We start from the raw sequence: 56,409 nt of genomic DNA on the forward strand, positions 1-56,409 counted from the left end.
TTTCAGGACGGCGTCGATCAGCATCTGGCCCATACGGCCGCTGGCGCCGGCAATAGCAATACGCATGTGGTGAATCCTTGGGTTAGCGCAGCGGCTCGGGGGCGTTGCCAGGCTGGCCGGGGTATTGGTTCATGGGGCTGACGGGGGCGGCGGCGTCACGCTTCTTTTGGTCTGCTTCCTGTTGGCGCCGGGCTTCGTCTTCGCTCAGGCGCTTGTCGGCCTTTTCATCGGCAACAGCGTCGGGCGTGTTCAGCTGATAGGGCTGCAGGTCAGGCTGCTTGTCGCCTTCCCAGCGCGTCAGGCGGTCGTTCTCGAACCAGACGGTGAATTTGCGTTCTTGGGCTTGGCCGTAGCCGGGCTTGAAATAGTAGGGGTAATCCCAGCGGTTGGCGTGCAGCACGCTGGTCAGCGTGGGGCTGCCCAGGGCGAAACGCACCTGCTCGCGCGTCATGCCGGGCTGCAGCAGGGCGACCTGCTCCTGGGTGATCCAGTTGCCTTGCTGAACGCCGGCCTTATAGGGGAAGCCCCATTTGTTTCCCGTGCAGCCAGCCAGGGCGACGGCCAGGGCGGCGATGGCCAAACCGGTCTTGAGCGAGCGGGAAGGAATTCGTGCAATCATGGACACTACGCGCCCCTATTATTTGGAAGCAGACAAAACCGTTATCATAAAGGTTTCATAAGGATAGTTCTGCGGGGCGGCAGGAATTCTGGTGGGGCCGGCTCGCGGTTACCCGGTATCCTTGCCCATGCCAACGCGGACGGAGAGCGATTACACCATGAGCGACCAAAGCGAACTGAAAAACATGGGTTTGAAGGCGACGTTTCCCCGCCTGAAAATTCTTGATATCTTCCGTAAGTCCGACCAGCGCCACCTCAGCGCCGAAGACGTCTACCGCGCCCTCATCGGCGAAAACGTCGAAATCGGCCTGGCCACCGTCTACCGCGTGCTGACCCAGTTCGAACAAGCCGGCATCCTTGCCCGCAGCCAGTTCGACAGCGGCAAGGCCGTGTTCGAGCTCAACGACGGCGATCACCACGATCACCTCATCTGCACGAACTGCGGCAAAGTGGTCGAGTTCTCGGACCCGGACATCGAAAAGCGCCAGCAAAAGATCGCCAAGGACAACGGCTTCGCGCTGGAAAGCCACGCCATGGTGCTTTACGGCATCTGCGGCAGCTGCCTGAAAGGCCGCTGAGCTTTTCTTCGCGGGACCCACTGACCCCGGCCGCGCTCGCCGCGGTTCAGTGAAGGCAAAAGCCCCTTCTCCAGGAAGGGGCTTTTTTTATTCCTGCAAGGGATGACTGGTTGGCGAGCCGGGCAGGGGATCAGGCCGGCGTCCGCCCGAATCCGTCCAGCATTTCGCGGGCGTGTTCGCGGGTGGTGGCAGTGAGCTTGATGCCGCCCAGCATGCGGGCGATTTCCTCGACCCGGGCGCCGTCGTCCAATTCTTCGATGCGGGACCGGGTGGTGCCGCGCGATTCGGTCTTGCTGACCAGGAATTGGTTGTTGCCGCAGGCTGCCACCTGGGGTAGGTGGGTCACGCACAGCACCTGGTGGCGTTCGCCCAGTTCGCGCAGCAGCTTGCCGACGGCTTCGGCCACCGCGCCGCCCACGCCGCTATCGACTTCGTCGAAGATCAGGGTGGGCACACGCGCCGCGCGGCTGGCGATGACGGACAGCGCCAACGAAATGCGCGACAGTTCGCCGCCTGACGCTACCTTGGCCAACGGCCGCGGCGTGGTGCCGGCATGGCCGGCCACCAGGAATTCGACCTGCTCGTTGCCGTGGGCCGATGGCGCGGCGGTGGCCAGGGCCGGCTCGAACTTGCCGCCCTGCATGGCCAGTGTCTGCATGGCTTGGGTGACTTGCTTGCCCAGGTCCTTGGCGACCTTGCGGCGCGCCGTGGTGAGCTTGGCGGCGGCGGCATCGTATTGCGCCTGGGCCGCCTGGGCTTGCGCGCGCAGCGCGTCGATATCGGTGGCGGCTTGCAGCGCGGCCAGTTCGGCGTGCAGGTTGTCGCGCAGTTCGCACAGGGCGTCGGGCTCGACGCGGAATTTGCGGGCGGTTTCGAACACCGTGCCCAGGCGCGCTTCGACGTCGGCCAGGCGCTGGGGATCCAGGTCGACGCGGCTGACGTAGTTGTTCAGATCGGACACGGCCTCGCTGATGGCGATGCGGGCGGATTCGAGCTCGTCGTAGATGCCTTGCAGGCCGGTATCGTGGCGCAGCATCTGCTGGATGCGGTGATTAGCCGCGGTCAGGCGGTGATGCGCGGAATCGCCTTCGCCGTCCAGCGCGTCCAGGATCTGCGTGGCGCCGTCCAGCAGCGATTGCGAGTGCGACAGCCGAGTGTGCTCGGATTGCAGCGCGTCCCATTCGTCGGGTGCCAGGCCCAGGCGGTCGAGTTCGTCAACCTGCCATTGCAGCCGTTCGCGTTCGGTGGCCAGGCTGGCGGCGTCTTTTTCAGCGGATTCCAGTTGGCGCGCCAGCGCGCGCCATTGCTTCCAGGCCTGGCCGACGGTCTGGCGCAAATCGCCATGGCCGCCGTGCGCGTCCAGCAGGTCGCGTTGGGCCTCGGGGCGCATCAGGCTCTGGTGCGCGTGCTGGCCATGGATGTCCACCAGGCTATCGCCTAGCTCGCGCAACTGTGCGACGGTGGCGGGCGTGCCGTTGATATAGGCGCGGCTGCGGCCTTGCGCGTCGATCACGCGGCGCAGCGACAGTTCTTCGTCGGCATCGATCTCGCGTTCGGCCAGCCAGGCGTGCAGGGCGCGCGGGGTGTCGAACACAGCAGTGATGTCGGCGCGCGCGGCACCTTCACGCAGCACGCTGACGTCGCCGCGTTCGCCCAGGGCTAGCGCCAGGGCGTCGATCAGGATGGATTTGCCCGCCCCGGTTTCGCCGGAGAAGACGGTAAAGCCGGGACCAAAATGGATTTCGGTCTGCTCGACGATGACAAAGTCGCGGATGTGCAGGGTGCGCAGCATGTCTGGGCGCTAACTACTCTACGTTATCGGTGGCCTGCGGCATCAGGTTCCAGTGCAGCTTGCGGCGCAGGGTGGAGAAGAAGCTGTAGCCTTCCGGATGCACGAAGCGGATGGTATAGGGCGCACGCTGCACGACGATGCGGTCGCCGGGTTGCAGGTCGGACCAGGTCTGCATGTCGAAATGCACGCTGGCGCCGACTTCGACGCGGCCCATGGCGGTCAGGGTCATGTTCAGCACGCCGCTGTCGGGAATGACGATGGGGCGGTTGGACAGCGTCTGCGGCGCCACGGGTACCAGCACCATGGCGTTCATGCCGGGATGCAGGATGGGGCCGTTGGCCGACAGCGCGTAGGCGGTCGAACCGGTGGGCGTGGCGATGATCAGGCCGTCGGCGCGCTGCGTGTACATGAAGGCGCCGTCGAGTTCGACGCGGACTTCGATCATGCCGCCGCGCCCGGCGCGGTTCAGCACCACGTCGTTCAGGGCCGTGGCGGAATACATCTTCTGATTGCCGCGCCAGACGCTGCCTTCGAGCAGCATGCGGGCTTCCATCTGGTAGCTGCCTTCGAGCACCCGCGCCAGCGCGGCGTGCGCGTCCTGCAGCGGGATGTCGGTGATGAAGCCCAGGCGCCCGTGGTTGATGCCGACCAGCGGCACGCCATAAGGCGCCAGATGGCGGGCGGCGCCCAGCACCGTGCCGTCGCCGCCCATCACGACGGCCAGCGACGCGCTCTGGCCGATCTGCTCGAGTGTGGCGACGGGGAATTCAGTCAGTCCGGTATTGCGGGCCGTGTCGGCATCGACCAGCACCTGCCGGCCCGCTTGCGTCAGGGCGAGCGCAAGCGCTCGCAATGGTGCGTCCAGGCCGGTGTCCTGGTATCTGCCGATCAGCGCGACGGTGGGAAAGTGCATGGTGGCGGGGCGAATCAGAAAGCGAAACAGCGAAGGCAAAACCGGTCCGGAAGCGGCCCGTTAGCCGATTATATGGGGCCGCATATCGGCTTGCGGGACAAAAATCGCCTTAATTGGAAAAGATTCCCTAAAATACACGCTATGGATGACCGCGCACGCGCATTACTGAAGGCGTTGATCGAACGCTACATCGCCGATGGGCAACCAGTCGGTTCGCGGACGCTTTCGAAAGTTTTCGATCTGTCTCCCGCCACCATCCGCAATGTCATGGCGGATCTGGAAGAGCTGGGGCTGATCCACAGTCCGCATACGTCGGCGGGGCGCGTCCCCACGCCGCGGGGCTATCGCATGTTCGTCGATTCCCTGCTGGCGGTGCAGTCGTACCAGATCCAGCCCCACAACATGGGTGAGATGCTGTCGGCCGCCGAGCCCACCCGCGCGGTCAATGCCGCGGCGGCGCTGCTCTCGAACCTGACCCAGTTCGCCGGCGTGGTGCTCACGCCCAAGCGGGCCCAGGTGTTCCGCCAGATCGAATTCATCCGCCTGTCGGACAAGCGCGTGCTGCTGATCATCGTCACCCCCGATGGCGACGTGCAGAACCGCATCCTGTTCGTGCAACGCGATTACGTCGAAGCCGAATTGCTGGAAGCCGGCAATTTCTTCAACATCCACTTCGCCGGCAAGTCGTTCGACGCGGTGCGGCGCACCCTGTCCACCGAACTGGCGCAACTGCGCGAAGACATCTCCCGCCTGATGCAGGCCGCGGTCGAGGCCAGCGCCGAGGCCGCCGAAGACGGCGATGCCATGGTTATTTCCGGCGAACGCAAGCTGCTCGACGTGACGGACATCGCGTCCGACATGGACCGCCTGCGCAAGATGTTCTCGCTGTTCGAAAAGAAAACCGACCTGCTGCAGCTGCTCGATGTGTCCAGCCGGGCCCAGGGCGTGCAGATCTACATCGGCGGCGATTCGCAGCTGGTGCCGATGGAAGAAGTCTCGGTCATCACCGCGCCGTACGGCGTGGACGGCAAGGTGGTCGGCACGCTGGGCGTGATCGGTCCCACCCGCATGGCCTACGAACGCGTCATTCCCATCGTGGACATCACGGCGCGCTTGTTGTCCAACGCCCTCAGCCACAACCAGTAGTTCCATTCGAACCGACAGCCTCCTTGCGGAGGAAGGGGAGTTTTTGTGTTTCTTCGCCTGTTCAAGTATCTCTGGCCTGAACGCTACCTGCCCGAAGCCGAGCAGGACGACCCCTTCAACGAAGACCCGCCGCCGCGGGCGCCGGGCAAGGTCGGCGTGCTGCTGGTGAATCTTGGCACGCCGGACACCCCGGGCAAGAAAGACATCCGCAAGTACCTGGGCGAGTTCCTGTCGGACCCGCGCGTGATCGAGATTCCGCGCTACCTCTGGAAGCCCATCCTGCACGGGCTGGTGCTGACGATGCGCCCCAAGAAGCTGGAGCCGCGCTATGCCGGTGTCTGGCTCAAGGAAGGCTCGCCGCTGATGGTCTACAGCCGCCGCCAGGCCGAGGGCGTGCAGGCCGCCCTGACCGCCGCCGGGGTCGACGCGGTGGTGGAGCTGGGCATGCGTTACGGCAATCCGTCGATTCCCGATGCGATGACGCGCTTGCGGGCCCAGGGCTGCGAACGCATCCTGACCGTGCCGTTGTATCCGCAATATGCCGCCAGCACGACCGCCACCGTGGTCGACGCCGTGACGCGCCATGCCGGCCGCCTGCGGGATCAGCCCGAACTGCGTTTCACCAAGCGCTTTCACGAAGAGCCTGCCTACCTGGACCCGCTGGCCGCCAGCATCGAAGCCTATTGGGCCGAGCATGGCCGGCCGCAGAAGCTGGTCATGAGCTTTCACGGCTTGCCGCGCTATTCCATCGAACTGGGCGACCCGTATTACCGCGACTGCATGGAAACCGCCCGGCTGCTGTCGCAGCGCCTGTCGCTGCCGCGCGAGCAGATCGAAGTGACCTTCCAGAGCCGCTTCGGCACCGCCCGCTGGCTGGAACCGTACACCGAGCCCACCCTCAAGGCGCTGGCCGCATCCGGGGTGACCGAGGTGGATGTGGTGTGTCCGGGATTTGTGGCAGACTGTCTGGAAACCCTGGAAGAGATCAGCCTGGAATGTCGCGACGCCTTTCTCGGGGCGGGCGGCAGACAGTTCCGTTACATTCCGGCGCTCAACGACGATCCTGTCTGGATCGCAGGGTTGGCCACCCTGGTGGAACGGCACTTGCAGGGGTGGCCCACGCATCCACGGACTTGAAGGAGAGGGCGCATGCACCATGATCCCAAGACGGGCAAGGTTGTGAAGAAGGGGCGCGTCAGCACCCCGGTGGACGAAGACCAGGTCGAGCACGAACTGGACGAAGCGCTGGCGGAAACCTTTCCGGCCAGCGACCCGATCGCGATCAGTCCCGAACCCGATGACGATCACCGGGTAGACCGCGCCCTGAAAGAGAGCTTTCCCGCCAGCGACGCGGCCGCGCCGGCGCAACCGCACAAAAAATGACCTGCTTCGTGATCTGTGCGCGATGTGGCCCTGTTTTGGTGGGTATTGCCGTCTGAAGAAGGGTTTTTGACCGATTTTTCCTACGGTTTGCCGGCGCCTGAGGGCACCCGGGCCTGGGGGCGCGGCAGGGGAATATTTGCTTTCCCGGGCTTGAAATAGGGGTATTGGCCCCCATTCATGTCTGCGAAAGCCATTCTTTTTGGAGGATTCCCCATGACGGCACCCCACGAGCCTGTAGACCAGACGCCCGGATTCGGCGAGAACGCCGATGCGGCCCCCGCCGCCCAGGACGCCGCGCAGGCCGAGCTGAACGAGTTGCGCGCCCAGCTGGACGCGGCCCAGGCTACCGTCAATGAGCAGCACGACCAACTGCTGCGCGTGCATGCCGAGGCCGAGAACGTCCGCCGCCGCGCCCAGGAAGAAGTGTCCAAGGCGCGCAAATTCGGCATCGAGTCGTTCGCCGAAAGCCTTGTGCCGGTCAAGGACAGCCTGGAAGCCGCGCTGGCCCAGGCCGACCAGACCGTGGACACCCTGCGTGAAGGCGTCGAAGTCACCCTCAAGCAACTGGCCGCTGCGTTCGAGCGCAACCTGCTCAAGGAAATCGCGCCGGCCCAGGGCGACAAGTTCGATCCGCACCTGCACCAGGCCATTTCCTCGATTCCCGCCCAGCAGCCCGCCAATACGGTGGTGCAAGTGCTGCAAAAGGGCTATGCCATCGCCGACCGCACGCTGCGGCCGGCCCTGGTGGTCGTGTCTGCCGGCCAAAGCTGAGCGGGCGGCGCGCCATGACTGATCCCCGTTTCGATCCGGCCCAGGTCTTCGCGGTATTCGGCATGCGTCATGTCGACACTGCGGGATTTGACGCGGCCGTGGTCCAGGCGCCGGGATCGGACCTGCGCTGCGTGTTTCTGTGGGGCCAGGATTGCTATAACTGCAATCTCTTCAAGCAGGCGGCCTTGCTGCACCAGGAAACCCTGCTGGGCCTGGGTTTGAGCTGGTTTGAAGCCGACGTCTATGCGGATGAACCGCTGGGCCGCCGCTTCTCGTTGCATGGTGTCCCCACTTTTGTGCTGTATCGGGCCGGAAAACGGCTGGGGCGCATTACCGGCTGGCCCGGTTTGCCCCAATTCACGGCGGCGATTCGCCGCTTGCAGGAAGCGCCGGCTGAAAATTCAAGCCAGGCGTCTTGAAAAACCCTGTGAGCAGCCCCAGTTATGTGGGGACAAGAAGTTTCCCTCTATTTTCATAGATTTATTCAAGGTAACCCGACCATGAGCAAAATTATTGGCATCGACCTGGGCACGACCAACAGCTGCGTGGCTGTCATGGACGGCGGCCAGGTCAAGATCATCGAAAACGCCGAAGGCGCCCGTACCACCCCCTCGATCGTCGCCTACATGGACGACGGCGAAACGCTGGTGGGCGCGCCCGCCAAGCGCCAGGCGGTGACGAACCCGCGCAACACCCTGTACGCGGTGAAGCGCCTGATCGGCCGCAAGTTCGAAGAAAAGGCGGTGCAGAAGGACATCAACCTGATGCCCTACACCATCACCCGTGCCGACAACGGCGACGCCTGGGTGGAAGTGCGTGGCAAGAAGATGGCGCCTCCCCAGGTGTCGGCTGACGTGCTGCGCAAGATGAAGAAGACCGCCGAGGACTACCTGGGCGAAGAAGTGACCGAAGCCGTCATCACGGTGCCGGCCTACTTCAACGACAGCCAGCGCCAGGCCACCAAGGACGCAGGCCGCATCGCCGGCCTGGAAGTCAAGCGCATCATCAACGAGCCCACCGCGGCCGCGTTGGCGTTCGGCCTGGACAAGACCGAAAAGGGCGACCGCAAGATCGCCGTGTATGACCTGGGCGGCGGCACGTTCGACGTGTCCATTATCGAAATCGCCGACGTGGATGGCGAAAAGCAGTTCGAAGTGCTGTCGACCAACGGCGACACCTTCCTGGGCGGCGAAGACTTCGACCAGCGCATCATCGACTACATCATCGCCGAGTTCAAGAAGGAACAAGGCGTTGATCTGTCCAAGGACGTGCTGGCCCTGCAACGCCTGAAGGAAGCGGCTGAAAAGGCCAAGATCGAACTGTCCTCGGCCCAGCAGACCGAAATCAACCTGCCGTACATCACGGCGGATGCCTCGGGTCCGAAGCACTTGAACCTGAAGATCACGCGCGCCAAGCTGGAAGCGCTGGTCGAGGAACTGATCGAACGCACGATCGAACCCTGCCGCGTGGCCATCAAGGACGCCGGCGTGAAGGTTTCCGACATCGACGACGTGATCCTGGTCGGCGGCATGACCCGCATGCCCAAGGTCCAGGAAAAGGTGAAGGAATTCTTCGGCAAGGATCCGCGCAAGGACGTGAACCCCGATGAAGCCGTCGCCGCTGGCGCCGCCATTCAAGGTTCCGTGCTGTCGGGCGACCGCAAGGACGTGCTGCTGCTGGACGTCACCCCCCTGTCCCTGGGTATCGAAACCCTGGGCGGCGTGATGACCAAGATGATCCAGAAGAACACGACCATCCCGACCCGCTTCTCGCAGACCTTCTCGACCGCTGACGACAACCAGCCGGCCGTGACGATCAAGGTGTTCCAGGGTGAGCGCGAAATCGCCGCGGGCAACAAGGCCCTGGGTGAGTTCAACCTCGAAGGGATCCCGCCGTCGCCTCGCGGTATGCCGCAGATCGAAGTCACCTTCGACATCGACGCCAACGGCATCCTGCATGTGTCCGCCAAGGACAAGGGCACCGGTAAGGAAAACAAGATCACCATCAAGGCCAACTCGGGTCTGTCGGAAGACGAGATCCAACGCATGGTCAAGGATGCCGAGGCCAACGCCGAGGAAGATCACCGCGTGGCCGAGCTGGCCCAGTCGCGCAACCAGGCCGATGCGTTGGTGCACGCCACCCGCAAGTCGCTGACCGAGTACGGCGACAAGCTCGAGGCTTCCGAAAAGGAAAGCATCGAAGCCGCCATCAAGGCCCTGGAAGACACGCTGAAGGACGGCGACAAGGCCGCGATCGACGCCAAGGTGGAAGCCCTGTCGACCGCCTCGCAGAAGCTGGGCGAGAAGATGTACGCCGACATGCAGGCGCAGCAAGCCGCCGGCCAGCAGCAAGCGGCCGACAACGCGAAGCCGGTGGACGACAATGTCGTCGACGCCGACTTCAAGGAAGTCAAGCGCGACCAATAATGGCCGGGCGCTGACCTGCCTCTGCCGCCCGGTAGCCGGAGAAATCCGCCTACCGGGCGAACTCATTCTGTAGCACTGAAAAGAAGGCTCGTTTTTGAGCCCACGGATCATGGCAAAACGCGACTATTACGAAGTCCTGGGCGTAGCGAAAAACGCCTCGGACGACGAACTCAAGAAGGCCTATCGAAAGCTGGCCATGAAATACCATCCGGACCGCAATCCGGACAGCAAAGAAGCCGAAGAGAAGTTCAAAGAAGCCAAGGAAGCCTACGAGGTCCTGGGTGACGAACAGAAGCGCGCCGCGTATGACCGTTACGGCCACGCGGGCGTGGATCCCAATTCCGCCGGCATGGGCGGGGCGGGCATGGGCGGCGGCTTCGCCGACGCCTTTGGGGATATCTTCGGTGAAATCTTCGGCGGTGGCGGCGGTGGCCGTCGCGGCGGCGGCCCGCAGGTGTACCGCGGCGCCGACCTGAAGTACGCGCTGGAAATCACGCTGGAACAGGCCGCGGCCGGTTTCGACACCGAAATTCGCGTGCCCAGCTGGGAAAACTGCGACACCTGCCACGGTTCCGGCGCCAAGGCCGGCACCCAGCCCAAGACCTGCCGCACCTGCGGCGGCTCCGGCGCGGTGCGCATGCAGCAGGGCTTTTTCAGCGTGCAGCAGACCTGCCCGACCTGCCACGGCAATGGCAAGGAAATCACCGATCCGTGTCCCGCCTGCGACGGCGTGGGACGCATCCGCCGCAACAAGACGCTGCAGGTCAAGATTCCGGCTGGCATCGACGACGGCATGCGCATCCGCTCCAGCGGCAACGGCGAACCGGGCATCAACGGCGGCCCGCCGGGCGACCTGTATGTGGAAATTCACATCAAGCAGCACAAGATCTTCCAGCGCGATGGCGACGACCTGCACTGCGAGCTGACCATCCCGTTCACCACGGCGGCGCTGGGCGGCGAGCTGCAGGTGCCGACCCTGGGCGGCAAGGCCGAGATCTCGATTCCCGAAGGCACGCAGTCCGGCAAGACTTTCCGCTTGCGTGGCAAGGGTATCCGCGGCGTGCGCGGCAGCTATCCGGGCGACCTGTACTGCCACGTGGTGGTCGAGACGCCGGTGCGCCTGAGCGACGACCAGAAGAACATCCTGCGCCAGTTCGAGGCCTCGCTGAACGACGGGGGCGATCGCCACTCGCCGCAAAGCAAGTCCTGGACCGACCGCGTGAAGGAATTCTTCAGCTGAACCGCCTGGACTGATCGCGCCGCTTGCCGGCGCGCCGCAGCCCAAGACCTGGAGCGCATCCGGGCTTGGGCTGTTTTCATGGGCGCGACGGGCAAGGCGTGCGTTGCGGGTCCGATGCGCGGACAATAAAAAACCGCGGCTTATCGCCGCGGTTCGTCCTGCTGGTACAGCAACTGCTTCCATCAACTGCTACTTCGTACTGCTACTTCGTACAGCTACTTCGTACAGCTACTACGACTTTCCACAGGGACTGCTTTTACATCTACTGCTACTGCGACTGCTCCGCCGCTGTCGCCGGAAAAAACCGGCCCCAAGCCATGATGCCGCCTGAGGCCGGCCGGGCTACAGCAAGCAGCTCACCGGGTGATCGGCGGGTACTCGAGTTCGCCGAACGTGTACTGGCCGCTAGCCTTGGCTTGCGCGAGTTCTTGCTGGACTTCGGCGCGCGACTTGGCGCTGGCCGAGGCCGCCTTGACGGGCGGGTATTGCAGTTCACCGAAGGTGTATTCGCCGCTGGTCTTGGCTTGTTGCAGCTGGGCTTGCACTTCTTGCGAGCTCAGGCTGGTGGTCTGGGGCAGGGCGGGCGGGTAACCTTCTTCACCGAAGGTGTATTGGCCGCTGATCTTGGCTTGTTGCAGCTCGGCGGCGACCTGGGCGCTCGTCTTGCCTTGTTCAACGCCGGCGGCTTGGGCGCCAGCGCCAACCAGGGCTAGGGAAATCAGCAGGGTAGTTGTCAGGGTTTTCATAATGACCTCCAATTCGTTTTAAGCGGGGCCGAATCCGGCGGCCCTCCGTCGTGGTTCGTTGTTTGTTCCCGATGACTGAATTGTGCGCGTCATCTCACCTGGGATAAACCCGCATATCTTGAAAACATCTTTCCAAATAGCCGTGTAATCCATCTGTTATGGAGATATCTCCCCGTAAATGGCATGGTCTCTCCGGCCGAAGCGACGAAGGGGGAGTAAAGGGACAAAGCGAGCGCCCATGAAAAAGCCCCTGCCGGGGCAGGGGCCTGGGACGCCGCGGGGCGTCAGCGCATCAAGGTGCTTTTTTCTTGAAGTCGCCGGCAACCGCCGTGCTGAAGCCGTCCGGGCGCAGGTATTTGCGCAGCGCGGCGTTGACCGTTTCGGGCGTCAGGACGGAGATCTTCTTGTCCATCTCGGCGGACCATTCAAACGTGCGGCCGCGTTGCAGGTAATCCAGCCAGGTGCTGGCCAGGACGTCGTCCTGGGCGCGGGCCAGATTGCGGTAGTTCAGCAAGGCGGTAATGCCGTCCGAGATTTCCTTGTCCGTGAAGCCGTCTTTCAGCACGCGGGCCAGTTCTTCGCCGATGGCCTTTTCCAGGCGTTCGCGGTTTTGCGGCGCGTAGATGGCGTACATGGTCCAGCTGGCGCTGGGTTCGAAGGACGACACTGACAGCGAGCTGCGCACGTTGTAGGACAGGCCTTCGGTTTCGCGCACGCGGTTCCACAGGCGCGAGGTTTCCGAGGCGCCGAACAGGTAGTTGGCCAGGTACAGCGCCGGGTAATCGGCATCGGTGTCCTGCAGCTTCAAGGGCATGCGCGAGACGTAGAACGCATTGGCCTTGTCGGGCGTGTCGATGTCGAACTGCTTGGCGGGAATGTCGCGGTAAGGATTGCCCACGCGGGTGTAGGCGGGGGCGCGTTTCCAGCCGGCCAGGCCGTCCTTGATGGCCTTTTCCACGGCCTCGGGTTCGAAGTCGCCCACGGCCGAGTATTCGACCTTGCCGGCGCCGTAGAACTTGGCGTGGAACTTGACGAGCGCATCGCGGTTCAGCGCGCGCACGCCGGCCAGCGATTCTTCAAACGTCGGCACGTAGCGCAGGTCGTCGGCAGGCCACGGATTGTCCTGGCGGGCCAGGGCGCGTCCGGCCAGGGCCTGCGGCTCGGTCATGGCGTTCTGGATCGAGGTCTCGAGTTGACGCTGGTATTCCTCGAGCTGTTCCTTGGGGAAGTTGGCGTTGCGCACGATGTCCAGCGCCAGGCGGGTCAGTTCGGGCAGGTTCTCACGTTTGGTCGACATGGCGATCTTGAGCGTGGTGCCCGCGCCGCTGAAGCCCAGTTCCGCCTGCAGCTTGTCCAGGCGGTCCTGGATGTCCTGGCGCGAGAGCTTGGCGGTGCCGCGCGTCAGCAGGTCAGCCACGGCGCCGGAATTGACGCGCTGGCCGAGCAGGTCTTTTTCGTTGCCGAACTGGATCAGCATCTGGGCCTGCACGCGATTGCCGCGCGTGGCCTTGGGCAACAGCGCCAGTTCCACCGGACCGTTGGGCAGGTCGAGCTTCTTGCGCTGGGTCAGGCGGTCGATGTTTGCAGGCGTGGGGTCGAAGGCCGAGGCGGCCTTGAAGTCGGGGTCGCCCTTGTAGTCCTTGAACACCGCGGTCAGGTCCACGCGCTGCGTCTGCGGCGCGCGCACGGGCTTCTCGGTGGGGATGTAGCGGCCTTCGATGCGGTTGCTTTGCACCAGGTAGGTCGTGGCGGCCTGCTGCACTTCGGTCAGCGTGGCCTTGCGGGCGCGGTCGCGCTGCAGGAAGAACAGGCGCCAATCACCGGCGGCGATCGCTTCGGACAGCGCGACGCCGACCTGCTCGGGATCGCTGTAGGTCTGTTCCCAGGAGGTCAGCCACTTGCTGCGTGCGCGATCCAGTTCCTGCTGGGTGAAGGGCTTCTTGCCCAGCGTTTCCAGCGTGGTCGTCAGGGCCGTCATGGCGGCGTCCAGGCTCTTGCCCGGAGTCAGCTGCGCGGCGAACATCGCCAGGCCCGGGTCCAGGCTTTCCATGGTGAAGCCGAACACGCCGGAGGCGAGCTTGGTGGGCACCAGCGCGTGATAGAGGCGGCCCGAGGGCGTATCGGCCAGGATGGTCGCGGCCAAGTCCAGCGGCACGAAGTCGGCGCTGCCGGCGGCGGGGATGTGGTACATCGCGGCAACCAGCGGCGTGCCGCCGGTGCGGCGCAGCGTCACGGCGCGTTCGCCGTCCTGGGTGGGCTCGACGGTGTATTCCGGCGGCAGCTTGCGGTCGGGCTTGGGTAGCTTGCCCAGCGTTTCCTCGATGTCGGCCAGCGTGGCCTGCGGATCGAATTTGCCGGCCACGATCAGCACCGCGTTATCGGGCTGGTAGTACTCGTGGTAGAACGCGCGCAACTGCCCGATGTCGACGTTTTCCACGTCGGAGCGGGCGCCGATGGTGTTCTTGCCGTAGCTGTGCCACTGGAAGGCGGCCGATTGCATCTTCTGCATGAGAATACGGAAAGGGCTGTTTTCACCGCTTTCCATCTCGTTGCGCACGACGGTCATTTCGGAGTCCAGGTCTTCCTTGGCGATCAGGGAATTGACCATGGCGTCCGCTTGCCAGCCCAGGTACCACTTGAGGGTGTCGGGGTTGGACGCGAAGCTGGCGAAATAGTTGGTGCGGTCGCTGGACGTCGAGCCGTTGGCCTGCAGGCCGCGGCGGGAAAACTCGCCCATGGCGTTGCGGGTGGTGGACGTGCCCTTGAACAGCATGTGTTCGAGCAGGTGGGCCATGCCCGTCTGGCCGTAGTTCTCGTTGCGGGAGCCGACCAGGTAGGTCATATTGACCGTGGTCGAGGGTTTGGATTCGTCGGGAACCAGCAATACCCTCAAGCCGTTGCTCAGGCGGTATTCGGTGATGCCTTCAATCGAGGCGGCCTCCGTGACGCCGGCCGGCAGGCTGGCGGCTCCGGCCTGAAAGGCCAGGAAGGATGAGAACAGCAGCGCGCCCAATGGGCGCGGCAGCTTCGATATGGACAGGCGCATGGCGGACTATTCCTTTGGCATGGCAGAATCCGTTGGAGTGTATACGGTGGGAATGGTTCAGGGGCGCGCCCCGGCCCGCCACGCCGTCGTTCCATCAGGAATCGAACATGTCCTTATCACTGGAAATCGAAACCCCGCGCCTGGTGCTGCGCCAATGGCTGGCAGCCGACCGCAAGCCGTTCGCCGACATGAACACGGACCCGCGGGTGACGCAATTCCTGCTGCCCATGACCGCCCAGGAAAGCGATGCGCTGGCCGACCGCCTGGCCGCGGGTATCGATGAATACGGCTGGGGCTTCTGGGCGGTAGAAGCGCCCGGGGTGGCGCCGTTCATCGGTTTCGTGGGACTGAAGGCCCTGGCGCCGTCGTTGCCGTTTGCGCCCGGCGTGGAAATCGGCTGGCGCCTGGCGCAGCCCTATTGGGGCAAGGGCTACGCCGGCGAGGCCGCGCAGGCCGCGTTGCGGGTGGGGTTCGAACAGGTCGGCCTGTCCGAGATCGTCTCGTTCACCGTGGTCGACAACGCGCGCTCGCGCGCGGTGATGCGGCGGCTGGGCATGCGCGAAGACCCGCAACGCTTCGATCATCCCGCGGTGCCGGACGGCCATCCGCTGAAGGCCCATGTCCTGTACCGGTTGGATCGCGACACCTGGCGGGCCGAAAAAAACGGTGACGCGGATAACGGCGTGGCGCCGGTTGCGGCGGCATAAGCGGCGCAAAGCCGCGCCAATATGCAATGTTGCGGTGCAATGTCCTGGCGTGGCAACGCGGATTTGAGATCGGAGCGGGCGCGGGTGTAAGCTTCCTAGGACGTAGTTGATGTTGCCGACGGGATGCGCGACAGCCGTCTACAGGCTTCCCGTCCAACGCCAGCCGCCGCCTCGGCGGGCTGCGAGACCGGCCATTCGCCGGATCCCGGCCGTTGCCCCGCAGGCGACGACGGTGCTTGTCGTTCGCGCCTTCGCCGCCGGCATCCTGCCGGCGCATCTTTCGGAGGAACGACCCATGCTGACCGAGATCGTCACGCGTGCTTTGTCCCAATTGACCGGCAGCCCCATGAGCGGCGACCGCATCAAAGGACAGTTTCAGTACGCCTATGCCAGTGATGACGGCCAATTCGTGGCCATTTTGACCCATGACATGACCACTTACGTGGTGGACCTGAGCACGCAGCGTTACTTCGCCGAGTGTGGCGGTTCGCCCAGGGGCTTTGCGGGGCATGTGCTCGAGATGGAGGGTGCCGCGGCGCGCCAGCATCCCTGGCCCGCCGCCAACGACCTGTTTGACCTGGACATGGATGCGGACGAACTGTCCTGGCACCAGTGCCCCGGCATGCGCGGCAACGCCGACGCCGCCAACCGATCTGTGGAGAGCCGCGCCGCCTGAGAGTGGCCAGAAGCGGCAGTACCCTCACTGAACCGGCGGGCATCGCCGGTTTTTTTTATGGCGGCGGCGCTGCCCGGCTGGCTACAATTCGCGCCATGACTACGCCCGCTGATATCGGCGCCCCGGACGGCGCCACCCTGGTCGACTGCACGCACGCGCGTCACGCGGACCAGATTCTTGCCATCTTCAACGACGCCATCGCCACGTCGACGGCCCTGTACGACTACAAGCCGCGGCCGCCCGAGTCGATGCTGGGCTGGTTCCAGGCCAAGGCCAACGGCGGCTTTCCGGTAGTGGGGTTCGAGAACGCGGCGGGCGAGTTGATGGCCTTCGCCAGCTATGGCACGTTCCGCGCCTGGCCGGCCTACAAATACTCGGTCGAGCATTCCGTCTACGTGGACGGACGTTTCCGTGGAATGGGCCTGGGCGAGGCGATGATGCGCGTGTTGATCGAGCGCGCCCGCGCCAACCAGGTGCACTTGATGATCGGCGGCATCGACGCGGCCAATCAGGGCAGCATCCGGCTGCACGAAAAGCTGGGCTTCACCCATTCGGGCACCATCCGCGAGGCGGGCTTCAAGTTTGGCCGCTGGCTGGACCTGGCGTTCTACCAGCTGACGCTGGACACGCCCGCGGAGCCGGTGGACGGCTGAGCTACTTCGACAATACCCGCATCGCTTGTTCCAGGCCCGCCACCGTGACCGGGTACATGCGGTCCTGCATGATGTCGCGCATCAGTGCGATGGACTGGCGGTATTGCCAGGACGCCGTGGGCTCGGGATTGAGCCAGACGGATTTGGGCCACGCGTCCAGCAGGCGGCGCATCCATTGCGCGCCGGGCTCCTGGTTGTAGTGCTCTACCGAGCCTCCCGGCCGCAGGATTTCGTAGGGGCTCATGGTGGCGTCGCCGACGATGATCAGGCGCCAGTCCGGGTTGTACTTGCGCAGCACGTCCCAGGTGTCGAAACGCTCGTTCTGGCGCCGGCGGTTGCTTTGCCACAGGCTTTCGTAGGGGCAGTTGTGGAAGTAGTAGACCTCGAGATTGCGGAATTCGCTGCGGGCCGCTGAAAACAGTTCCTCGACTCGGCCGATGTGGTCGTCCATGCTGCCGCCCACGTCCAGCAGCATCAGCACCTTCACGGTGTTGTGGCGCTCGGGGACCATGCGCAAGTCCAGATGGCCGGCGTTGCGGGCTGTGCTGGCGATGGTGTCGTCCAGGTCGAGCTCGAGCTCGGCGCCTTGCCGCGCGAAACGGCGCAAACGGCGCAGCGCGACCTTGAAATTACGCGTGCCCAGTTCGACCTGATCGTCGTAGTCTTTGAACTGGCGCATGTCCCAGACCTTGACCGCGCTACGGTTGCCGGCCGACTGGCCGCCCACGCGGATGCCTTCCGGGTGGTAGCCGCCATTGCCGAACGGCGAGGTGCCGCCGGTGCCGATCCATTTGCTGCCCCCCGCATGGCGTTCCTTCTGTTCTTCCATGCGTTCCTTGAAAAGCGCCATCAGCTTGTCCCAGCCGTGCTTTTCGATCGCGGCCTTTTCTTCCGGCGACAGGCTTTTCTCGAACTGCTTGATGAGCCAGTCCAGCGGGATGTCCTTGCCGGCCGGCAACGCTGCCTCGATGCCCTTGTAGTAGGCGCCGAAGGCTTTGTCGTAGCGGTCGTAGAGCGATTCGTCCTTGACCAGCGTGGCGCGGGCAAGGAAGTAGAAGTCGTCCAGCGTGGGCGTCATCAGGTCCTGGCGCAGCGCATCCACGAGCGTCAGGTATTCCTGCACCGAGACGGGCAGCTTGTGGGCCCGCAGGTGGTAGAAGAAGTCGATCAGCATGGGTGCCGCCGTGGGAGTGCCGCGGCTAGCGGCGTGGCGCGCCGCGGGTCATGGAGGCCAGCCGTTCGAGCAGGTGAACGTCTTGTTCGTTCTTGAGCAAGGCGCCGGCCATGAGCGGCACCGCGGTAGCGGTGTGCGCGTCGATCTGGGCCGCGCTGACGTCTTCGGCCAGCAGCAGGCGCAGCCAGTCGAGCAGCTCGGAAGTGGACGGCTTTTTCTTCAGGCCGGGCGCATCGCGCAGGCTGAAGAAGGTGTCCAGCGCCGCGCGCAGCACGTCCTGCTTGAGTTCGGGGAAATGCACGCCCACGATCTCGCGCATGGTTTCGCGGTCGGGAAAGCGGATGTAATGGAAGAAGCAGCGACGCAGGAACGCGTCAGGCAGGTCTTTTTCGTTGTTGGACGTGATGATGACCAGCGGCCGATGGCGCGCCGAGATCGTCTCGCGCGTTTCGTACACATGGAATTCCATGCGGTCCAGTTCGCGCAGCAGGTCGTTGGGGAATTCGATGTCGGCCTTGTCGATTTCGTCGATCAGCAGCACCACCGGCTGGTCGGCGTCGAAGGCTTGCCACAGCGTGCCTTGCACGATGTAGTTGCGGATGTCGCGGACCTTTTCGTCGCCCAGCTGCGAGTCGCGCAGGCGCGACACCGCGTCGTATTCGTACAGGCCCTGATGCGCCTTGGTGGTGGACTTGATGTGCCATTGCAGCAGCGGGCGGCCCAGCGCGCGCGCGACCTCTTCGGCCAGCATGGTCTTGCCGGTGCCGGGTTCGCCCTTGATCAGCAACGGGCGCTGCAGCGTGAGGGCGGCGTTGACGGCAAGCTTCAGATCGTCGGTGGCGACGTAGCTGTCGGTGCCATCGAAGCGGACAGGCGAGGCGAAAGGGGCGGGCTGGGCTGCGGACATGGATCGGCGGGCTTCTCGGGGTTGACGGGGATCAAGACCATCTTAAGGTATTAATCCTGAGCAATTATCGTACAATCAGGCGGTTTTGCAGTTGGGTTCGACCCGCAACGTGTTTGCCGGGGGCCTTTTCGTGTGAGCAGGCCCTAGTCCCTAAGCCATACCAAGAAGAGCCATCCCAATGAAGTTGCGATTCTCTCTGAAGTACACGGTTTCCGTGCTGGCCGCGTTGGCATCCTGTGCGATCGCCGGCCAGGCATATGCTGCAGATGCAGCGCCGGTCGGTAATGTCCAGAACGCCCGCGACAAAGTGTCCATGTGCATCGGTTGCCATGGCATCGAAGGCTACAAAGCGACTTTCCCCGAGCTTTACCACGTTCCGATGATCGCTGGCCAGAACGCCAAATACATCGAAACCGCCCTCAACGAGTACAAGAAAGGCGCGCGCAGCCATCCCACGATGGACGCCATTGCCGGCAGCCTGTCCGACCAGGACATCGCCGATCTGGCCGCGTACTACTCGAATCTGAAATAACAGGGGGCAACAACATGAACCGCACCATGCTTGCCCTTGCGGGCGCAACGCTGGCCATTTCGGGCGCTGCCGCCCAGGCCCAGGACCTGACGGCCGGCAAGGCCGTTTTCGACAAATTCAATTGCGCCTCGTGCCACGGCGCCGACGCCAAGACGGCGGTGGATCCTGCCTACCCGACGCTGGCCGGCCAGCACGCCGATTACCTGGTGCATGCGCTCAAGGCCTACCGCCGCGGCGCCTCGGGCAGTGCGGCCACGGCCAATGTGCGCAAGAACCCGATCATGGGCGCCTTCGCGACCCAGCTGTCCGACCAGGACATCAGCAACGTGGCCGCCTGGCTGGCCGCGCAGCCCAGCGACCTGGGCGTGCGCAAGTAAGCAGCGCAACAGCCTGGCCGCTATTGAAAAACCCTCGGGCGACCGAGGGTTTTTTCATGGGCGGGGGGCTAGCCGGATGCGCCGCGGGAGCGGTGCGCCGGCAGGCCCTAGCGCTCGGCGCGCTGGCGGATCAGGTCGATGTAGGTGTCGCTGTCCAGCGGCGTGCCCAGGCGCTGAGCTTCCCAGACCACGCGACCCAGGCATTCCATGATTTCGTGCGCGGCCTGGTGCGCGTCGGTGCGCGCCACCAGGCGCTGGTAGGCGCCGCGGATGCCCGGCGGGTGGTCGATCGACAACTGCTCGGCGATGGCCAGGTGCATCGACAGGTGCAGGAAGGGGTTGGTGCGGCCCTTTTCCACGTCGTATTCCGCCGTCATGGCGTCTGGGCTTTCGAGGTCGCCGTGGTATTCCGGATGTTCGATGATCCAGTCCAGGGCCATGGCCTCGAGCGGGGTCAGGACCTCGTTGGCGCGGTGCTTGCGCCAGGTTTCGATGAAGAATTCGCGGACTTGGTCGCGGGAGGGGTTGAACATCTGGGGGGACGCCATGCGGGCTATAGAGGGCTTTATTTTACCGCCCACGGCCGCCCTGGCCGCCCGGCGGCGCCAATGCGATATAGAATTGGTTGCTATCCGCTATCCAGTGCGCGTTTCGCCAGGCCGTGCGGCCCGCGGACCGCACGCCAGCCGATGCGGCGCGCGTGCAGAAAAACCACCCGGAGCAAATGGAGCATTCATGTCCTACCAACATATCAAGGTGCCCGCTGGGGGCCAGAAGATCACGGTCAACGCTGATTTTTCGCTGAATGTGCCTGACCAGCCCATCGTGCCCTACATCGAGGGTGACGGTACCGGGGCGGATATCACCCCCGTCATGATCAAGGTTGTCGACGCGGCGGTGCAAAAGGCCTACGGCGGCAAGCGCAAGATCCACTGGATGGAAGTCTATGCGGGCGAAAAGGCCACCAAGGTCTATGGCCCGGACGTCTGGCTGCCCGACGAAACCCTGGAAGTCGTCAAAGACTACGTGGTCTCGATCAAGGGCCCGCTGACCACGCCGGTGGGCGGCGGCATCCGTTCGTTGAACGTGGCGCTGCGCCAACAACTGGACCTGTATGTCTGCCTGCGCCCCGTGGCGTACTTCAAGGGCGTGCCGTCGCCGGTGCGCGAACCGGAAAAGACCAACATGGTCATTTTCCGCGAGAACTCGGAAGACATCTACGCGGGCATCGAATACATGGCCGAAAGCGAGCAGGCCAAGGAGCTGATCCAGTTCCTGCAGACCAAGCTCGGCGTCAAGAAGATCCGTTTCCCCAACACCTCGTCGATCGGCATCAAGCCGGTGTCGCGCGAGGGCACCGAGCGCCTGGTGCGCAAGGCGGCGCAGTACGTCATCGACAATGACCGCACGTCGCTGACCCTGGTGCACAAGGGCAACATCATGAAGTTCACCGAAGGGGGCTTCCGCGACTGGGGCTATGCGCTGCTGCAGAAGGAATTCGGCGCGCAGCTGATCGACGGCGGCCCGTGGTGCAAGTTCAAGAACCCCAAGACGGGCCGCGAGATCATCGTCAAGGACGTCATCGCCGATGCGTTCCTGCAGCAGATCCTGCTGCGTCCGGCCGAATACGATGTCATCGCCACCCTGAACCTGAACGGCGACTACATTTCCGACGCGCTGGCCGCGCAGGTGGGCGGTATCGGCATCGCCCCGGGGGCGAACTTGTCTGATTCTGTCGCCATGTTCGAGGCGACCCACGGTACGGCGCCCAAGTACGCCGGCAAGGACTACGTCAATCCGGGTTCCGAGATCCTGTCGGCGGAAATGATGCTGCGCCACATGGGCTGGACGGAAGCTGCCGACCTGATCATCTCCAGCATGGAGAAATCCATCCTGTCCAAGAAGGTCACGTACGACTTCGCCCGCCTGCTCGAGGGGGCCACCCAGGTGTCCTGCTCGGGCTTCGGGCAGGTCATGATCGAAAACATGTGATCGAGGTCGCATTCGCGCACCATCAAAAAAGCCCGCAAGCCGCAAGGCCTGCGGGTTTTTTGACGCCGATTCTGCATAATCCTCAATAAGAAAATGAGGGAAGCCCTTATGCCGAGATGTGTATATGTAAGGTGAAGTTATTCAAATTGTGATTATTACAGCAGTATAATTCCCGCGTTTCCAATGCGGTATTCCCCTTTGCTCGGCTGATTTTCCGATACATGGCAACTCCTGCTTCCGATATGCCGCCTTACGATGCTCCGGCATGCGTCCGTGGCTTGCGCGACGCCAAGCGGATTGCGCTGCTGATGGCGCCCAGGCTGGGTGACACGCTGCTGATGATGACCATGGCGCATAACCTGGCCGCGCATGGCCGCGAGGTCACGGTCTTCGGCGATTTCGCCTATGGCTTGCGCGGTTGGTTTCCCGGGATGAATATCCAGCCCTCGCTGCCCCAGGAGCGGGCGGCCCAGGCGCTGGCGGATTTCGACTGTGCCGCGCAGATGCATGTGGGCTGGCCCTATGCCTTGCATGGCTATGCGGCGTCCTATTTCTATTACGACGCGCATGTCGTGATTACCGGCAAGGGCTTCGTCAAACTCAACCAGATCAGCGATTACTGTCGTGACGCGCTCGGCTTGCCCTTGTCCAGCACGGACATCGGCCTGCGCCCGCCGGTGGCGGGGCGGCAGCGGGCTTTTGAAAAGCGCGTGGCGGTGCATCCCTCTTCCACGGGCGCCCAACGCTGCTGGGCGCCGCGACACTTTGTCGAATTGGGCCTGCGCCTGAAGCGCCAGGGCTATGAGCCGGTGTTCATCCTGGCGCCCCACGAACGCGCTGAATGGGGCTGTCTGACGGAAGCCGGGTTGCCGATCCAGCAATCGCCTTCGCTGGCCGACGTGGCCGCTTTTCTGCATGAGTGCGGCTGGTTCATCGGCAACGAATCCGGGATTGGCCACCTGGCCTCCAGCGTCGGCGTGCCGACCTTGACCCTGACCGGACGGCCTACCCGCACCAAGGCCTGGCGCCCGGGCTGGTCCATGTCCCGCATTGCCTATCCCGCCTATATCCCCGGCGGCCGCTGGCGCGACCGGCTTTGGCGCGAATGGCTGCGGCCGGGCAGCGTCATGGCGGCCTTCGAAGGCCTGACACGGGACTACGAAAGATCCATGGCGGCTGCGAAAGTCGCGCGTTCTTGACCCTCCATCCGCGGTTTCCGCAAGCCTGGGTAATTCACCCCCCGCTTGCGGGAACCGTTGCGGCCCGATGGCTGACTAACCCCTCACTCCAGATACCTGATCGATCCCACCAAAGATCAAGCTGACTCACCTATGCCCACTTTTTGCTTACGCAGCGTCGCTTTCCTGGCGCTGCTGGTTCCCGCCCTGGCCTTGACCAGCGCGGTCGGCGGTCCGGCCGTCATTTACCTTGCCGCCCTGATTGCCATGGCGACGATGGTGGCCAATGCCGCCAAGCATTGGGAGCCATTCGCGCTGAAAGAGCTGGCGGCGATGGCGGTGGCGCTGACGGCCCCCTTGGTGGCCATGCTGATCAGCAGCAGCTATCTGGGCGTCTGGAGCGGGTCCGAGAACGAGAAGCTGTTGCGCTTCGCGCTGGCGGTGCCGGTCTGTTGGCTGTTGCTGCGCGTGCCGCGGAACTGGCTGCAGCATGTGCAATGGAGCCTGCTGTTCGGCGCCATCGCCGGTTCGCTGATGTTGATTGTCATCGTGCATTCGCCGAGCCTGGGCCGGGGCGCCGTGTCCGATTTCGGCGGCCGCTACAACGCGGTGGCATTTGCCGATCTCACGATTTTCTTCGGTCTGGCGGCGCTGTTGACGCTGCCCTGGAAACTGTCTCCCTGGCCGCGCCTGGAGTCGGCGCTCAAGATCGCGGTGGTGCCCTTGTGCATCTACGGCGTGTGGGTATCCCATACGCGCAGCAGCTGGGCGCTGCTGGTGGTGTTCGGGCTGGTGTATCTGTCGACCAAGCGCCAGTGGGCGCGGCGCACCAAGCTGCTGTTCCTGGGCGGCCTGATCGCCGTCATGGCGGTGGTGGCCGCCGTGTCCTGGTATTCCAAGGAAAGCCGCTGGAAGAATGTGCTGACCGACGTGGATCGTTACGAGCAGCATGACCGCGACACCTCGGTGGGTATCCGCATTCAGCTCTGGAAAGCGTCGTGGCTGATGTTCAAGGAAAGCCCGCTGGTGGGCGTAGGCGTGCCCAATTTCCGTTCCGAACTGGCCAAGCTGGAGAAGCAGGGCGTGGTGACCGAGCTGGTGTCGGTGGACTACGGCGAACCTCACAACGACATGCTGGGGGCGCTGGCAGGCTATGGCTTGCTGGGCTTGCTCAGCATCCTGGCCCTGTACCTGATTCCCGCGGCCATCTTCTGGCGCCGGTCCGCCAGCGCAGACCCGGTGGTGCATGTGGGGGCGCAGATTGGGATGCTGTTCTGCCTGGGCTATTTCGTGTTCAGCCTGTCCGAGATGATGTTCCGCAACATGCGCAGCGTGCCGATCTACGCGGTGACGGTGGTGGTGCTGTTTGCGCTGACATCGGCGCGCACCGGGTTGGCGCAGCAGCGCCTGTCGGCAGCCAAGCGCTAGCTGCCTCGCCGAACCCTCGGCGGTTATCGTCACGCTTGAAAAGACAAGGCCTTCGGGCCTTGTTTTTTTCGCGCGCGCGTTGCGCATCCAAATGCCTTGCGGGCTTGATGTAGATCAAGCGGCCCCCCACTGGTCAGTGAAAACCCTGGCACTCCCCCGTATTCTGACGGCACGCAACATATAAACCGTCACATTCCGCTGCCTTTTGTTATTAGGAGCGGGGGGCATAGAGAAGAGGGCCTATGAATAATTCAAGCTTGCGTAAAGAGCTGCTGTGGTTCGTGTTCGCCATCGGGGCCGCCGTGCTCGCATTGGGCGCCTGGGATGCCTGGGAACGGCGTTCCGAGATGCTGGCCGAGCGCAAGACGGAGCTGCGCCACGTGCTGGACCTGGCGGCCAGCATCATGCAGAACGGCAAGCAGCGGGCGATCGACGAGGGCCTGCCCGTCGAGCAGGCCCAGCGCAACGTGGCGCAGCGCCTGGCCCAGTTGCGCTACGGCGCGGATGGTTATGTCGGCGTGTTCAATGACGGCTACACGTTGCTGGTGCATCCCGATGCGAAGATGGCGGGCACCAACGTGCGCGCGGTCAAGGATAGCGATGGCGCGCCGATCTTCGAGAATCTCTACGCGCAAGGCAAGGACGGCGGCGGTTTCGTCGACTATCGCTTTCCGCGGCCGGGCGCCGACGACGCGCTGCCCAAGATCAGCTACGCGGCCTACGACAAGGAATGGGGCTGGTTGATGTTCACCGGCCTGTACGTGGACGACGTGGACGCCGCCTTCGTCAAGACGCTGTGGCGCCAGGGCGCGGTGACGCTGGTGCTGCTGGCGCTGCTACTGACGGCGGCATTGCGGTTTTTTCGTTCGCACATCATCCGGCCGCTGGACGAGGCGGTGGCGGTCTGCGAGCGGGTGGCGCATGGCGACCTGTCCAGCATCATCTCGCGCCACCACCGGGGCGAGATCGGCCGCCTGTTTGACGCCATGGCGTTGATGCAGGAACGGCTGGACGTGGCGGTGCGCAGCATCGTCCATTCCACCGGATCGATCGCCGCGGCGTCGCGCCAGATCGCGGCGGGCAGTATGGATCTGCATGACCGCACCGAGAAGCAGGCGGCCGCCCTGGAGCAGACCGCGGCCAGCGTGGAGCAGATCACCGCGACGTCCAAGCAAAGCGCGGACCACGTGCGCGAAGTGAGCGCGCTGGCCGGTGAATCGGCACAGCTGGCGCGGCAGGGCAGCGAAGAAACCCAGCATGCGATCGATGCGATGCGCGAGATATCGCAAAGCTCGCAACGGATCGACGAGATCATCCGCCTGATCGACGAGATCGCGTTCCAGACCAATATCCTGGCGCTCAACGCCGCGGTGGAAGCCGCAAGGGCCGGCGAGCAGGGACGCGGGTTCGCGGTGGTGGCGGGCGAGGTCCGGGCGCTGGCGCAGCGCTCGGCGACCGCCGCCAAGGAAATCAAGACGTTGATTGAGGCATCGTCGAACTCGGTGTCGCGCGGCAGCCTGCGGGTGGAACAGGCCAGCGCCACGATGAGCAGCGTGCTGGAATCGGCTGCCACCAGCGCGCCGCTGATGGGTGAGATCGCCACGGCCTCGGCCGAGCAAAGCGTGGGTATCGAGCAGATCAACCAGGCGGTGACGCACCTGGACAGCGTGACGCAGCAGAACGCCGCGCTGGTGGAAGAGTTTGCCGCGTCGGCCGCCACCCTGCATGATCAAGCCGACGACTTGGCGCGCGCGGTGGCGGTGTTCAAGCTGTCTGCAGCCTACTAGGCGAGCCCTGCATCACACTCATGGCCCGTTGCAGGCGCGGGGTGAGTTCGCGGCTGGCGCTGGTCATGGGCAGCCGCAGCTCATCGGCGACGAGTCCCTGCAAGGCCAGCGCGCGCTTGATCGGCGCCGGATTGGGCTCGGCGAACAGCAGGCGGATCAGGCCGCGCAGCGGCTCGAACAGTTCGCGCGCGGCTTCGGCGTGGCCGTCGCGGGCCAGTTGCATGACTTCGACGAAGCGCTCCGGGAACAGATGCGCGGCGGCGGGAATGGCGCCGCGTCCCCCCGTCAGGAAGTGATCCAGCAGGGCCATGTCTTCGCCGCACAGCCCATTGAGATGGCCGCGCGCGTTCAGCGCCATCAGCACGGGCGGATTGCATTCCTTGACCGCGCGGAAATTCGGCAGGAGCGCCAGCGATTCCATGGTTTCGACTGTCATCGAGACGCCCGCGCGCTTGGGGATGTTGTACAGGATGATGGGCCGCTCGGTGGCCCAGGCGATCTCCCGGTAATGCCACAGGATGCCTTGTTGCGACGGCCCCAGGTAGTAGGGCGGCGGCACCAGGTAGCCGGCGGGCGCGTACTTGTCCAGGCGGCGGATGGCGGTGGCAACGCCGCGCGTATCGACGCCGCCCGCGCCGAACACCAAGGGCAGGGCATGAGGATCACGGCGGATGGCCTCGATCATGTCGATCTTTTCGGAGATGGCCAGTAGATTGCCTTCGCCGGTGGAGCCGAACAGCACCAGGCCGGCCACGCCCGCGTTGCGGTAGTAACGCGCCAGCGCCTGGGCGGCCTCGCAATCCACGTAGCCGCCGCGCATCGGGGTGATCATCGGCAACCACAGGCCTTCGAAGGAGGCGGTTTGAACGGGGGTATCCATGGCTTACTGCACCGTGATGGCGGCCGCGGGACGCAGCGGGCCGAATTCCGCTTGGGGCAGGCCGCACATCACGGCATGCATCAAGGCGTCGACCTGATCCTGCGCGCAATGCAATTGCAGCACGCTCTGGCCGTGGGCATGGTCCACCGATAGCACGTACACGCCGATTCGTTCACCCAGTTCGCGGTGCAGGGCCAGCCGGACCTTCAATGCGTCCAGCGTATCGATCCTGACGGTCAACGACACCATCTCGGGGGCGTGCGGCGCCTGGGACGGGGCCGGACGATCAAAGGAAGCGGACCTGCTGCGTTCTTGTCGGGGGATCATGGCGGGGCGGGGGCGGTGCCGCTGTAGCGGCGTGCCGCGTATCCGGTTGGTTGATGACGATTCCACTATAGAAAGCGGGCCGTAAAACCTGCCGATAAATGCGGGCGCCGCGCGTAAAAAGCGCGTCAACGCCCGCCGTCTCAGAATGTCTTGGTGACGGACAACAGGCCGGTGGCGCGGCCCATGTAGCGGCCGTGGCTGTTGGTGTAGGCGGCGCGGTCGGCATTGGTGTCCAGATAGGCCACCGACACGGCCAGGCCCTGGCCGAAGTCCTTGGTCAACCCCAGCTTCCAGTCGGTGTACGAGGCGTTGCTGACGTTGCGCACGGTCTGGCGGCCAACGTGGGCGTTGACGGTCAGGCCCCATAGGCCGGTGTCGAAGTTGCCGGTCAGGTCGAAGTATTGGCTGTACTTGCTGTCGGCAAAGCCGAACAGGTTGGTCATGGCGACGGAATACTTGAACATGACCGGGCCGTAGCCCAGGCCGGCATACAGCTCGGTGGTGTCGGGGCTGGTGAAGCCGGACGGGTAGTCGCCGGGGTAGTAGTACTGCATCACGCCCAGGTCGAACGGCACGTCCTGGGCCAGGTTGCCCTTGTAGCCGCCGTAGAAATCCATTTCGACGGGGGCGGACACGTCATGGTTGCTGTCGCCCAGCCAGCTGATGCTGGAGTTCCAGTTACCCAGGTACAGGCCGCTGGAGTGCGTGAAATCGAAGCCGCCCTGGATGGCCGGCTTGTTGTTGGTCTGCATCAGGCCGCGGTAGCGGTATTGGCTGGCCAGGGTGACGTTGGCCGTCAGTGAGTAATCCGGGGCCGGCTCGGTGGCGGCGTCGGCATCGGCGGCATACGCGGGGGCGGCCAGGACCAGCAGCGCGAGCGCGACGAGGGTAGTGCGGGACATGAACTTCTCCTGTGTTGAGCGGGATCGCCACGATAGGAGAAGCGGCATAAATGGCGAGACAAGAGTGATGCGCCGCGTATAAAAGACGCATCAATGCGGGCCGGGCCCTAGCCCGCGAATCGGTACCCCACGCCGATCTCGGTCAGCAGATAGACGGGCTGGGCGGGGTCGGCTTCCAGCTTTTGCCGCAGATGGCCCATGTAGATCCGCAGGTAGTGATTGCTTTCGACATGCGAGGGGCCCCAGACCTCGCGCAGCAGCTCGCGGTGCGTCATGACCTTGCCGCGGTGAGCCAGCAGCGCTGCCAGCAGGCGGTACTCCATGGCGGTCAGGTGCAGGTGCTGGCCGGCGCGCTCGACCACGCGTTTGGAGAAATCCACCCGCACATCGCCGAAGCTGATCTCGGCGGCGCTGCCGGCGCCGCCGCGGCCGTGGCGGCGCAGCAGCACGCGCAGCCGCGCCAGCAGTTCGCTGACGCCGAACGGTTTGGTCAGGTAGTCGTCGGCGCCGGCATCCAGGGCGGCAACCTTGTCGGCCTCGGCGGTGCGGGCGGACAGCACCAGCACCGGCACCTCTGTCCAGCCGCGCAATTCGCGGATCAGGGTCATGCCGTCTTCATCGGGCAGGCCCAGGTCCAGCACCACGGCGTCGGGCTGGCGGGTGCCGGCCTCGATCAGGCCGCGCTTGACCGTTTCGGCCTCGAACACGGTGCAGCCCTCGCTTTCCAGGGCCTGGCGCACGAAGCGCCGGATATTGGCGTCGTCTTCGATAATGAGGACGGTAGGCTGAAAGTCGAACATGCGGTGGGCTCAGGCGATTTCGGGTTGGATCGGGGGGGGCGTGCCCAGGGGTAGCGTAAAGACGAACTGCGCGCCGGACGGCTGGCCGGGCGCGTGCTCGACCCAGATGCGGCCGTGGTGGGCGACGATGATGGCTTCGCACACCGCCAGGCCCAGGCCGACGCCGGGTGTCGCGGATTCACGTTCGCCGCGGGTGAATTTCTCGAAGATGCGGCGCTCGGCGCCAGGGGCGACGCCCGGACCGTTGTCGCAGACGGCGACGCGCAATTCGCCGTCTTGCGCGCTGGCGTGCAGGCGGATGGCGCTGCCCGCCGGGGTGTATTTGGCGGCATTTTCCAGCAGATTGCAAAGCACCCGCTCGATCAGCACGCCATCGCATTCGACCAACGGCAGGCCGGACAGGCTGTCGACCGACACGCGGTGCGCGGCCAGCGCTTCGCGCATGGCGGCGAGAGACGCGCCGACCAGTTCTTCGATGGATTGCCACTCCGGCCGCAACGGCGTGTCGCGGCTTTGCAGGCGGGCCATGTCCAGCAGGTTGGCCACCAGCGCGTGCATGCGCTGCGCCTGATCGCGCATGGCGCGGATGGTTTCCTGGATGTCGGCGGGTAGCGCGCCGGGGCGGCGCATCAGGGTGTCGGTCATGCCGACCAGGCTGGTCAGGGGCGTGCGCAGGTCGTGCGAGACAGCGGCCAGCAGCGAGTTGCGCAGCTTTTCGGATTCCATGCTGACCAGGGCCTGCTGCGCGACTTCGACGTAATGCAGGCGTTCCAGGGCGATAGCGATCAGTGTGGCATAGGCCTCGATCTGGCGGCGCGAATCCGGATGCGAGAACAGGCTGCGGCGCGGAGCGGCCAGGGCCAGCACGCCGCGGGTGCGCATGGGCGCTTTCAGGGGCAGGTACAGCAGGTCGCTGTTGGACAGCGTGGCGGTGCCGGCGCCCGCGGGCTGGCCGTGGTCATAGACCCATTGGGCCAGCGCGGATTCCAGCGGCGGCATGTCGTCGGCGGCGGGCGAGGCCAGCTTCAGGCGGTCGTCCAGCCCCAGGATGTAGAGCGCGCAGCGCGAACCGAAGGTGGCGTGGACGAAGGCGCCCGCGGACGCGACGATCTGCTCGGGCAGCAACGCCGACGACAGTTCGCGAGCGAACTCATACAGGCTGCGGGCGTCGGCCTCGCGCTTGACCGAGGCCTGCGCCTGCAGCCGCAGGCCGGCGGTGAGCTGGCCGATCAACAGGCCCACGGCCAGCAGCACGCCGAAGGTCAGCAGGTATTGCACGTCCGACACGGCAAAGGACGCCAGCGGCTGCACGAAGAAGAAGTCGAACAGCCCCACGCTGACGACCGAAGCCAGCGCCGCCGGGCCGCGGCCGTGGCGCAGCGCCACCGCCACCACCGCCAGCAGGAACAGCATGACGATATTGGTCTGGTGCAGGGCCGGGAAGGCCAGCGTCGATAGCAGGGTGGCGGCCGCGCAATAGCACAGCGCCCAGGCGTAGCCCGCCAGGGCCGGCGTGCCGCGCTCGTCCACGGCCAGGCGCTGGCGGCGGCCGAGCGTCAGGGGATCGCGGCCGGGGGCGCTGGCCGCCGGCAGGGGCGGCGCGCCCAGCCGGATGATGTCGATTTCGGGGCAACCGGCGGCCAGCATGTCGGCAAAGCTATGGCGCCGCCACAGCCAGCCGGGGCTCATGGCCGCATTCAGCAGGGCCGACAGCGACAGCCGCAGGCGCTGCAGCCCGCTGGCGCGGGTTCGGCCGACGATGGCCTTGGTGATGTTGTGGCGGCGCACGTAGCGCACCACGGCATCGACCATGTCGCCGCCGGCCAGGGTTTCGCTGCGCGCGCCCAGCGAGTCGGCCAGGGCCAGGCTGCGTTGCAGTCGTTCCTGTTCGGCTTGCGGCGGCGGCGCTGCGCGCGGCACATCGATGGTAACGACATGCAGGTCGCATTCCAGTTGCTGGCTCAGGCGATGCGCGCTGCGGATGACGTATTCGGCGTCGGCGTCGGGGCCGATGCAGGCGACCACGGCCTCGCGTGTGCGCCAGACCGGTTCGATGGCGCGGTCGCGGCGGTAGGCCTGGACGTCGTCGTCGACGTGGTCGGCGGTGCGGCGCAGCGCCAGTTCACGCAGGGCGATCAGGTTGCCCTTGCGAAAGAAGTTGCGGGTGGCGTGGCGCGCCTGCTCGGGCAGGTAGACCTTGCCTTCCTTCAGGCGGCGTAGCAGCTCATCGGCGGACAGGTCCACCAGGATGACTTCATCGGCCGCGTCGAAGACCTCGTCGGGCACGGTTTCCCAGACGCGCACGCCGGTGATGCTGCCGACGGCCTCGTTCAGGCTGTCCAGGTGCTGCACGTTCAGCGTGGTCCAGACGTCGATGCCGGCGGCCAGCAGTTCCTGGATGTCCTGCCAGCGCTTGGCATGGCGCGAGCCGGGGGCGTTCGAGTGCGCCAGTTCATCGACCAGGACCAGATCCGGATGCGCGGCCAGCGCGGCATCCAGGTCGAATTCCTTGAGCGCGTGGCCGCGGTACGAGACGTCTTTCAGGGGCAGTACCGCGATCCCTTCGAGCAGGGCGGCGGTTTCGCGCCGGCCATGGGTTTCGACGATGCCGGCCAGCACGCGGGCGCCTTGGGCGGCGTGGGCGCGCGCGGCCACCAGCATGGCGTATGTCTTGCCGACTCCGGCCGACGATCCGAAATAGACGCGCAATTTGCCGCGCACCGCCTGGCGCGCGGCGTCGTCTAGGGTTTTCAGGAGCGCGTCCGGATCGGGACGCTCGCCAGCATTGTCAGCCATGGACGCGCAGGGAAAGGGTGGGGACGGCTGGCAATACTATACGCCCGCGCCTCATTTGACCGGCGCCAGCTTGTCCAGCGCCAGATTCAGCTTCAGCACGTTGACCACGGGGTCACCCAGCACGCCCAGCCAGGGCTTGGTGGTGTTGGCCTGGATCAGCGCGTCGACCTGATCACGCGGCAGGTTGCGGGCCCGGGCCACGCGCGCGGCCTGGTAGGCCGCCGCGGCGGGGCTGATGTGCGGATCCAGTCCGCTGCCCGAGGCGGTGATCAGGTCCACCGGCACCGGCGTGGGATTGTCCGGGTCCGCGGCCTTCAGGGCGGCGATACGGGCCTGGATGGCCTCGGCCAGCGCCGGGTTGCGCGGGCCGAGGTTCGAGCCGCCGGAGTTGGCGCCGTTGTACGGCATGGGCGAGGTGGCCGACGGCCGGCCCCAGAAGTACTGGGGCGCGCTGAACGACTGGCCGATCCATTCCGAGCCGACGACCTTGTCGCCCTGGCGAATCAGCGAGCCGGACGCTTCGTGCGGGAATACGGCGGCGGCAATGCCGGTAGTCAGGAAGGGGTAGGCCAGGCCTGTCACCAGGGACAGGGCGGCGAAGACGACCAGCGCGGGGCGCAGGATGCCGCCTTGGCGCGGCAGGGAGAGAGCTTGTTTCATGATGGTTTCCTTTCCAGTGGCGGGCGCGGGTCAGACCCAGCCCAGGGCGGCCAGCACCATGTCGACCAGCTTGATGCCGACGAAGGGCACGAGCAGTCCGCCCAGCCCGTAGATCAACAGATTGCGGCGCAGCAGGATGGAGGCGCCCAGCGGCCGGTAGCGTACGCCCTTCAAGGCCAGCGGGATCAGCACGATGATGATGAGCGCGTTGAAGATCACGGCCGACAGGATGGCCGAGGCCGGCGTGGTCAGGGCCATGATGTTCAGCACGTTCAACTGCGGATACACGGTGGCGAACGCGGCCGGGATGATGGCGAAGTACTTGGCCACGTCGTTGGCCACGCTGAAGGTGGTGAGCGCGCCGCGGGTCATCAGCATCTGTTTGCCGATTTCGACGATCTCGATCAGTTTGGTGGGGTTGGAATCCAGGTCCACCATGTTGCCCGCCTCTTTGGCGGCCTGCGTGCCCGAGTTCATCGCCACCGCCACGTCGGCCTGGGCCAGCGCGGGTGCGTCATTGGTGCCGTCGCCGGTCATCGCCACCAGGCGGCCTTCGCTCTGGTAGGCGCGGATCAGCTTGAGCTTGGCCTCCGGCGTGGCTTCGGCCAGGAAGTCGTCGACGCCCGCTTCGGCGGCGATGGACGCCGCGGTGAGCTTGTTGTCGCCCGTGATCATCACGGTCTTGATGCCCATGCGGCGCAACTCGGCGAAGCGCGATTGAATGTCCGGCTTGACGATGTCCTTCAGTTCGACCACGCCCAGCGCGCGGTTGCCATCGCTGACCATCAGCGGCGTGCTGCCGCGGCGGGCCACGTCTTCGGCCAGGCGCAGCACCTGTTCGGGCACCACGGCATCCTGGGCAGCCAGCCAGGCTTGCACAGCGTCGACCGCGCCCTTGCGAATCAGGCGGTCCTTCAGGTTCACGCCGCTCATGCGCGATTGCGCGGTGAAGGGGACGTACTCGGCATCCAGCGCGTGGGTGGCGGGCGAGTGGATGGACTTGTCCGCCAGCAGCACGATACTGCGGCCCTCCGGGGTTTCGTCGGCCAGCGAGGCCAGGCGTGCGGCATCGGCCAGCTCGCGCGGCGAGACGCCGGGCGCGGGCAGGAAGGTGGACGCCTGGCGGTTGCCGAAGGTGATGGTGCCGGTCTTGTCCAGCAGCAGCACGTCGACGTCGCCCGCGGCTTCGACCGCGCGGCCCGAGGTGGCGATGACGTTGGCGCCCATCATGCGGCTCATGCCCGCCACGCCGATGGCCGACAGCAGGCCGCCGATGGTGGTGGGGATCAGGCACACCAGCAGCGCCACCAGCACCGTCACGGTGACTGCGCTGCCGCCGCCGGCGGCCGTCACCGAGTAGATCGAGAACGGCATCAGCGTGGCGACCACCAGCAGGAACACCACCGTCAGGCCGACCAGCAGAATGGTCAGGGCCAGCTCGTTGGGTGTCTTCTGGCGCTTGGCGCCTTCGACCATGGCGATCATGCGGTCCAGGAAGCTTTCGCCCGGATCGGCGGCGATGCGCACGAAGATCCAGTCGGACAGCACGCGGGTGCCGCCGGTGACCGACGAGAAGTCGCCGCCGGATTCGCGGATGACCGGGGCCGATTCGCCAGTGATGGCGCTTTCGTCCACCGACGCGACGCCGGCAATCACCTGCCCGTCGCCGGGGATGGTTTCACCGGCTTCGACCAGCACCACGTCATTGCGGCGCAGCAGGCCCGACGGCTGGCTGACGGCCTGGTTGCGCCAAAGATCGGGCTGGGCGCGGCTGGTGTCTTCGTCGCGAAAGCCCTTGAGCAGCCGCGCGTTGATGGTGGTGCGCAGCCCGCGCAGCGTGGCGGCCTGCTGCTTGCCGCGGCCTTCGGCCAGCGCTTCGGCGAAGTTGGCGAACAGCACGGTGAACCATAGCCACACCGAGATCGCGAGGATGAACCCCGCCGGAGCCTCGGCCTGGCCGCGCAGCGCCATGATCCACAGGATCGTGGTCAGGATGCTGCCCACGTACACCACGAACATGACGGGGTTTTTCAGCTGCGCGGTCGGCGACAGTTTGCGTAGGCTGTCCAGCATCGCGGGGCCGACGAGCGCGCTCGACCACATGCCGAACTTGCGTTCCTGCACAGCGGCCGACGGCGCGCGGGCGGCGCCGCCGCCGGCGCCTTGGGTTGGCATATCAATCTTGGCCATTTTCTTTCCTAGCCTGTTGCATTCAGGGTTGCAGGTGTTCCGCGACCGGGCCCAGGGCCAGCGCGGGCACATATGTCAGGGCGCCTACCAGCAGCACCGCGCCGATTAGCAGCACCACGAAGAGGGGGCCGGTGGTCGGCATGCTGCCGGGGCCGGCGGGCAGGCGGCGCTTGGCCCCCAGCGAGCCGGCCATCGCCAATATGGCGACGATGATGGCGAAGCGGCCGAACCACATCGCGATGCCGAGCAGCACGTTGTAGAAGGGCGTGTTGGCGGACAGGCCGGCGAAGGCGCTGCCATTGTTGTTGGCGGCCGACGACAGGGCGTAGAGGATCTCGGAGAAACCGTGGATGCCGGGGTTGAGCACGCCCGCCTGGCCGGCCGTCACCGACACCGCCAGCGCCGTGCCGCCCAGCACCAGCAACGGCGTGGCCAGGATCACGATCGACACCATCTTCATGTCGTAGGCTTCGATCTTCTTGCCCAGGTATTCTGGCGTGCGGCCAATCATCAGGCCGGCAATGAACACGCCCAGGATGGCGAACGCCAGCATGCCGTAGAGCCCCGAGCCAACCCCGCCGAAGATCACCTCGCCCAGCTGCATCAGCAGCATCGGCGACAGGCCGCCCATGGCCGTCAGCGAATCGTGCATGCCGTTGACGGCACCGCAGGACGCCGCCGTGGTGATGGTGGCGAACAGCGAGGTGGCGGCGATGCCGAAGCGGGTTTCCTTGCCTTCCATGTTGCCGCCAGGCGAGAACGCGGTCATGGCGCTGTCCACCCCGGTCTGCGCGGCCATGGGGTTGGCCTGCTGCTCGAAATAGGCCGTGGTCAGCGCGAACACCGCGAACAGCACGGTCATGGCCGCCAGGATCGCGATGCCCTGGCGCCGGTTGCCCACCATCTCACCGAAAGTGAAGCAGAGCGCGGCAGGAATGGCCAGGATCGCCAGCATTTCCAGGAAGTTGGACAGCGCGGTCGCGTTCTCGAAGGGATGGGCGGAGTTGGCGTTGAAGAAGCCGCCGCCGTTGGTGCCCAGCAGCTTGATCGCTTCCTGTGAGGCGACCGGACCCATGGCCAGCGTCTGGGTCTGGGTGACGGCTGGATCGGTCACCGGCTGGCCCTTGTCGTCCAGCACCGGCTGGCCTTGGGCGTCTACGCGCGGCTGGTCGTAGTGCAGGGCTTGCACCGTCTGCACATCCTGGTAGGAGCTGAAGTTCTGGATCACGCCCTGGCTGACCAGCGCCAGCGCCAGCACCAGCGACAGAGGCAGCAGCACATACAGCGTGCAGCGGACCATGTCGGCCCAGAAGTTGCCCAGCGTGGCCGAGCAATGGCGGGCCAGCCCGCGGATCAACGCGAACAGCACGGCAATGCCGGTGGCGGCCGACACGAAGTTCTGCACCGTCAGCGCCAGCATCTGGGTCAGGTAGCTCATCGTCGATTCGCCGCCGTAGCCTTGCCAGTTGGTGTTGGCCACGAAGCTGATGGCGGTGTTCAGCGAGGAATCGGGCGAGACGGCGCCCAGGCCGGCCGGGTTCAGCGGCAGCATGCCCTGGATGCGCTGCAGGCCGTAGACCACCACGACGCCCAGGATGTTGAAGGCCAGCACCGCCAGCGCATAGCGCTTCCAGCCCATTTCAGCCTGCGGGTCGATGCCCGCAAGCCGGTAGATGCCACGTTCCAGCGGGCGGCCCCAGGCGGTCAGCCGGGAGGAGCCGTTTTCCATGGCGATGCGGATGTAGCGCCCGAGGAAGGGCGCTATCGCGAGCAGGACTGCCAGGTACACGACCAGCAGTCCGACGAATTCGGCAGTCATCAGAACTTCTCCGGTTTGAACAGGGCGACCAGCAGGTACACGAACAGCAGCGCGGCCGTGACGCCGCTAAGCCAGTAGAGCCAGGTCATGATTGCTCTCCGGAAGACAGGGCTTCGCAGAACGAGAGCAGGGCATAGGTCAGCCCGGCCATGGCGGCGAAGACGGCGATATAGATGGCATCCACGTTTTTCCTCCCGGGAGCCAGGCTCCCTTCGAACGACGGGCCTCGCGCGGCATTGGGGGATGCGGACCGCGCGGGCGAAGTGACCAATCAGGACACCGGCAGGTTACGGAGCAGGGGGTAAAAACGGGGTATAGCTTTGGCGCAGCGGTGTAAACGGAACGTAAAAACGCTGCGGCATCATGGTGGCCGGGGCGGGGCCGCACAGGGTGTGCAAGCCTGACCTTGGCGTGCCCGGATGTGGGCATAGGAGGCTCCCGATTTTTTGAGGCATGCTCAAGATCGGGCGAATTCCGCCGGCCGGCGGCGTCCGGAAATCAAGAATTTCGGCCAAAAAATCCCAACATTTGGAACGGATGGCCGAAAATGCACTTATATGGTGCAAGGTATATGTAAATGAATGCGCCGAATTAGGGCATTCCCCTAGTGTGACATTCCCGCATCTGGTGCAGAATCTCTTCCCATGCAGGTGAGGAGACAAAGCCCTGCATGGGCAATTACCGGCGGCACCGGTACATAAAAAAGTAGCAGTACTCAAAAAAAGCAAAACGCACAACGGCTGGCACCAGGCAGTGCCGGCCGTTGTCGCATAAAAATCCCGCATTTCGTCCGCCCAGGGTTTTTCTAGCGCTGCGTTTCGCGATATTCCCCAGGTCTTGCTCACGCCAGCTATGCCGGAATCCCGCGCTTCCTCCTCTTCTTCGCCCGTCCCCACTCCCTATTGGCGCCGCAACGTGTGGCTGATTGCGCTGCTGCTGGTTGTCTGGGCCGCGCTGACCTTCATCCCGTCCTATTTCGCGCGTAGCCTGTCGTTCGACTTCATTGGCTGGCCATTTTCGTTCTGGATGGCGGCCTACGGCGCGCCGCTAGCCTACTTGATCATCATTGCGATATACGCCCGGGTCATGAATCGCGCCGACCGCCGCGCCGACGAGGCCAAGGGGAGCCGCTGATGCCGTTTGGCGGAGATACCCCGCAGGAATTCAGTATCCGGCTACGCCGCATCTATGTGTTGTACACGGCCGGCTTCGCGCTGATGATCCTGTTGATGGCGCTGGCGGAGATCCTGGGCCTGCCGCGCAACTGGATCGGCTACGTCTTCCTGCTGGTGACGGTCAGCCTGTACGCGGGCATCGGGATCGTCTGCCGCACCTCGGACCAGGTTGAATACTACGTTGCGGGCCGGCGGGTGCCGGCCATCTATAACGGCATGGCGACCGCCGCCGACTGGATGTCGGTGGCGTCGTTCATCGGCGTGGCGGGCACGCTGTACCTCACCGGATACGGCGGCCTGGCCTACATCATGGGCTGGACGGGCGGCTACGTGCTGGTGGCGATGCTGCTGGCGCCGTACCTGCGGCGCTTCGGCCAATACACCATCCCCGACTTCATGGGCGCGCGCTACGGCGGCAACCTGCCGCGGCTGGCGGGCGTGGCCTGCGCCATCCTCTGTTCCTTCACCTATCTGGTCGCGCAGATCTACGGCGTGGGCATCATCACCACGCGCATGACCGGCATTTCGTTCGAGCTGGGCATCTTCGTGGCGCTGGGCGGCATGTTGGTCTGTTCGTTTTTGGGCGGCATGCGCGCGGTCACCTGGACCCAGGTGGGGCAATACATCATCCTGGTCATCGCCTACCTGGTGCCGGTGGTGTGGCTGTCCGTCAAGCACACCGACATGCCGGTGCCGCAGCTGTCGGCCGGGGTGGTGCTGCAGCAGGTGACGGAAAAAGAGGTCTACCTGCAGAACGATCCGGCCGAAATCGAAGTGCGCCGGTTGTGGCAGGAACGCGCCGACGAAATGGCCCAGCGGGTGCGCGACCTGCCGGAATCCTGGACGCTGGAAAAGGACAAGCTGCGCAGCCGCCTGGCGCAACTGAACGCGAGCGACGCGCCCATGGTCGAGATCCGCTCGGTCGAGCGCGAGCTGGCGGCGTTTCCGCCCAATGTGGACGAGGCCAGGATCGCCTGGTCCCAGGCCAAGGCCACCTTCGAGGCCCGCGCCGCGCCATTGACGCCGCATGCGGAGCCGTTCCCGTCCAAGGACCCGCAGGAACAGCGCAACATGCGCATCAATTTCCTGGCGCTGGTGCTGTGCCTGATGCTGGGAACGGCGGGCATGCCGCATATCCTGATGCGTTCATACACCACGTCCTCGGTAATCGAGGCGCGCAAGTCGGTGTGCTGGTCGCTGCTGTTCATCCTGCTGCTGTACTTCATGGCGCCGGCCCTGGCGCTGCTGGTCAAGTACGAGGTCTATACCCAGGTGGTGGGGTCTAATTTCCTGAGCCTGCCCAACTGGGTGCATGCCTGGAGCGCGGTCGACAGCAACCTGCTGGATGTCACCGACATCAACCGCGACGGCGTGGTGCAACTGAGCGAAATCAGCATCGGCGCCGACGTGGTGGTGCTGGCCATGCCCGAGATCGGCGGTTTGCCCTACGTGATTTCCGCACTGGTGGCGGCAGGCGGGCTGGCGGCGGCGCTGTCCACTGCCGACGGCCTGCTTCTTACCCTGTCCAATTCCCTGTCGCACGACATGTGGTACCGCATGGTGTCGCCGCGCATGTCGGCCGCGCGCCGGGTGATGGTGTCCAAGATCCTGCTGCTGGTGGTGGCCTTTGGCGCCGCATGGGTTGCGGCGCGCAAGCCGGCCGACATCCTCTTCATGGTGTCGGCGGCGTTCTCGTTCGCGGCGTCTTCGTTCTTTCCGGCGCTGGTGATGGGCGTGTTCTGGCGCCGCGCCAATAAATGGGGCGCGACGCTGGGCATGGCTGCCGGGCTGGCAGTGACCTTCGCCTACATGACGCACACCCATCCATGGTTGCGCGAATGGGTGCTGGGCATTTCGCGCACCCAGCCGGTGGACCTGTGGTGGGGCATTCAGCCGATCGCGGCGGGCGTGTTTGGCGCGCCGGTGGCGTTCCTGACCATCATCGTGGTGTCGCTGCTGACCCCGCCACCGGACCGCGCCACCCTGGCGCTGGTGGACTATCTGCGCAATCCGGGCGCGCCCAAGCCGCAGATCGAAAACAGCTAGCGCGACGTACCGCCGTCGGCCGTCAATGCGAGACCGACTTCGAAAAAATGTTCATGACCACCACCCCGGCGATGATCAGGCCGATGCCGATCAGCGCGGGCGTGTCCAGGTGCTGTTTGAAGAACACCGCGCCGACGATGGAGATCAGCACGATGCCCACGCCCGACCAGATGGCGTAGGCGATGCCGACCGGCACCTCGCGCAGGGTCAGCGACAGGAAATAGAACGAGATCATGTAGCCGAACACCGTTACCACGGACGGCAGCAGACGCGAAAAGCCGTCGGAACTTTTCAGCGCGCTGGTGGCGAAGATCTCGGCGATGATGGCGATGCCCAGGTAGAGCCACTTCATTTGCGCGGTCCTTCGGATTGGCGCAGCAGCACCAGCAGGGCGCCGGCGCCGCCTTCGCGTTCGGGCGCTTCGGAAAACGCCAGCACCTCGTTCTTTTGCACCAGCCAGGTGCGCGCCTTGTCTTTCAGCACGGGTTCCAGCCCTTCCGAGCCATAGCCCTTGCCGTGCACCACGCGCACGCAGCGGATGCCGTGTTCCTGGCATTCGTCCAGGAACGACAGCAGGGCGTGGCGCGCCTGTTCGACCCGCAGACCGTGCAGATCGAGTTCGGCGCCGGCACGCCACTGGCCGCGGCGCAGGTTGCGCGCGGTGTCGGGGGCGGCATCGCTGCGCACGAATGCCGTGCCGCCTTCTGACAGCAGATGCGTGATCTCGCCGCCGTCGGAGACGCCAGCATCGGCCCGGTGCGGCGTCTCGCCCAGGGCGTTGGCGCGGCGCAGGGCCGGGGCGGGTTCAGGCGCGGGCTTGTGCTCGACGCGAGGCGCATGCTTGATCGGCTTGACCGACTGCATGGTGCGGCGAAACGCGGCCAGGTCGTCGGCCGGATCGGCATCCGGCGACGCAGCGGCCGCGGGCTTTTTCAGCGCCGCCACCCGCTGGGCGAGGGCGGCGCGCTCTTGCTCGGCCTGGAGATCTTTCTTCAGGCGTTTCAGGTCGGCCTGGCCGACCTTACTGCCCCGCATTCTCCAGCCACCGTTGTGCGTCCAGGGCGGCCATGCAGCCCGTGCCGGCGCTGGTGATGGCTTGGCGGTAGACGTGGTCCTGTACGTCGCCGGCGGCGAACACGCCGGGCACGGACGTCATGGTCGCCATGCCGGACAGGCCGCTCTTGGTGACGATGTAGCCGTCTTTCATTTCCAGCTGGCCCTGGAAAATTTCGGTGTTGGGCTGGTGGCCGATGGCGATGAACGCGCCGGTGACCTTCAGGTCTTCGGTGGCGCCGGTGTCGACGTGTCGCACTCGCACGCCGGTCACGCCGCTGTCGTCGCCCAGCACTTCTTCCAGCGTGTGGAAGACCTTCAGTTCCATGTTGCCGTTCTCGACCTTGCTCATCAGCTTGTCGACCAGGATAGGCTCGGCGCGGAACTTGTCGCGGCGGTGGATCAGGGTGACTTTGCGGCAGATGTTGGACAGGTACAGGGCTTCTTCGACGGCGGTGTTGCCGCCGCCGACCACGACCACGTCCTGGTTGCGGTAGAAGAAGCCGTCGCACGTGGCGCAGCCGGACACGCCGCGGCCCATGAAGGCTTCTTCGGAAGGCAGGCCCAGGTACTTGGCCGAGGCGCCGGTGGCGATGATCAGGGCATCGCAGGTGTAGATCTTGCCGGTGTCGCCCGTGAGGGTGAACGGGCGCTTGGACAGGTCGACCTTGGCGATGTGGTCGAACAGCATTTCGGTGTTGAAGCGCTCGGCGTGCTTCTGGAAGCGCTGCATCAGGTCCGGGCCCTGCACGCCATCGGCGTCGGCCGGCCAATTGTCGACGTCCGTGGTGGTCATGAGCTGGCCGCCTTGGGCCAAACCTGTAACAAGAACCGGGTTCAAATTGGCACGTGCCGCATAGACGGCCGCCGTGTAACCGGCAGGGCCGGAACCGAGTATCAAAACTTTAGCGTGCGTGGGCGTGGACATGGGCGGGTATCTTTAGGTTAACGCCCAATTATAATGAGCCGCATGCCGCGTATCTCGACTGCTTCTCCGCGCGCTTCGCGCAACACCCGCAACGGGCCTTCGCCACTGCAGACGCGTATCTCCGCGTTGCTGCGCGAGGCCCGCTGGATCCTCTTTGCCGCCCTGGCGGCTTGGCTAACCCTGGTGCTGGCCACCTGGAGCGCCGCCGACCCGGGCTGGTCGCATTCCGTCCCCGCCGGCGCCATCCATAACCGGGGCGGGACCCTGGGCGCCTACCTGGCGGACATCCTGCTCTATTTGTTCGGCTTCTCGGCCTGGTGGTGGGTCATTCTGCTGCTGCACCGGGTGCGGGCGGGCTACCGCCGCCTGGCCAGCCATCTTCGTGTTACCAATAGTAAACAGCCGGAAGTGTTGCCGCGTGTCCACTGGGAAGAGGGCATCGGCTTTTTCCTGCTGTTACTGGGCTCGCTGGGCATGGAAGCCCTGCGCCTGGCCAGCCGCGGCACCCATCTGCCGGGCGCGTCGGAAAACGCCAGCGGCGCGGGCGGCGTCATCGGCCACACTCTGGCCGAGCTGACCAGCCGCAGCATCGGTTTCACCGGCAGCACGCTGGCCTTCCTGGTCATGCTGGCGATCGGCCTGAGCCTGTTCTTCTCGTTCTCGTGGCTGACGGTGGCCGAGCGCGTGGGTTCCTGGATGGAAGGCATGGTGCGCCGCGTGCGCAATTCCTACGCCGCCCGCGAAGACCGCAAGGTCGGCGAGGTAGCCAAGGCCGTGCGGACCGAGCAGGTCGTGGCCAAGCAGGAAAAGCTGGTGCACGAGCAGCCGGTGCGGATCGAACCGGCCATCACGGTGGTGCCCAAGTCCGAGCGCGTCGAAAAGGAAAAGCAGCAGTCGCTGTTCTTCGCGCCCTCGGGCGGCGAAGGCGACCTGCCCGCGATCAGCCTGCTGGATCCCCCGCTGGCCAACCAGGAAACCGTGTCGGCCGAAACCATCGAATTCACTTCGCGCCTGATTGAAAAGAAGCTGGCCGACTTCGGCGTCTCCGTCACCGTGGTGGCGGCGCAGGCCGGCCCGGTCATCACGCGCTACGAAATCGAACCGGCCACCGGGGTCAAGGGTAGCCAGATCGTCAATCTGGCCAAGGATCTGGCCCGCGCGCTCAGCCTGGTCAGCATCCGGGTGGTGGAAACCATTCCGGGCAAGAACCTGATGGGCCTGGAATTGCCCAACCCGCGCCGCCAGATGGTCCGGCTATCCGAGATCCTGGGGTCGCAGACCTATCACGCCAGCCATTCCGTGGTGACCATGGCGCTGGGCAAGGACATCGCCGGCAACCCGGTGGTGGCCGACTTGGCCAAGATGCCTCACTTGCTGGTGGCGGGCACGACCGGCTCGGGCAAGTCCGTCGGCATCAACGCCATGATCCTGTCGCTGCTCTATAAAGCCGACGCCTCCCATACCCGCGTGATCCTGATCGACCCGAAGATGCTTGAAATGAGCGTCTACGAAGGCATTCCGCATCTGCTGGCCCCGGTGGTCACCGACATGCGCCAGGCCGCCAACGCGCTGAACTGGTGCGTGGGCGAAATGGAAAAACGCTATCGCCTGATGAGCAAGATGGGCGTGCGCAACCTGGCCGGCTACAACACCAAGATCCGCGACGCCATCAAGCGCGAAGAGCCGATCCCCAACCCGTTCTCGCTGACGCCTGACCAGCCCGAGCCGCTGGCGCCGTTGCCCACCATCGTGGTGGTCATCGACGAACTGGCCGACCTGATGATGGTGGTGGGCAAGAAGATCGAAGAACTGATCGCCCGCCTGGCGCAAAAGGCGCGCGCGGCCGGCATCCACTTGATCCTGGCCACCCAGCGACCCAGCGTGGACGTGATCACCGGCCTGATCAAGGCCAACATCCCGACCCGCATCGCCTTCCAGGTGTCGTCCAAGATCGACTCGCGCACCATCCTGGACCAGATGGGTGCCGAGACGCTGCTGGGCCAGGGCGACATGCTCTACATGCCGCCGGGCACCGGCCTGCCGGTGCGCGTGCACGGCGCATTCGTCAGCGACGACGAAGTGCACCGTGTCGTCGAAAGCCTGAAGGCTCAAGGCGAACCGAACTACATCGAAGGCCTGCTCGAAGGGGGGCTGGACGGCGATGGCGGCGAAGGCGCCAGCAGCGTCACCGGCATCGGCGGCGACGCCGAGTCCGACCCGATGTACGACCAGGCCTGCGAGGTGGTGCTCAAGCACCGCCGCGCGTCGATCTCGCTGGTGCAGCGCCATTTGCGCATTGGTTACAACCGTGCGGCGCGGTTACTCGAGCAGATGGAGCAATCGGGTATGGTGTCCGCGATGCAGTCCAATGGCAACCGGGAGATCCTGGTTCCCGCCGCCGCCCGAGAGGAAGCATGATGAAGACGTTTCGCGGCCTGGCCGCCGCCCTGGCCTTGTGCGTGGCCCCCGCGCTGGTTCCTGCTTCGGCCCTGGCCGCCAGCGCCCAGGAGCAGTTGCGTTCGTTCGTCACGACGGTGACCGCCGCGACGGGGTCCTTTTCGCAGTACACGGTCAGCACGCAGGGCCGCACCCAGCCGGCGCAGACGGGGGTGTTCTCGTTCCAGCGGCCGGGCAAGTTCAAGTGGGCGGTGCAAAAGCCCTACGAGCAATTGGTGATTTCCGATGGCCGCCAGGTGTTCCAGTTCGATCCGGACCTGGCGCAGGTGACCGAGCGCAAGGTGGACGCGGCCATCGGCACGTCGCCGGCGGCGATCCTGTTCGGGTCGGGGTCGCTGGAGCAGTCGTTCGACGTGTCTGCCTTGCCGTCCAAGGATGGAGTCGATTGGCTGCGGGCCAAGCCGCGGACCGCGGATGCGGGGTTTTCGCGGGTGGATATCGGGATGAAGGACAATCTGCCCGTGCGGGTGGAGTTGCTGGATTCCTTTGGGCAGACGACTCGGGTGGATCTTTCCGGGATTTTGCCTAATCCCAAGTTGGCGGATAAGGAATTTCAGTTTGTGGCGCCCAAGGGCGTTGATGTCGTCAAGATGTGATGCTCTTGTCGCTGCGCGCGACGGGGCGCGGCCTGTTTGTCGGTGACGGGGCTTCTTCGTAGGCCCGCCCGTCACGGGTTGGGCGCTGATGTGCGCGCCTACGATTGCGGTCCGGAGCGTTCGCTCCGGACTTCCCCTTCGTCATTCTCGTCCGCCTTCGGCTCCCTTCGAATTCCCTCGGGCGCATCTAACGGCGCGCACATCAGCGCCCAACCCGTGACGAGCTACGTATTCGGAGAATTGGGGCGTTGTCAGGCCGGGGGCTGGGGGAGAAGTTTGCGTCGCTTGCCCCAGGCCGGCCGCGCGGGCGGCCTTTTGGGGCTTCGGCAGTGTGCTGCGTCGTGGCGTTGGCGCTGCGCGCTTGCGCAGCGTCTTTCCCAGGTGCCACGTTAGGATAGTCGCCCGGCCGCCCGGCCGCCCGAAGGCCGGGCAGCCCCCTTGGGGGGCAGCAAGCGCGAAGCGCACAGCGTGGGGGCCAACATCCCTCCCGGCCGCCCGAAGGCCGGGCAGCCCCCTTGGGGGGCAGCAAGCTCACGCAGTGAGCGCGGCGTGGGGGCGCTTCGCCCGGCCGCCCGGCCGCCCGAAGGCCGGGCACCCCCCTTGGGGGGCAGCAAGCTCACGCAGTGAGCGCAGCGTGGGGGCGCTTATACGCCACACAATCAATTTCTACTTTGGCGTCCACCATTAGCGGGGACTGCACGCAGGCGCGCGCGGGGGGATTGTTGCCGAAGTATTCCTTGAACACCTTGTTGAACGACGGGAAGTCGCGGGCGTCGTCCAGCCAGACGCCGCAGCGGATGACGTGTTCGGGGCCGTAGCCGGCTTCTTTCAGGATGGCCAGGACTTGTTGGATGGCCTTGTGGCACTGGGCGACGGTACCGCCTTCGATGACTTCGCCATTTTCCATGGGGACCTGGCCCGACACGTAGAGCCAGCCGTCGGCGGCGACGGCGCGGGCGAAAGGCATGTGGGAGCCGCCTTGGCCGGTGCCGCCGGCGACGCCGTAGCGGGTGATGCCGTTGTTGTCGGGGGTAGGTACGTTGCTCATGGGGAGGCTCCTAGATAGCGGGGGGGGAGGCGGCGAAGCTGGTGCGCAGGTCGCCGTTGCGGGGCAGCCAGCGGCCGGCGCGGTCGCCGGTAGGCTGGCCCTGGTGGTAGGACAGGGCGCCATTGACCCAGACGGCTTCGATGCCGGCGGCGGTCTGGACGGGGGCGGCGAAGGTGGCGCGGTCGATGACCGTGTCGGGGTTGAACAGGACCAGGTCGGCGTGAAAGCCCTGGCGGACCAGGCCGCGCTCGGCCAGGCCGAAGCGGGCGGCGGACAGGCCGGTCATTTTGTGGACGGCCTCGGCCAGCGGGAACAGGCCGACGTCGCGGCTGTAGTGGCCCAGCACGCGGGGAAAGGCGCCCCACAGGCGCGGGTGCGGCATGGGATCGTTGGGCAGGCCGTCCGAGCCGACCATGGTCAGGCGGTGCGACAGCACGCGGCGCACGTCGTCTTCGTGCATGTTGTGATACACCGCGCCGGCCGGCTGCAGGCGCTTGGCGGCTTCCAGCAGCGGCACGCCCCAATCGGCGGCGATGGCGGCGAGCTTGCGGCGGGCCTGCTCGGGGTGCGGCACGGACCAGGTGATGTCGATGTCGAATTCGTCCGTGACCTGTTTCAGGTCCAGCGTGGACGAGCTGGCGGAATAGGGGTAGCAGTCGCAGCCCACGTGCTGCATCCGGCCGGCGTTCTCCAGCGTGAACAGCACTTCCTTGGTGCGGCCCCAGTTGCCGGCGCCGGCGCATTTCAGGTGCGACACCACCACCGGCACGCGGGCGTGCAGGGCAATGTCGAAGGCCTCTTGCATGGCTTCCAGGATGGCGGCGAATTCCGAGCGCAGGTGGGTGGTGTACAGCGCGCCGAACTCGTCCAGGGCCTCGGCCAGCAGCTTGACCTCGGCCGTGTCGGCTTCGATGGCCGAGCCATAGGCCAGGCCGGTGCTCAGGCCGATGGCGCCGTGCGCCAGGGCATCGCGCAGTTGCTCGCGCATGGCCAGGACCTCGTCGCGGGTGGCGGCGCGGTCCAGGCGGTCCATGTGGTTGTTGCGCAGGGCCGTATGGCCCACCAGGGCGGCGACGTTCACCGCCGGCCGCGCGGCCTCGATGGCGCGGGTGTAGGCGGCAAAGGTCGGGTAGGCGAAATCATCGCGTTGGCCCAGCAGGTTCATGGGGTCCGGCGGGTCGCCGCGCAGCGACACGGGCGAGGCGCTGATGCCGCAGTTGCCCACCACCACGGTGGTCACGCCCTGTGACAGCTTGGGCAGCATGCCGGGGGTGCGAATGACGTTGGTGTCGTCGTGGGTGTGGACGTCGATGAAGCCGGGCGCCAGCGCCAGCCCCGTGCCGTCGATGACCTGGCGCGCCTTCGCCTGCGGCAGGTCGCCAATGGCGGCGATACGGCCGTCGGCCAGCGCCACGCTGGCGACGTATTCGGCGCCGCCCGAGCCATCCAGCACGCGGACGTTGCCTATCAAGGTGTCGTACATCATGGATTCCAGTTCAATCGCCCAGCGGCAAGCGGTTGGGGCCGCCGCGGTGCTCGTCCAGCGCCAGCTTGATGCGGCGCAGGCGTTCGCGGTTTTCTTCTTGATTCAGCATGGCCAGTTCGGTCGATAAGAGATCGATGGCCAGCATCATCGCGTAGCGCGACGCCGAGGGTTTGTAGATGAAGTCGGTTTCGTCCGTGCGGATCGGCAGCACCACGTCGGCAAGCTTGGCCAATTCAGAGGTGGCGTCGGTGATGGCGACAATGCGCGCGCGGTATTGCTTGACGATGCGGGCGGCGCCGACGATTTCCGGCGTCAGGCCCGAGGCCGACAGGATCAGCACCGCGTCGCGCTCGTCCAGCGTGGCGGCAACCATGCGCAGTAGCACGGCGTCGCTGTAGACGGCAATCGGATAGCCCAGGCGGACCAGCCGCGATTGCACTTCCTGCGCCAGCACGGCCGACGCGCCGCCCATGCCGAAGACGTAGATCATGCGGGCGCCATCGACGATGGACGCGGCGGCCTCGAACAGCGGCTCGGTGAAGGTCGGCAGGTGGGCGCGCAGGGTGCTTTCGATGTCGGCGTAGATGCGCGCGTAGAAGGTGCTTTCCTCGGCCGGCGCGTTCTGGTCCAGGAAGCGGCTGCCCACGGTGCTGGCCTGGGCCAGCTTCATCTTCAGGTCGCGGGTGTCATCGCAGCCGACCGTGCGCGCGAAGCGCGAAATGGTGGCGATGCTGACGCCGGCCTTGGCGGCCAATTGGTCGACCGTGGCGCTGGCGCTCCAGATGATGTTGTCCAGGATGGCGTCGGCCACCTTGCGCTCGGTCACGCTCAGGTCGTCCCGGCGGCTGCGTATCTGGAAGACGATGTCGCGGATGATGTTCATGTGGTGTTCCTGGATCAAGTCGGGGGCTCGCGCCTACGCGGCCAGCTCGGGGTCGCCGATGCGCGAACAGGCCACGAAATGGCCCGGGCCGACGCTGACGTCGCGTGCCTCGATCGTGGCGCAGGCCTCGATGGCGTGCGGGCAGCGGGTGCGGAAAACGCAGCCCGACGGCGGGTTGACCGGGCTGGGGATGTCGCCCTTGAGCAGAATACGCGAACGCGGCGCGCGCGGGTCGGGCACCGGTGCGGCCGACAGCAGCGCCCGGGTGTAGGGATGCCGCGGCCGGGCGTAGACCTCGCTGGTCGGCCCGCGCTCCATCACGCGGCCCAGGTACATCACCACGACTTCATCGCACAGGTAGTCGACCACGGCCAGATCGTGCGCTACGAACAGCATGGTCAGGCCCAGGTCGCGTTGCAGGTCCTGCAGCAGGTTCAGCACCTGCGCCTGTACCGAGACGTCCAGGGCCGACACGGGTTCGTCGGCCACGATGAAGTCCGGCTCCACGGCCAGCGCGCGGGCGATGCCGATGCGCTGGCGCTGGCCGCCGGAGAACTCGTGCGGATAGCGGCGGCTGTGATCGGCATTCAGGCCGACGCGTTCGAGCAGCTCGCCGATGCGCGCCTCGCGCCGGGTCTGGGCCAGTTGATGGGTGTCCAGCGCTTCGCCCAGGATCTCGGCCACGGTCATGCGCGGATTGAGGCTGGCGTAGGGGTCCTGGAACACGATCTGCATGCGGCGGCGCCAGGGCAGCATCTGCCTTTCGGACAGATGCGTGATGTCCTGGCCATCGAACAGCAGGCGGCCGGCGGTGGGCGCGAACAGGCGCAGCAGCGCGCGGCCGGTGGTGGTCTTGCCGGAGCCGGATTCACCCACCAGGCCGACGATGGTGTTGCGCGGCACGTCGAAACTGACGCCGTCCACGGCCCGCACCACGGGCGCGTTGCGCGCCTGCGACGTGGGGAAGTGAACCTTCAGGTCCTCGATGCGCACCAGCGGGTCGGCGGCGCGTACGGGCAGGGGGCTTGCGGTCATAGCGGGGTCACCTTGATGCAGCGGGCGCGGTGCTGGTCCTGCACCGTCACCAGTTCAGGCACGGCGCGCAGGCAGTTGCCGTCGGCCAACTCGCAGCGCGGCGCGAAAGTGCAGCCGCCAGGCAGCGACAGCACGCTGGGCACGTTGCCCGGGATGGCGCGCAGGCGCTCGCCCGAGGCCAGCAGCGCGGCGGTCGGCAGACAGGACAAGAGGCCGCGGGTGTAGGGGTGGGTGGGCTGTTCGAACAGGTCGTAGACGCCGGCGTCCTCGACCACGCGGCCCGCGTACATCACGGCTACGCGGTGCGCGATCTCGGCCACCACGCCCAGGTTGTGGGTGATGAACAGGATGCTCATATTCATCTCGGCCTGCAGCCGGCGCAGCAGATCCAGGATCTGCGCCTGCACCGTGACGTCCAGCGCGGTGGTGGGCTCGTCGGCGATCAGCACGGCCGGGTTGCAGGCCAGCGCCAGGGCGATCATGACGCGCTGGCGCATGCCGCCCGACATCTGGTGCGGGTACTCGTGGACGCGCCGGTCGGCGGCCGGAATCTCGACGCGGTCCAGCATGTCGCGGGCGCGCTTCATGGCCGCCGCGTGCGAACCGCCTTCGTGCTGCAGCACGGCTTCGGCGATCTGGTCGCCCACCGTGTACAGCGGATTCAGGCTGGTCATGGGCTCCTGGAAGATCATTGCGATCTCGGCGCCGCGGATCCGGCGCAGGGTCGAGGCCGATGCCTGGGCCAGGTCGTGCTCCTGGCCGCGGCGGTCGCGAAAGCGGATCTTGCCCGCCTCGATGCGGCCCGCCGGCTTGGGCAAGAGGCCCATGATGGACAGGCTGGTCACGGACTTGCCGGAACCGGATTCGCCAACGATGGCCAGCGTTTCGCCGCGGGCCAGGTCGAAGGTCACGCCGTCCACCGATTTGGCGACGCCGTCGCGGCTGTGGAACCAGGTTTTCAGGCCTTCCACCGACAGCACGACGTCTCGGGTGCTTGCGGTCATGATTACAGCTCCTTGCGCAGGCGCGGGTCGAGTACGTCACGCAGTCCGTCGCCCACCAATTGCAGCGACAGCACGGACAGGACAATGGCGATGCCCGGGAAGATCATGATCCAGTCGGCCGAGCCCATGTACTGCTGGCCGGCGTTGATCATGGTGCCCCAGGTGGGAATGTCGGGCGAAACGCCCACGCCCAGGAACGACAGGCCGGCTTCAGCCAGGATCGCGTAGGCGAAGATGAAGGTGCCCTGGACCAGGATGGGCGACAGCAGGTTGCGCAGCACGTGCACCGTGACGATGCGCCAGGTGCTGACGCCCAGGGCGCGGGCGGCTTCCACGAACGGCAGTTCGCGGATCACCAGCGTCGAGGCGCGCACGATGCGGGCCAGGCGCGGCGTGTACACGATGCCCAGTGCGATCACCACGTTCACCAGCGACGGACCCAGCGCGGCCACCAGCGAGATGGCCAGCAGGATGTCGGGAAACGCCATCATGGCGTCGATCAGGCGCGACACGAACTTGTCGGCTGACCGGAAAAAGCCGGCGATCAGGCCCAGGGCAATGCCCAGCACGCTGGACAGGATCACCACCGAGAAGCCCACCATCAGCGACAGCCGGCCGCCATGGATGACGCGGCTGAACACGTCGCGGCCAAAGTCGTCGGTGCCGAACCAGTGGGTGGCGCTGGGCGCCTTGAGCCGGTTCATGATCGACAGTTTGTAGGGGTCGAACGGGCTGACCCAGGGCGCCAGCAGCGCGGCGGCCACCAGTACGACGATGACGATCAGGCTGATCAGCACTGTCTTGCGCGCCACCAGCAGGCGCAGGACCTGCCAGCGGTCGACGCCGGACGTTGGGGAAGTTGCGATGGCCATATCAGTAACGCACTCGGGGGTCGACCAGCAGGTAGAGCAGGTCGATGAACAGATTGATCAGGACGTAGATCGCGGCAATGATGAGCAGCGCGCCCTGGATGACGGGATAGTCGCGGCGCAGCACGGCCGACACGACCAGGCTGCCCACGCCGGGCAGGCCGAACACGGTTTCGGTCACGACCGCGCCGCTGATGAGCAACGCGGTGGTGAGGCCCAGCACGGTCAGGATCGGAATCAACGCGTTGCGCACGGCATGCTTGAGAATCACGCGCGTTTCGGTCAGGCCCTTGGCGCGCGCGGTACGCACATAGTCGTCGCGCAGCACGTCCAGCATGCTGGCGCGGATGAAGCGGGTGATCAGCGCCGAATTGACCAGCCCCAGCACCACGGCGGGCAGCATCAGGTGCGACACGCGGGTCGCCAGCGACGCATCCGGGCCACCATAGCCGGACACCGGCAGCCAGCCCAGCTTGACCGAGAACAGCTGCATCAGCAGCAGCCCCAGCCAGAAGCTGGGCACGCTGGAGGTGAACATCGAGAACGACAGCACCGATTGGTCCAGCGTCGTGCCGCGTTTGACCGCCGACAGGATGCCCACCGGCAGCGCGATCGCGGTGGCGATCAGCAACGACATCAACGTCAGCAGCAAGGTCGGTTCGGCGCGATCGGCCAAAGCCGACAGCACCGGCTTGTTCATGAAGATGGACTGGCCCAGGTCGCCCTGCACCAGCTTGCCCAGCCACGACACGTACTGCACGGGCAGGGGGCGGTCCAGCCCCAGCTGGTGCTCGAGCGCGGCGATGTCGGCCTGGCTGGCCTGGGGCCCAAGCATCACGGCAGCGGGGTTGCCGGGCGTGACGCGGATAATCACGAACACGATGGTCGCGACGATGAACATCACGGCCACCAGCCCGACCAGCCGGTTCAAGAGATAACGCAACACAGTGGAATCCTAAAGATCGGTGCGCAGACGGCAGGCGCCTTGGTTCAGGCAGGGCGGACCGGTATCGGCCCGCCCCAGGCCCGGCTTACGGTTGCTTCGCTTACTTCGGCGCCTTCCAGGCGTTCCAGAAGTACGGCCACGGCGCGGGCTTGACGCCTTGCAGCGACGGCGAGCGGGCGGCCTGGGCGTTGAAGTCGCCCACCTTCACGAAGGGGATCTCGTCGTACACGGCCTGCTGCACGTCGGCCCAGCGCTTGACGCGTTCTTCCTGGGTGCGGGCCTGATTGAAGGCGTCCATCACCTGCGCGCGGCGCGGCGTGTCCCACCAGCCCGGCGCATCCTTGGACGGGAAGTCGATCAGGGCCGGTTCGGGCAGGAAGACGCTGTGGGTAATGAAGATGTCCCACACGGCAGGATCCTGGCGGCGCTGCGTCAGCGTGGCCCAGTCCACCACCTGCATGTCCACCGTGAAACCGGCGGCCTTCAGGTATTCCGCGGCCACCAGCGCCATCTTGTAATGGAACTCGTACTGCTGGCTGGTCAGAATGCGGATCTTCTTGTCGGGCAGGTTGGCGCTGTCCAGCAGCTTCTTGGCGGCAGCGGTGTCGGCCTTGTTGTAGACCTTGCCGCCCAGCGACGTGGCCCAGGGGTAGCCTTCCGGATACAGATCGCCGTTGAGCTTGTAGAAATCCTTGTTGCCGAAGGCGGCATACAGCATGTCTTCTTCGTTCAGCGCCAGCTGCACAGCCTGGCGTACCGCCAGGTTGGACATGATGCCTTGCTTGGTGTTGAGCACCAGGCGGGGCCAGCCAAACGGCTTGAGCATCACCGGATCGGAACGGCCGCCCTTGAGCTTGTCCAGCGCTTCCACCGGCAGCGAGTCGACGTAGTCGAACTGGCCCGCGGCGGCGGCTTCGGAACGGGTGTTGGCGTTGCCCACCGGCACGAAGCGGATTTCGTCCAGGTACTGCTTGCGCGCGCCGCCATAGCCGTCGGGCTCGCCTTCGCGCTGCTTGTAGCCTTCGAAGCGCGTCAGCTGGATGTACTGGTCCGGCACGCGGGCCTTGAGCTGGTAGGGGCCGGTGCCGACGATCTCGGTCAGCACGGGCGCGATCTTGCTCTTGGGCATGATCACGGCGGCGGCATTGTTCATGGCCAGCAGCGCGGTCAGCGGCGCGTAGGGCTGCTTGAGCGTGATGCGGATCGTGTTGGCGTCGGGCGCTTCGATGCTGGCAATGACCTTGGCGGCCATCTTGCCGCGCGTGGCGGTTTCGGTCCAGCGCTTGAGCGAGGCCAGCACGTCCGACGAATCCATCTTGGAGCCGTCATGGAAGGTGATGCCCTGGCGCAGGGCAATCGTGTAGACCAGGCCGTCCGGCGTCACCTCGGGCATCTTGTCGGCCAGCAGCGGGGTCAGGTTCCACTTGGCGTCGAAGGTGTACAGCGTTTCGAAGAAATGCTGGGTCAGGATGCCCACCAGGTCGGCGGTGCTGGTCATCGGATCCAGCGTCGGCGGCTCGCCGATGGTGGCCACTGAAATCGTGCCTCCCTTGACCGGCGTGGCACAGAGGGCGGGGGTCGACAATGCGGTCAAGCCAATTGCGCCGGCCGCGAGCAGGCTCTTCAGCCCACCGCCTCGCCGGGAGGTACGGAAGTTCATGATTCTCTCTCCAGAGGGTCAAAAACAGGTTGTCGCGTAATTCGGAAACGGCGCCGGGTTCCCCAAGTTTTCTCGTGCCCCCTTGGGGCCTGGCGCTAAGGCGTCAGGCAGGGGGCGTTCAGAAGAAGGTCTCGGCCACGTCGGTGACGCGGTACTGCTCGTCCACCAACAGCACCTGGCGCCACTTGTCGAACGTCAGGCAGGGGTGGGAAATGTCGAAGGCGATCATGTCGCCGACCTGGATGTCGTCGGCCTCGCCGATCTGCATGAAGGCATGCTGGTCCATCATGGCGGTCAGCTTCCAGTGCGCGGCGGCGGCGTGAGGGGCAGGGGCCTGGCCCGGGCGGTAGTGCAGCGACGGCGTCGGCAGGCCGGCGTCGAAGGCCGCGTCGCGCTTGCCCATGGCCACGATGGCGCGGCCCGGCTCGGGCAGCGATTGCACGTAGGCCCACACCTGCAAGGCGGGCTGCAGGCCCGGTTCCATCTTGTGGGCGACGGGGTTGTGCGCGTTGATGCGTTCGGCGGCCGAGCGGTAGACGCCGACGTCATGCGACAGGTAGCAGCCCGGGCGCAGCACCACTTCCAGCGGCGCGCCGATGTCCAGTTGCGAGAATTCCTCGGCCACCACGTCGAACCAGGCCGAACCGGCGCCGGAAATCAGCGCCGGGCCGTGCTTGCGCAGGCGGCCGGCGGCGGCCAGGCCGCGCAGTGCGTCGGTGGCGCGGCGCAGGAAGGCGCGGATGGCCGCCTCGTCCTGCAGCACGCCTTCGTAGACTTCGATACCGGCCAGGGCCAGGCCGGGCCAGCGGCCGATTTCCTCGACCACGGCCTGCAACTGCGCGTCATCGCGCACGCCGGTGCGTCCGCCCGTAGGGCCCAGTTCGATCAGCACGGGCAGCACCAGCCCTTGCTCGCCGAAATAGCGGCCCAGCTGGGCGGCATTGGCGGCGGAGTCGACGATGCAGAAAAAGGTGAAGGCCGGATCGCGCAGCAGCTTGGCGATCAAGGCCATGTTGGCGCGGCCGACCAGCTGATTGGCCATCAGCACGCGGCGGATGCCGTGCTGGTAGGCGGCGGCCACCTGTGGCGCGGTCGCCAGGGTGATGCCCCAGGCGCCATTATCGATCTGGCGCTTGAACAGCGCCGGGCTCATGGTGGTCTTGCCGTGCGGCGCCAGTTTCACGCTGTACGCTTCCATGAAGCGCTGCATCCATTGCAGGTTGTGCCGCACCCGGGACTCATACAGCACCGCCACCGGCAGGCTGACGTCTTCGGCCAGCAGGTTCCAGTTCAGCGCCGCCACGTCGGCGGTGGTACAGGCCTCGGGGAAGGCGCCCAGGCCTTTGCCGTTGACGTCCAGAGGGGCTGCGGGAGAGGAGGAATGGGTCATGGCGGGCGCCTGTTTATGGAAAATATTTACGTCAAATCAGTTTTTTTTCATTATCGTGAAAGAAATTTACAAGCGGCAGTTGGGAGTTACCCGTAGTGGACCGGTTTGGCGGCAGGGCTGCCGATGAGCGCGAGTTGGCGCGACAATACGGAATTCGCGGGTCTGCCTGCCCGCTGCCCCACACAAGGAAGAGTCATGCTGAAAGTCGCTTTGGGCCAGTTCGCCGTCAGCCGCGTCTGGGAAGAAAACGCCCAGGTTTGCGTCGATCTCATGGCGCGCGCCCGCGAGGGCGGCGCCGGCCTGCTGGTGCTGCCCGAAGGCATCCTGGCGCGCGACATCACCGACCCCCAGATCGTCCTGAAAGCCGCGCAACCGTTGGACGGCCCCTTCATGACGCGTCTGCTCGAGGCCAGCCGCGGCTCGCAGCTGGCCACCATGATGTGCGTGCACGTGCCCACCGGCGAAGGGCGGGTCTGGAACACGCTGGTCACCATCCAGGACGGCCGCATCGTGTCGCAGTACCGCAAGCTGCATCTGTACGACGCCTTCACCATGAAGGAATCGACCAACGTCACCCCGGGCAACGACATCCCGCCGCTGCTCGAACTCGGCGGCCTGAAAATCGGCCTGATGACCTGCTACGACGTGCGTTTTCCCGAACTGGCACGCCGCCTGGCGCTGGACGGCGCCGATCTGCTGGTGCTGCCGGCGGCCTGGGTCCGCGGCCCGCTCAAGGAGAAGCACTGGGAAGTGCTGGTGACGGCCCGGGCGCTGGAAAACACCTGCTACGTCGCCGCCGCCGGCGAATGCGGCGAACGCAATATCGGCTGCAGCATGGTGGTGGACCCCCTGGGCGTGGTCACGGCCCAGGCCGGCGAGGCGCCTGCCCTGGTATTCGCCGACATCGACCCCGAACGCCTCGCCCATGCCCGCAAAGTGCTGCCGGTGCTGGCCAACCGCCGATTCGCGGCGCCTGAACTGGCCTGACGGCCGCCTGGGCCGGGACACCCGGCGGGCTCGTCGCTTAAAGGGGCGGATCCTGGCTGAAAACGCGCCTGGCGGCCGGCCCCAGACCCTCGGCAGGGGGCGGGTCCGGCATGGTGTAATACTGGCTTGATTTCCTTGCCGTCTTCCCCCATCTGCTGCCAATGAGCAACGATCTCTTCGCGGCCGATCCTGCGCATCGGCCCTACGTGCCCCTGGCCGAACGCCTGCGTCCGCGCTCGCTGGCCGACGTCGTCGGCCAGTCGCACCTGCTGGGCCCCGACAAGCCCCTGCGTGTCGCCTTCGAATCGGGCCGTCCGCACTCCATGATCTTCTGGGGGCCGCCCGGCGTGGGCAAGACCACGCTGGCGCGCCTGATGGCCGACGGCTTCGACGCCCAGTTCA

Annotated in this window: 53 protein-coding genes (2 of these 53 cut by a window edge); 23 read left to right on the forward strand and 30 right to left on the reverse strand. The window is 65.6% G+C overall.

All coding sequences use genetic code 11. The features are described from left to right. Together dapB and A9974_RS23475 are read right to left on the reverse strand one after the other, a co-directional pair. On the reverse strand, positions 1–66 hold the 5' end (the start) of the coding sequence (dapB, locus tag A9974_RS23470; RefSeq protein ID WP_183006623.1) for a 4-hydroxy-tetrahydrodipicolinate reductase. It extends 726 nt beyond the left edge of the window; the window shows 66 of its 792 coding nt (coding positions 1–66); it begins with the start codon at positions 64–66; its stop codon lies off the left edge, out of view. Between the two features lie 16 nt (positions 67–82). After that, a complete protein-coding gene (locus tag A9974_RS23475; RefSeq protein ID WP_183006624.1) occupies positions 83–619 on the reverse strand; it encodes an outer membrane protein assembly factor BamE in 537 nt (178 codons plus the stop codon). A 157-nt stretch (positions 620–776) separates the two neighbouring features. Between A9974_RS23475 and fur the strand changes: the two genes are divergently transcribed. Continuing rightward, entirely contained in the window at positions 777–1,196 is a 420-nt protein-coding gene (fur, locus tag A9974_RS23480) for a ferric iron uptake transcriptional regulator (RefSeq protein ID WP_006223539.1), read from the forward strand. Positions 1,197–1,326: 130 nt separating this feature from the next. On the opposite strand, the gene recN is transcribed toward fur, so the two are convergent. Further along, complete coding sequence (gene recN, locus A9974_RS23485) at positions 1,327–2,988, reverse strand: DNA repair protein RecN (RefSeq protein ID WP_183006625.1); 1,662 nt, start codon at positions 2,986–2,988, stop codon at positions 1,327–1,329. 13 nt (positions 2,989–3,001) lie between these two features. Next, on the reverse strand, positions 3,002–3,901 hold the full coding sequence (locus A9974_RS23490) for an NAD kinase (protein WP_183006763.1): 900 nt from the start codon (positions 3,899–3,901) through the stop codon (positions 3,002–3,004). Between the two features lie 141 nt (positions 3,902–4,042). On the opposite strand from A9974_RS23490, the gene hrcA reads away from it, so the two are divergent. From hrcA to dnaJ, 7 genes are all read left to right on the forward strand, one after another. Continuing rightward, positions 4,043–5,047 (forward strand): heat-inducible transcriptional repressor HrcA, encoded by a 1,005-nt coding sequence (gene hrcA / locus A9974_RS23495; RefSeq protein WP_025136862.1) that lies wholly within the window; start codon positions 4,043–4,045, stop codon positions 5,045–5,047. A 45-nt stretch (positions 5,048–5,092) separates the two neighbouring features. After that, positions 5,093–6,184, forward strand: a complete 1,092-nt coding sequence (gene hemH, locus A9974_RS23500) for a ferrochelatase (RefSeq protein WP_183006626.1) — start codon at positions 5,093–5,095, stop codon at positions 6,182–6,184. Positions 6,185–6,196: 12 nt separating this feature from the next. Then, positions 6,197–6,430: a hypothetical protein gene (locus tag A9974_RS23505; RefSeq protein WP_183006627.1), complete on the forward strand. Its 234-nt coding sequence runs from the start codon at positions 6,197–6,199 to the stop codon at positions 6,428–6,430. 213 nt (positions 6,431–6,643) lie between these two features. Continuing rightward, positions 6,644–7,201 (forward strand): nucleotide exchange factor GrpE, encoded by a 558-nt coding sequence (gene grpE / locus A9974_RS23510; protein WP_183006628.1) that lies wholly within the window; start codon positions 6,644–6,646, stop codon positions 7,199–7,201. A gap of 14 nt (positions 7,202–7,215) precedes the next feature. Continuing rightward, positions 7,216–7,620, forward strand: a complete 405-nt coding sequence (locus tag A9974_RS23515; protein WP_183006629.1) for a thioredoxin family protein — start codon at positions 7,216–7,218, stop codon at positions 7,618–7,620. Positions 7,621–7,701: 81 nt separating this feature from the next. Further along, positions 7,702–9,627, forward strand: a complete 1,926-nt coding sequence (gene dnaK, locus A9974_RS23520; RefSeq protein WP_183006630.1) for a molecular chaperone DnaK — start codon at positions 7,702–7,704, stop codon at positions 9,625–9,627. Positions 9,628–9,736: 109 nt separating this feature from the next. Continuing rightward, positions 9,737–10,867 (forward strand): molecular chaperone DnaJ, encoded by a 1,131-nt coding sequence (gene dnaJ, locus A9974_RS23525; RefSeq protein ID WP_183006631.1) that lies wholly within the window; start codon positions 9,737–9,739, stop codon positions 10,865–10,867. Between the two features lie 356 nt (positions 10,868–11,223). On the opposite strand, the gene A9974_RS23530 is transcribed toward dnaJ, so the two are convergent. Then, positions 11,224–11,613: a DUF4148 domain-containing protein gene (locus A9974_RS23530; RefSeq protein ID WP_183006632.1), complete on the reverse strand. Its 390-nt coding sequence runs from the start codon at positions 11,611–11,613 to the stop codon at positions 11,224–11,226. A gap of 292 nt (positions 11,614–11,905) precedes the next feature. After that, positions 11,906–14,659, reverse strand: coding sequence for a pitrilysin family protein (locus A9974_RS23535; protein ID WP_183006633.1), 2,754 nt, complete (start codon positions 14,657–14,659; stop codon positions 11,906–11,908). Between the two features lie 107 nt (positions 14,660–14,766). On the opposite strand from A9974_RS23535, the gene A9974_RS23540 reads away from it, so the two are divergent. The 3 genes from A9974_RS23540 to A9974_RS23550 all read left to right on the forward strand — a co-directional run bounded on the left by A9974_RS23540 (position 14,767) and on the right by A9974_RS23550 (position 16,695). After that, positions 14,767–15,366, forward strand: coding sequence for a GNAT family N-acetyltransferase (locus A9974_RS23540; protein WP_183006634.1), 600 nt, complete (start codon positions 14,767–14,769; stop codon positions 15,364–15,366). A gap of 295 nt (positions 15,367–15,661) precedes the next feature. Next, on the forward strand, positions 15,662–16,042 hold the full coding sequence (locus A9974_RS23545) for a hypothetical protein (protein ID WP_183006635.1): 381 nt from the start codon (positions 15,662–15,664) through the stop codon (positions 16,040–16,042). A 95-nt stretch (positions 16,043–16,137) separates the two neighbouring features. Next, the gene (locus tag A9974_RS23550; RefSeq protein WP_183006636.1) at positions 16,138–16,695 is read left to right on the forward strand and encodes a GNAT family N-acetyltransferase; all 558 of its coding nucleotides are present in this window, start codon (positions 16,138–16,140) and stop codon (positions 16,693–16,695) included. A 1-nt stretch (position 16,696) separates the two neighbouring features. On the opposite strand, the gene A9974_RS23555 is transcribed toward A9974_RS23550, so the two are convergent. Further along, a complete protein-coding gene (locus A9974_RS23555) occupies positions 16,697–17,869 on the reverse strand; it encodes a VWA domain-containing protein (RefSeq protein ID WP_183006637.1) in 1,173 nt (390 codons plus the stop codon). 25 nt (positions 17,870–17,894) lie between these two features. Beyond that, positions 17,895–18,776 (reverse strand): MoxR family ATPase, encoded by an 882-nt coding sequence (locus A9974_RS23560; RefSeq protein ID WP_183006638.1) that lies wholly within the window; start codon positions 18,774–18,776, stop codon positions 17,895–17,897. Between the two features lie 178 nt (positions 18,777–18,954). On the opposite strand from A9974_RS23560, the gene A9974_RS23565 reads away from it, so the two are divergent. Both A9974_RS23565 and A9974_RS23570 read left to right on the forward strand, forming a co-directional pair. Continuing rightward, positions 18,955–19,308, forward strand: coding sequence for a cytochrome c (locus A9974_RS23565; RefSeq protein WP_183006639.1), 354 nt, complete (start codon positions 18,955–18,957; stop codon positions 19,306–19,308). Positions 19,309–19,322: 14 nt separating this feature from the next. Next, a complete protein-coding gene (locus A9974_RS23570; protein WP_183006640.1) occupies positions 19,323–19,685 on the forward strand; it encodes a cytochrome c in 363 nt (120 codons plus the stop codon). 107 nt (positions 19,686–19,792) lie between these two features. Here A9974_RS23570 and A9974_RS23575 read toward each other — a convergent pair whose 3' ends face one another. Further along, the gene (locus A9974_RS23575; protein WP_183006641.1) at positions 19,793–20,218 is read right to left on the reverse strand and encodes a DUF1841 family protein; all 426 of its coding nucleotides are present in this window, start codon (positions 20,216–20,218) and stop codon (positions 19,793–19,795) included. Positions 20,219–20,420: 202 nt separating this feature from the next. Here A9974_RS23575 and icd point away from each other — a divergent pair, with 202 nt between their 5' ends. From icd to A9974_RS23595, 4 genes are all read left to right on the forward strand, one after another. Then, the gene (gene icd / locus A9974_RS23580; RefSeq protein ID WP_049071757.1) at positions 20,421–21,677 is read left to right on the forward strand and encodes an NADP-dependent isocitrate dehydrogenase; all 1,257 of its coding nucleotides are present in this window, start codon (positions 20,421–20,423) and stop codon (positions 21,675–21,677) included. A 221-nt stretch (positions 21,678–21,898) separates the two neighbouring features. Next, entirely contained in the window at positions 21,899–22,876 is a 978-nt protein-coding gene (locus A9974_RS23585) for a glycosyltransferase family 9 protein (protein WP_183006642.1), read from the forward strand. Positions 22,877–23,008: 132 nt separating this feature from the next. After that, positions 23,009–24,283, forward strand: coding sequence for an O-antigen ligase (locus A9974_RS23590; protein WP_183006643.1), 1,275 nt, complete (start codon positions 23,009–23,011; stop codon positions 24,281–24,283). A gap of 242 nt (positions 24,284–24,525) precedes the next feature. Beyond that, positions 24,526–26,070: a methyl-accepting chemotaxis protein gene (locus A9974_RS23595; RefSeq protein ID WP_183006644.1), complete on the forward strand. Its 1,545-nt coding sequence runs from the start codon at positions 24,526–24,528 to the stop codon at positions 26,068–26,070. On the opposite strand, the gene A9974_RS23600 is transcribed toward A9974_RS23595, so the two are convergent. The 9 genes from A9974_RS23600 to kdpF form a co-directional block, all read right to left on the reverse strand. After that, complete coding sequence (locus tag A9974_RS23600) at positions 26,048–26,950, reverse strand: 4-hydroxy-tetrahydrodipicolinate synthase (protein ID WP_183006645.1); 903 nt, start codon at positions 26,948–26,950, stop codon at positions 26,048–26,050. The genes A9974_RS23595 and A9974_RS23600 overlap by 23 nt on opposite strands. Positions 26,951–26,953: 3 nt before the next feature. After that, the gene (locus A9974_RS23605; protein WP_183006646.1) at positions 26,954–27,199 is read right to left on the reverse strand and encodes a hypothetical protein; all 246 of its coding nucleotides are present in this window, start codon (positions 27,197–27,199) and stop codon (positions 26,954–26,956) included. Positions 27,200–27,417: 218 nt separating this feature from the next. Further along, on the reverse strand, positions 27,418–28,179 hold the full coding sequence (locus tag A9974_RS23610; RefSeq protein ID WP_183006647.1) for a TorF family putative porin: 762 nt from the start codon (positions 28,177–28,179) through the stop codon (positions 27,418–27,420). Between the two features lie 107 nt (positions 28,180–28,286). Next, positions 28,287–28,979, reverse strand: a complete 693-nt coding sequence (kdpE, locus tag A9974_RS23615; protein WP_183006648.1) for a two-component system response regulator KdpE — start codon at positions 28,977–28,979, stop codon at positions 28,287–28,289. Positions 28,980–28,988: 9 nt separating this feature from the next. Next, positions 28,989–31,775: a sensor histidine kinase KdpD gene (locus tag A9974_RS23620; RefSeq protein ID WP_183006649.1), complete on the reverse strand. Its 2,787-nt coding sequence runs from the start codon at positions 31,773–31,775 to the stop codon at positions 28,989–28,991. Positions 31,776–31,826: 51 nt separating this feature from the next. Further along, positions 31,827–32,435: a potassium-transporting ATPase subunit KdpC gene (gene kdpC / locus A9974_RS23625; protein WP_233175057.1), complete on the reverse strand. Its 609-nt coding sequence runs from the start codon at positions 32,433–32,435 to the stop codon at positions 31,827–31,829. 30 nt (positions 32,436–32,465) lie between these two features. Then, positions 32,466–34,625 (reverse strand): potassium-transporting ATPase subunit KdpB, encoded by a 2,160-nt coding sequence (kdpB, locus tag A9974_RS23630; protein ID WP_183006650.1) that lies wholly within the window; start codon positions 34,623–34,625, stop codon positions 32,466–32,468. Positions 34,626–34,647: 22 nt separating this feature from the next. Next, complete coding sequence (gene kdpA, locus A9974_RS23635; RefSeq protein ID WP_183006651.1) at positions 34,648–36,444, reverse strand: potassium-transporting ATPase subunit KdpA; 1,797 nt, start codon at positions 36,442–36,444, stop codon at positions 34,648–34,650. Next, the gene (kdpF, locus tag A9974_RS23640) at positions 36,444–36,533 is read right to left on the reverse strand and encodes a K(+)-transporting ATPase subunit F (RefSeq protein WP_042884659.1); all 90 of its coding nucleotides are present in this window, start codon (positions 36,531–36,533) and stop codon (positions 36,444–36,446) included. The genes kdpA and kdpF overlap by 1 nt, the downstream gene beginning before the upstream one ends. 763 nt (positions 36,534–37,296) lie before the next feature. Here kdpF and A9974_RS23645 point away from each other — a divergent pair. After that, positions 37,297–37,578, forward strand: a complete 282-nt coding sequence (locus A9974_RS23645) for a DUF4212 domain-containing protein (protein ID WP_183006652.1) — start codon at positions 37,297–37,299, stop codon at positions 37,576–37,578. Next, a complete protein-coding gene (locus A9974_RS23650; protein WP_183006653.1) occupies positions 37,578–39,665 on the forward strand; it encodes a sodium:solute symporter family protein in 2,088 nt (695 codons plus the stop codon). Before A9974_RS23645 ends, A9974_RS23650 begins: the two co-directional genes overlap by 1 nt. Before the next feature lie 22 nt (positions 39,666–39,687). Here the strand turns inward: A9974_RS23650 and A9974_RS23655 are convergent, their stop codons facing one another. From A9974_RS23655 to trxB, 3 genes are read right to left on the reverse strand one after another with little or no spacing between them, the layout of a single operon-like run. Further along, positions 39,688–40,017, reverse strand: coding sequence for a multidrug efflux SMR transporter (locus tag A9974_RS23655; protein WP_183006654.1), 330 nt, complete (start codon positions 40,015–40,017; stop codon positions 39,688–39,690). Then, positions 40,014–40,700, reverse strand: a complete 687-nt coding sequence (locus A9974_RS23660) for a Smr/MutS family protein (protein ID WP_175190870.1) — start codon at positions 40,698–40,700, stop codon at positions 40,014–40,016. Before A9974_RS23660 ends, A9974_RS23655 begins: the two co-directional genes overlap by 4 nt. Beyond that, the gene (gene trxB / locus A9974_RS23665) at positions 40,687–41,646 is read right to left on the reverse strand and encodes a thioredoxin-disulfide reductase (RefSeq protein WP_183006655.1); all 960 of its coding nucleotides are present in this window, start codon (positions 41,644–41,646) and stop codon (positions 40,687–40,689) included. Before trxB ends, A9974_RS23660 begins: the two co-directional genes overlap by 14 nt. 42 nt (positions 41,647–41,688) lie before the next feature. Between trxB and A9974_RS23670 the strand changes: the two genes are divergently transcribed. Next, entirely contained in the window at positions 41,689–44,064 is a 2,376-nt protein-coding gene (locus A9974_RS23670; RefSeq protein WP_183006656.1) for a DNA translocase FtsK, read from the forward strand. Further along, positions 44,064–44,699, forward strand: coding sequence for an outer membrane lipoprotein chaperone LolA (gene lolA, locus A9974_RS23675; protein ID WP_183006765.1), 636 nt, complete (start codon positions 44,064–44,066; stop codon positions 44,697–44,699). Before A9974_RS23670 ends, lolA begins: the two co-directional genes overlap by 1 nt. Before the next feature lie 616 nt (positions 44,700–45,315). Here lolA and A9974_RS23680 read toward each other — a convergent pair. The 9 genes from A9974_RS23680 to A9974_RS23720 all read right to left on the reverse strand — a co-directional run bounded on the left by A9974_RS23680 (position 45,316) and on the right by A9974_RS23720 (position 55,020). Continuing rightward, positions 45,316–45,747: a RidA family protein gene (locus A9974_RS23680; protein WP_183006657.1), complete on the reverse strand. Its 432-nt coding sequence runs from the start codon at positions 45,745–45,747 to the stop codon at positions 45,316–45,318. A 10-nt stretch (positions 45,748–45,757) separates the two neighbouring features. Further along, positions 45,758–47,230 (reverse strand): amidohydrolase family protein, encoded by a 1,473-nt coding sequence (locus A9974_RS23685; RefSeq protein WP_183006766.1) that lies wholly within the window; start codon positions 47,228–47,230, stop codon positions 45,758–45,760. A 13-nt stretch (positions 47,231–47,243) separates the two neighbouring features. Then, positions 47,244–48,116 carry a MurR/RpiR family transcriptional regulator gene (locus A9974_RS23690; protein ID WP_183006658.1) on the reverse strand — a complete coding sequence of 291 codons (873 nt, stop codon included), beginning with the start codon at positions 48,114–48,116 and terminating at the stop codon, positions 47,244–47,246. A gap of 33 nt (positions 48,117–48,149) precedes the next feature. Further along, entirely contained in the window at positions 48,150–49,151 is a 1,002-nt protein-coding gene (locus A9974_RS23695; protein WP_183006659.1) for an ABC transporter ATP-binding protein, read from the reverse strand. Continuing rightward, positions 49,148–50,155 carry an ABC transporter ATP-binding protein gene (locus tag A9974_RS23700; RefSeq protein WP_183006660.1) on the reverse strand — a complete coding sequence of 336 codons (1,008 nt, stop codon included), beginning with the start codon at positions 50,153–50,155 and terminating at the stop codon, positions 49,148–49,150. Before A9974_RS23700 ends, A9974_RS23695 begins: the two co-directional genes overlap by 4 nt. Before the next feature lie 2 nt (positions 50,156–50,157). Continuing rightward, entirely contained in the window at positions 50,158–51,027 is an 870-nt protein-coding gene (locus tag A9974_RS23705) for an ABC transporter permease (protein ID WP_025136905.1), read from the reverse strand. Position 51,028: 1 nt separating this feature from the next. Next, positions 51,029–51,970 (reverse strand): ABC transporter permease, encoded by a 942-nt coding sequence (locus tag A9974_RS23710; RefSeq protein ID WP_183006661.1) that lies wholly within the window; start codon positions 51,968–51,970, stop codon positions 51,029–51,031. 100 nt (positions 51,971–52,070) lie between these two features. Next, positions 52,071–53,630: an ABC transporter substrate-binding protein gene (locus A9974_RS23715; RefSeq protein ID WP_183006662.1), complete on the reverse strand. Its 1,560-nt coding sequence runs from the start codon at positions 53,628–53,630 to the stop codon at positions 52,071–52,073. Between the two features lie 118 nt (positions 53,631–53,748). Next, positions 53,749–55,020 carry an amino acid deaminase gene (locus A9974_RS23720; protein ID WP_183006663.1) on the reverse strand — a complete coding sequence of 424 codons (1,272 nt, stop codon included), beginning with the start codon at positions 55,018–55,020 and terminating at the stop codon, positions 53,749–53,751. Between the two features lie 195 nt (positions 55,021–55,215). Between A9974_RS23720 and A9974_RS23725 the strand changes: the two genes are divergently transcribed. Then, a complete protein-coding gene (locus A9974_RS23725) occupies positions 55,216–56,007 on the forward strand; it encodes a deaminated glutathione amidase (protein WP_183006664.1) in 792 nt (263 codons plus the stop codon). A 161-nt stretch (positions 56,008–56,168) separates the two neighbouring features. After that, on the forward strand, positions 56,169–56,409 hold the start of the coding sequence (locus tag A9974_RS23730; RefSeq protein ID WP_183006665.1) for a replication-associated recombination protein A. The gene runs 1,100 nt beyond the window's last position; 241 of the gene's 1,341 nt are visible here — the first part of the coding sequence; its start codon is at positions 56,169–56,171; its stop codon lies beyond the right edge, outside the window.

The sequence above is a fragment of the Achromobacter sp. UMC71 genome (assembly GCF_014170305.1).
Classification (GTDB): Bacteria; Pseudomonadota; Gammaproteobacteria; order Burkholderiales; family Burkholderiaceae_B; genus Achromobacter.

Bases quoted from the DNA above. Each gene is read 5' to 3' on its own strand.
- A9974_RS23475 (WP_183006624.1), bottom strand. From the start codon at position 619: ATGATTGCACGAATTCCTTCCCGCTCGCTCAAGACCGGTTTGGCCATC.
- fur (WP_006223539.1), top strand. From the start codon at position 777: ATGAGCGACCAAAGCGAACTGAAAAACATGGGTTTGAAGGCGACGTTT.
- recN (WP_183006625.1), bottom strand. From the start codon at position 2,988: ATGCTGCGCACCCTGCACATCCGCGACTTTGTCATCGTCGAGCAGACC.
- A9974_RS23490 (WP_183006763.1), bottom strand. From the start codon at position 3,901: ATGCACTTTCCCACCGTCGCGCTGATCGGCAGATACCAGGACACCGGC.
- hrcA (WP_025136862.1), top strand. From the start codon at position 4,043: ATGGATGACCGCGCACGCGCATTACTGAAGGCGTTGATCGAACGCTAC.
- A9974_RS23505 (WP_183006627.1), top strand. From the start codon at position 6,197: ATGCACCATGATCCCAAGACGGGCAAGGTTGTGAAGAAGGGGCGCGTC.
- grpE (WP_183006628.1), top strand. From the start codon at position 6,644: ATGACGGCACCCCACGAGCCTGTAGACCAGACGCCCGGATTCGGCGAG.
- A9974_RS23515 (WP_183006629.1), top strand. From the start codon at position 7,216: ATGACTGATCCCCGTTTCGATCCGGCCCAGGTCTTCGCGGTATTCGGC.
- dnaK (WP_183006630.1), top strand. From the start codon at position 7,702: ATGAGCAAAATTATTGGCATCGACCTGGGCACGACCAACAGCTGCGTG.
- dnaJ (WP_183006631.1), top strand. From the start codon at position 9,737: ATGGCAAAACGCGACTATTACGAAGTCCTGGGCGTAGCGAAAAACGCC.
- A9974_RS23530 (WP_183006632.1), bottom strand. From the start codon at position 11,613: ATGAAAACCCTGACAACTACCCTGCTGATTTCCCTAGCCCTGGTTGGC.
- A9974_RS23535 (WP_183006633.1), bottom strand. From the start codon at position 14,659: ATGCGCCTGTCCATATCGAAGCTGCCGCGCCCATTGGGCGCGCTGCTG.
- A9974_RS23540 (WP_183006634.1), top strand. From the start codon at position 14,767: ATGTCCTTATCACTGGAAATCGAAACCCCGCGCCTGGTGCTGCGCCAA.
- A9974_RS23545 (WP_183006635.1), top strand. From the start codon at position 15,662: ATGCTGACCGAGATCGTCACGCGTGCTTTGTCCCAATTGACCGGCAGC.
- A9974_RS23550 (WP_183006636.1), top strand. From the start codon at position 16,138: ATGACTACGCCCGCTGATATCGGCGCCCCGGACGGCGCCACCCTGGTC.
- A9974_RS23555 (WP_183006637.1), bottom strand. From the start codon at position 17,869: ATGCTGATCGACTTCTTCTACCACCTGCGGGCCCACAAGCTGCCCGTC.
- A9974_RS23560 (WP_183006638.1), bottom strand. From the start codon at position 18,776: ATGTCCGCAGCCCAGCCCGCCCCTTTCGCCTCGCCTGTCCGCTTCGAT.
- A9974_RS23565 (WP_183006639.1), top strand. From the start codon at position 18,955: ATGAAGTTGCGATTCTCTCTGAAGTACACGGTTTCCGTGCTGGCCGCG.
- A9974_RS23570 (WP_183006640.1), top strand. From the start codon at position 19,323: ATGAACCGCACCATGCTTGCCCTTGCGGGCGCAACGCTGGCCATTTCG.
- A9974_RS23575 (WP_183006641.1), bottom strand. From the start codon at position 20,218: ATGTTCAACCCCTCCCGCGACCAAGTCCGCGAATTCTTCATCGAAACC.
- icd (WP_049071757.1), top strand. From the start codon at position 20,421: ATGTCCTACCAACATATCAAGGTGCCCGCTGGGGGCCAGAAGATCACG.
- A9974_RS23585 (WP_183006642.1), top strand. From the start codon at position 21,899: ATGGCAACTCCTGCTTCCGATATGCCGCCTTACGATGCTCCGGCATGC.
- A9974_RS23590 (WP_183006643.1), top strand. From the start codon at position 23,009: ATGCCCACTTTTTGCTTACGCAGCGTCGCTTTCCTGGCGCTGCTGGTT.
- A9974_RS23595 (WP_183006644.1), top strand. From the start codon at position 24,526: ATGAATAATTCAAGCTTGCGTAAAGAGCTGCTGTGGTTCGTGTTCGCC.
- A9974_RS23600 (WP_183006645.1), bottom strand. From the start codon at position 26,950: ATGGATACCCCCGTTCAAACCGCCTCCTTCGAAGGCCTGTGGTTGCCG.
- A9974_RS23605 (WP_183006646.1), bottom strand. From the start codon at position 27,199: ATGGTGTCGTTGACCGTCAGGATCGATACGCTGGACGCATTGAAGGTC.
- A9974_RS23610 (WP_183006647.1), bottom strand. From the start codon at position 28,179: ATGTCCCGCACTACCCTCGTCGCGCTCGCGCTGCTGGTCCTGGCCGCC.
- kdpE (WP_183006648.1), bottom strand. From the start codon at position 28,979: ATGTTCGACTTTCAGCCTACCGTCCTCATTATCGAAGACGACGCCAAT.
- A9974_RS23620 (WP_183006649.1), bottom strand. From the start codon at position 31,775: ATGGCTGACAATGCTGGCGAGCGTCCCGATCCGGACGCGCTCCTGAAA.
- kdpC (WP_233175057.1), bottom strand. From the start codon at position 32,435: ATGAAACAAGCTCTCTCCCTGCCGCGCCAAGGCGGCATCCTGCGCCCC.
- kdpB (WP_183006650.1), bottom strand. From the start codon at position 34,625: ATGGCCAAGATTGATATGCCAACCCAAGGCGCCGGCGGCGGCGCCGCC.
- kdpA (WP_183006651.1), bottom strand. From the start codon at position 36,444: ATGACTGCCGAATTCGTCGGACTGCTGGTCGTGTACCTGGCAGTCCTG.
- kdpF (WP_042884659.1), bottom strand. From the start codon at position 36,533: ATGACCTGGCTCTACTGGCTTAGCGGCGTCACGGCCGCGCTGCTGTTC.
- A9974_RS23645 (WP_183006652.1), top strand. From the start codon at position 37,297: ATGCCGGAATCCCGCGCTTCCTCCTCTTCTTCGCCCGTCCCCACTCCC.
- A9974_RS23650 (WP_183006653.1), top strand. From the start codon at position 37,578: ATGCCGTTTGGCGGAGATACCCCGCAGGAATTCAGTATCCGGCTACGC.
- A9974_RS23655 (WP_183006654.1), bottom strand. From the start codon at position 40,017: ATGAAGTGGCTCTACCTGGGCATCGCCATCATCGCCGAGATCTTCGCC.
- A9974_RS23660 (WP_175190870.1), bottom strand. From the start codon at position 40,700: ATGCGGGGCAGTAAGGTCGGCCAGGCCGACCTGAAACGCCTGAAGAAA.
- trxB (WP_183006655.1), bottom strand. From the start codon at position 41,646: ATGTCCACGCCCACGCACGCTAAAGTTTTGATACTCGGTTCCGGCCCT.
- A9974_RS23670 (WP_183006656.1), top strand. From the start codon at position 41,689: ATGCCGCGTATCTCGACTGCTTCTCCGCGCGCTTCGCGCAACACCCGC.
- lolA (WP_183006765.1), top strand. From the start codon at position 44,064: ATGAAGACGTTTCGCGGCCTGGCCGCCGCCCTGGCCTTGTGCGTGGCC.
- A9974_RS23680 (WP_183006657.1), bottom strand. From the start codon at position 45,747: ATGAGCAACGTACCTACCCCCGACAACAACGGCATCACCCGCTACGGC.
- A9974_RS23685 (WP_183006766.1), bottom strand. From the start codon at position 47,230: ATGTACGACACCTTGATAGGCAACGTCCGCGTGCTGGATGGCTCGGGC.
- A9974_RS23690 (WP_183006658.1), bottom strand. From the start codon at position 48,116: ATGAACATCATCCGCGACATCGTCTTCCAGATACGCAGCCGCCGGGAC.
- A9974_RS23695 (WP_183006659.1), bottom strand. From the start codon at position 49,151: ATGACCGCAAGCCCCCTGCCCGTACGCGCCGCCGACCCGCTGGTGCGC.
- A9974_RS23700 (WP_183006660.1), bottom strand. From the start codon at position 50,155: ATGACCGCAAGCACCCGAGACGTCGTGCTGTCGGTGGAAGGCCTGAAA.
- A9974_RS23705 (WP_025136905.1), bottom strand. From the start codon at position 51,027: ATGGCCATCGCAACTTCCCCAACGTCCGGCGTCGACCGCTGGCAGGTC.
- A9974_RS23715 (WP_183006662.1), bottom strand. From the start codon at position 53,630: ATGAACTTCCGTACCTCCCGGCGAGGCGGTGGGCTGAAGAGCCTGCTC.
- A9974_RS23720 (WP_183006663.1), bottom strand. From the start codon at position 55,020: ATGACCCATTCCTCCTCTCCCGCAGCCCCTCTGGACGTCAACGGCAAA.
- A9974_RS23725 (WP_183006664.1), top strand. From the start codon at position 55,216: ATGCTGAAAGTCGCTTTGGGCCAGTTCGCCGTCAGCCGCGTCTGGGAA.